This is a genomic window from Pseudomonas sp. RAC1, from assembly GCF_030658255.1.
GTDB classification, from domain to species: domain Bacteria; phylum Pseudomonadota; class Gammaproteobacteria; order Pseudomonadales; family Pseudomonadaceae; genus Aquipseudomonas; species Aquipseudomonas boreofloridensis.
This window is the reverse complement of record NZ_JAUTXS020000007.1, coordinates 1-56,250: the sequence shown is the minus strand read 5'-3', so window position 1 is coordinate 56,250 and position 56,250 is coordinate 1. Positions and strand designations below refer to the sequence as shown.

50 protein-coding genes (1 of these 50 only partly in view) are annotated in these 56,250 nt (G+C 65.9%); 23 read left to right on the top strand and 27 right to left on the bottom strand.

Translation table 11 applies throughout. The annotated features are described in order from the left end of the window. Positions 1 to 708, bottom strand: the start of a protein-coding gene (locus Q7C30_RS00935) for a PleD family two-component system response regulator (protein ID WP_317870314.1). 909 nt of this gene lie to the left of the window's left edge; only the first 708 of its 1,617 coding nucleotides appear in the window; the start codon lies at positions 706 to 708; the stop codon falls past the left edge of the window. 250 nt (positions 709 to 958) lie between these two features. Between Q7C30_RS00935 and Q7C30_RS00930 the strand changes: the two genes are divergently transcribed. From Q7C30_RS00930 to speA, 4 genes are all read left to right on the top strand, one after another. Beyond that, positions 959 to 2,026: a DUF2333 family protein gene (locus tag Q7C30_RS00930; RefSeq protein ID WP_039582974.1), complete on the top strand. Its 1,068-nt coding sequence runs from the start codon at positions 959 to 961 to the stop codon at positions 2,024 to 2,026. Beyond that, on the top strand, positions 2,023 to 2,556 hold the full coding sequence (locus tag Q7C30_RS00925) for an NUDIX hydrolase (RefSeq protein ID WP_317870313.1): 534 nt from the start codon (positions 2,023 to 2,025) through the stop codon (positions 2,554 to 2,556). Before Q7C30_RS00930 ends, Q7C30_RS00925 begins: the two co-directional genes overlap by 4 nt. Before the next feature lie 237 nt (positions 2,557 to 2,793). After that, positions 2,794 to 3,165 carry a translation initiation factor Sui1 gene (locus Q7C30_RS00920; RefSeq protein ID WP_029614351.1) on the top strand — a complete coding sequence of 124 codons (372 nt, stop codon included), beginning with the start codon at positions 2,794 to 2,796 and terminating at the stop codon, positions 3,163 to 3,165. 154 nt (positions 3,166 to 3,319) lie between these two features. Beyond that, entirely contained in the window at positions 3,320 to 5,233 is a 1,914-nt protein-coding gene (gene speA, locus Q7C30_RS00915; RefSeq protein WP_029614350.1) for an arginine decarboxylase, read from the top strand. Positions 5,234 to 5,272: 39 nt separating this feature from the next. Here the strand turns inward: speA and Q7C30_RS00910 are convergent, their stop codons facing one another. Further along, positions 5,273 to 5,722 (bottom strand): hypothetical protein, encoded by a 450-nt coding sequence (locus tag Q7C30_RS00910; protein WP_295481613.1) that lies wholly within the window; start codon positions 5,720 to 5,722, stop codon positions 5,273 to 5,275. Between the two features lie 96 nt (positions 5,723 to 5,818). Further along, on the bottom strand, positions 5,819 to 7,156 hold the full coding sequence (locus Q7C30_RS00905) for an MATE family efflux transporter (protein WP_317870310.1): 1,338 nt from the start codon (positions 7,154 to 7,156) through the stop codon (positions 5,819 to 5,821). A gap of 180 nt (positions 7,157 to 7,336) precedes the next feature. Between Q7C30_RS00905 and Q7C30_RS00900 the strand changes: the two genes are divergently transcribed. Continuing rightward, the gene (locus Q7C30_RS00900; protein ID WP_317870308.1) at positions 7,337 to 12,238 is read left to right on the top strand and encodes an alpha-2-macroglobulin; all 4,902 of its coding nucleotides are present in this window, start codon (positions 7,337 to 7,339) and stop codon (positions 12,236 to 12,238) included. A 96-nt stretch (positions 12,239 to 12,334) separates the two neighbouring features. Here Q7C30_RS00900 and Q7C30_RS00895 read toward each other — a convergent pair whose 3' ends face one another. After that, complete coding sequence (locus Q7C30_RS00895) at positions 12,335 to 12,628, bottom strand: hypothetical protein (protein WP_039582982.1); 294 nt, start codon at positions 12,626 to 12,628, stop codon at positions 12,335 to 12,337. A gap of 59 nt (positions 12,629 to 12,687) precedes the next feature. Here Q7C30_RS00895 and pbpC point away from each other — a divergent pair, with 59 nt between their 5' ends. Continuing rightward, positions 12,688 to 15,048 carry a peptidoglycan glycosyltransferase PbpC gene (gene pbpC, locus Q7C30_RS00890; protein ID WP_317870307.1) on the top strand — a complete coding sequence of 787 codons (2,361 nt, stop codon included), beginning with the start codon at positions 12,688 to 12,690 and terminating at the stop codon, positions 15,046 to 15,048. An 18-nt stretch (positions 15,049 to 15,066) separates the two neighbouring features. Here the strand turns inward: pbpC and Q7C30_RS00885 are convergent, their stop codons facing one another. Further along, on the bottom strand, positions 15,067 to 15,477 hold the full coding sequence (locus Q7C30_RS00885; RefSeq protein ID WP_029613639.1) for a response regulator: 411 nt from the start codon (positions 15,475 to 15,477) through the stop codon (positions 15,067 to 15,069). A gap of 48 nt (positions 15,478 to 15,525) precedes the next feature. Next, complete coding sequence (locus tag Q7C30_RS00880; protein WP_317870305.1) at positions 15,526 to 15,702, bottom strand: Flp family type IVb pilin; 177 nt, start codon at positions 15,700 to 15,702, stop codon at positions 15,526 to 15,528. 285 nt (positions 15,703 to 15,987) lie between these two features. On the opposite strand from Q7C30_RS00880, the gene cpaB reads away from it, so the two are divergent. The 8 genes from cpaB to Q7C30_RS00840 all read left to right on the top strand — a co-directional run bounded on the left by cpaB (position 15,988) and on the right by Q7C30_RS00840 (position 23,553). After that, on the top strand, positions 15,988 to 16,926 hold the full coding sequence (gene cpaB / locus Q7C30_RS00875) for a Flp pilus assembly protein CpaB (RefSeq protein ID WP_317870304.1): 939 nt from the start codon (positions 15,988 to 15,990) through the stop codon (positions 16,924 to 16,926). Positions 16,927 to 16,943: 17 nt separating this feature from the next. Beyond that, positions 16,944 to 18,188 (top strand): type II and III secretion system protein family protein, encoded by a 1,245-nt coding sequence (locus Q7C30_RS00870; RefSeq protein ID WP_317870303.1) that lies wholly within the window; start codon positions 16,944 to 16,946, stop codon positions 18,186 to 18,188. Next, positions 18,185 to 19,375 (top strand): pilus assembly protein, encoded by a 1,191-nt coding sequence (locus tag Q7C30_RS00865; RefSeq protein WP_317870302.1) that lies wholly within the window; start codon positions 18,185 to 18,187, stop codon positions 19,373 to 19,375. The genes Q7C30_RS00870 and Q7C30_RS00865 overlap by 4 nt, the downstream gene beginning before the upstream one ends. Beyond that, positions 19,372 to 20,628, top strand: a complete 1,257-nt coding sequence (locus Q7C30_RS00860; RefSeq protein WP_317870301.1) for a CpaF family protein — start codon at positions 19,372 to 19,374, stop codon at positions 20,626 to 20,628. Before Q7C30_RS00865 ends, Q7C30_RS00860 begins: the two co-directional genes overlap by 4 nt. Beyond that, positions 20,625 to 21,503 (top strand): type II secretion system F family protein, encoded by an 879-nt coding sequence (locus Q7C30_RS00855; RefSeq protein WP_317870300.1) that lies wholly within the window; start codon positions 20,625 to 20,627, stop codon positions 21,501 to 21,503. The genes Q7C30_RS00860 and Q7C30_RS00855 overlap by 4 nt, the downstream gene beginning before the upstream one ends. A 1-nt stretch (position 21,504) precedes the next feature. Beyond that, positions 21,505 to 22,392, top strand: a complete 888-nt coding sequence (locus Q7C30_RS00850; RefSeq protein WP_317870299.1) for a type II secretion system F family protein — start codon at positions 21,505 to 21,507, stop codon at positions 22,390 to 22,392. A 181-nt stretch (positions 22,393 to 22,573) separates the two neighbouring features. After that, positions 22,574 to 23,275 carry a tetratricopeptide repeat protein gene (locus Q7C30_RS00845; protein ID WP_317870298.1) on the top strand — a complete coding sequence of 234 codons (702 nt, stop codon included), beginning with the start codon at positions 22,574 to 22,576 and terminating at the stop codon, positions 23,273 to 23,275. Between the two features lie 17 nt (positions 23,276 to 23,292). Beyond that, complete coding sequence (locus Q7C30_RS00840; protein WP_317870297.1) at positions 23,293 to 23,553, top strand: DUF3613 domain-containing protein; 261 nt, start codon at positions 23,293 to 23,295, stop codon at positions 23,551 to 23,553. A gap of 9 nt (positions 23,554 to 23,562) precedes the next feature. Here the strand turns inward: Q7C30_RS00840 and Q7C30_RS00835 are convergent, their stop codons facing one another. Further along, positions 23,563 to 24,339 (bottom strand): response regulator transcription factor, encoded by a 777-nt coding sequence (locus Q7C30_RS00835; RefSeq protein ID WP_317870296.1) that lies wholly within the window; start codon positions 24,337 to 24,339, stop codon positions 23,563 to 23,565. Between the two features lie 114 nt (positions 24,340 to 24,453). Next, complete coding sequence (locus Q7C30_RS00830) at positions 24,454 to 24,924, bottom strand: A24 family peptidase (protein ID WP_317870295.1); 471 nt, start codon at positions 24,922 to 24,924, stop codon at positions 24,454 to 24,456. 77 nt (positions 24,925 to 25,001) lie between these two features. Here Q7C30_RS00830 and Q7C30_RS00825 point away from each other — a divergent pair, with 77 nt between their 5' ends. Together Q7C30_RS00825 and Q7C30_RS00820 are read left to right on the top strand one after the other, a co-directional pair. After that, on the top strand, positions 25,002 to 25,445 hold the full coding sequence (locus Q7C30_RS00825; RefSeq protein WP_295481639.1) for a TadE/TadG family type IV pilus assembly protein: 444 nt from the start codon (positions 25,002 to 25,004) through the stop codon (positions 25,443 to 25,445). Next, entirely contained in the window at positions 25,442 to 28,084 is a 2,643-nt protein-coding gene (locus Q7C30_RS00820) for an ATP-binding protein (RefSeq protein ID WP_317870293.1), read from the top strand. Before Q7C30_RS00825 ends, Q7C30_RS00820 begins: the two co-directional genes overlap by 4 nt. Here Q7C30_RS00820 and Q7C30_RS00815 read toward each other — a convergent pair. From Q7C30_RS00815 to Q7C30_RS00785, 7 genes are all read right to left on the bottom strand, one after another. Continuing rightward, entirely contained in the window at positions 28,069 to 30,030 is a 1,962-nt protein-coding gene (locus Q7C30_RS00815) for a pilus assembly protein TadG-related protein (protein WP_317870291.1), read from the bottom strand. The genes Q7C30_RS00820 and Q7C30_RS00815 overlap by 16 nt on opposite strands. 154 nt (positions 30,031 to 30,184) lie before the next feature. Next, complete coding sequence (locus Q7C30_RS00810; RefSeq protein WP_295481645.1) at positions 30,185 to 30,745, bottom strand: DUF4136 domain-containing protein; 561 nt, start codon at positions 30,743 to 30,745, stop codon at positions 30,185 to 30,187. Positions 30,746 to 30,765: 20 nt separating this feature from the next. After that, a complete protein-coding gene (locus Q7C30_RS00805) occupies positions 30,766 to 31,395 on the bottom strand; it encodes a DUF4136 domain-containing protein (RefSeq protein ID WP_295481646.1) in 630 nt (209 codons plus the stop codon). A 22-nt stretch (positions 31,396 to 31,417) separates the two neighbouring features. After that, the gene (locus Q7C30_RS00800; RefSeq protein ID WP_304485186.1) at positions 31,418 to 32,167 is read right to left on the bottom strand and encodes a methyltransferase domain-containing protein; all 750 of its coding nucleotides are present in this window, start codon (positions 32,165 to 32,167) and stop codon (positions 31,418 to 31,420) included. Then, positions 32,164 to 32,469: a MazG-like family protein gene (locus Q7C30_RS00795; protein ID WP_029615135.1), complete on the bottom strand. Its 306-nt coding sequence runs from the start codon at positions 32,467 to 32,469 to the stop codon at positions 32,164 to 32,166. Before Q7C30_RS00795 ends, Q7C30_RS00800 begins: the two co-directional genes overlap by 4 nt. Positions 32,470 to 32,537: 68 nt before the next feature. Further along, the gene (locus Q7C30_RS00790; protein ID WP_317870289.1) at positions 32,538 to 33,392 is read right to left on the bottom strand and encodes a MaoC family dehydratase; all 855 of its coding nucleotides are present in this window, start codon (positions 33,390 to 33,392) and stop codon (positions 32,538 to 32,540) included. A gap of 2 nt (positions 33,393 to 33,394) precedes the next feature. Next, on the bottom strand, positions 33,395 to 34,747 hold the full coding sequence (locus Q7C30_RS00785) for a 3-oxoacyl-ACP reductase (RefSeq protein WP_317870288.1): 1,353 nt from the start codon (positions 34,745 to 34,747) through the stop codon (positions 33,395 to 33,397). A gap of 159 nt (positions 34,748 to 34,906) precedes the next feature. On the opposite strand from Q7C30_RS00785, the gene Q7C30_RS00780 reads away from it, so the two are divergent. Next, a complete protein-coding gene (locus tag Q7C30_RS00780; protein WP_317870287.1) occupies positions 34,907 to 36,184 on the top strand; it encodes an acetyl-CoA C-acetyltransferase in 1,278 nt (425 codons plus the stop codon). Between the two features lie 40 nt (positions 36,185 to 36,224). Next, entirely contained in the window at positions 36,225 to 37,013 is a 789-nt protein-coding gene (locus Q7C30_RS00775; protein WP_039583013.1) for a helix-turn-helix transcriptional regulator, read from the top strand. Between the two features lie 3 nt (positions 37,014 to 37,016). On the opposite strand, the gene Q7C30_RS00770 is transcribed toward Q7C30_RS00775, so the two are convergent. From Q7C30_RS00770 to Q7C30_RS00755, 4 genes are all read right to left on the bottom strand, one after another. Further along, on the bottom strand, positions 37,017 to 38,960 hold the full coding sequence (locus Q7C30_RS00770; RefSeq protein ID WP_317870286.1) for a methyl-accepting chemotaxis protein: 1,944 nt from the start codon (positions 38,958 to 38,960) through the stop codon (positions 37,017 to 37,019). 182 nt (positions 38,961 to 39,142) lie between these two features. Beyond that, the gene (cueR, locus tag Q7C30_RS00765; RefSeq protein ID WP_039583015.1) at positions 39,143 to 39,547 is read right to left on the bottom strand and encodes a Cu(I)-responsive transcriptional regulator; all 405 of its coding nucleotides are present in this window, start codon (positions 39,545 to 39,547) and stop codon (positions 39,143 to 39,145) included. After that, positions 39,544 to 41,946: a heavy metal translocating P-type ATPase gene (locus tag Q7C30_RS00760; RefSeq protein WP_317870285.1), complete on the bottom strand. Its 2,403-nt coding sequence runs from the start codon at positions 41,944 to 41,946 to the stop codon at positions 39,544 to 39,546. Before Q7C30_RS00760 ends, cueR begins: the two co-directional genes overlap by 4 nt. A 52-nt stretch (positions 41,947 to 41,998) precedes the next feature. Continuing rightward, positions 41,999 to 42,385, bottom strand: coding sequence for a hypothetical protein (locus tag Q7C30_RS00755; RefSeq protein ID WP_317870283.1), 387 nt, complete (start codon positions 42,383 to 42,385; stop codon positions 41,999 to 42,001). A 146-nt stretch (positions 42,386 to 42,531) separates the two neighbouring features. Here Q7C30_RS00755 and Q7C30_RS00750 point away from each other — a divergent pair, with 146 nt between their 5' ends. Continuing rightward, entirely contained in the window at positions 42,532 to 42,729 is a 198-nt protein-coding gene (locus tag Q7C30_RS00750; RefSeq protein WP_295481665.1) for a heavy-metal-associated domain-containing protein, read from the top strand. 56 nt (positions 42,730 to 42,785) lie between these two features. On the opposite strand, the gene Q7C30_RS00745 is transcribed toward Q7C30_RS00750, so the two are convergent. Then, positions 42,786 to 44,453: a hypothetical protein gene (locus Q7C30_RS00745; RefSeq protein WP_317870282.1), complete on the bottom strand. Its 1,668-nt coding sequence runs from the start codon at positions 44,451 to 44,453 to the stop codon at positions 42,786 to 42,788. A 222-nt stretch (positions 44,454 to 44,675) separates the two neighbouring features. Here Q7C30_RS00745 and Q7C30_RS00740 point away from each other — a divergent pair, with 222 nt between their 5' ends. Next, positions 44,676 to 45,857: a multidrug effflux MFS transporter gene (locus Q7C30_RS00740; protein WP_295481668.1), complete on the top strand. Its 1,182-nt coding sequence runs from the start codon at positions 44,676 to 44,678 to the stop codon at positions 45,855 to 45,857. Here Q7C30_RS00740 and Q7C30_RS00735 read toward each other — a convergent pair. Next, on the bottom strand, positions 45,808 to 46,005 hold the full coding sequence (locus Q7C30_RS00735) for a hypothetical protein (RefSeq protein ID WP_317870281.1): 198 nt from the start codon (positions 46,003 to 46,005) through the stop codon (positions 45,808 to 45,810). The genes Q7C30_RS00740 and Q7C30_RS00735 overlap by 50 nt on opposite strands. A 507-nt stretch (positions 46,006 to 46,512) precedes the next feature. Between Q7C30_RS00735 and Q7C30_RS00730 the strand changes: the two genes are divergently transcribed. Continuing rightward, a complete protein-coding gene (locus Q7C30_RS00730; protein ID WP_039583025.1) occupies positions 46,513 to 47,226 on the top strand; it encodes a helix-turn-helix transcriptional regulator in 714 nt (237 codons plus the stop codon). 23 nt (positions 47,227 to 47,249) lie between these two features. Here the strand turns inward: Q7C30_RS00730 and Q7C30_RS00725 are convergent, their stop codons facing one another. From Q7C30_RS00725 to Q7C30_RS00700, 6 genes are all read right to left on the bottom strand, one after another. Next, positions 47,250 to 48,197, bottom strand: coding sequence for an adenosine deaminase (locus tag Q7C30_RS00725; RefSeq protein ID WP_029615217.1), 948 nt, complete (start codon positions 48,195 to 48,197; stop codon positions 47,250 to 47,252). 95 nt (positions 48,198 to 48,292) lie between these two features. After that, the gene (locus Q7C30_RS00720; protein ID WP_317870280.1) at positions 48,293 to 49,648 is read right to left on the bottom strand and encodes an 8-oxoguanine deaminase; all 1,356 of its coding nucleotides are present in this window, start codon (positions 49,646 to 49,648) and stop codon (positions 48,293 to 48,295) included. Positions 49,649 to 49,768: 120 nt separating this feature from the next. Beyond that, the gene (locus Q7C30_RS00715) at positions 49,769 to 50,455 is read right to left on the bottom strand and encodes an SDR family oxidoreductase (RefSeq protein WP_317870279.1); all 687 of its coding nucleotides are present in this window, start codon (positions 50,453 to 50,455) and stop codon (positions 49,769 to 49,771) included. Between the two features lie 366 nt (positions 50,456 to 50,821). Next, complete coding sequence (locus tag Q7C30_RS00710; RefSeq protein ID WP_317870278.1) at positions 50,822 to 51,406, bottom strand: YigZ family protein; 585 nt, start codon at positions 51,404 to 51,406, stop codon at positions 50,822 to 50,824. Between the two features lie 9 nt (positions 51,407 to 51,415). Beyond that, complete coding sequence (locus tag Q7C30_RS00705) at positions 51,416 to 52,081, bottom strand: TetR/AcrR family transcriptional regulator (protein WP_039583032.1); 666 nt, start codon at positions 52,079 to 52,081, stop codon at positions 51,416 to 51,418. Between the two features lie 72 nt (positions 52,082 to 52,153). Continuing rightward, on the bottom strand, positions 52,154 to 53,071 hold the full coding sequence (locus Q7C30_RS00700; RefSeq protein WP_039583033.1) for a LysR family transcriptional regulator: 918 nt from the start codon (positions 53,069 to 53,071) through the stop codon (positions 52,154 to 52,156). A 118-nt stretch (positions 53,072 to 53,189) separates the two neighbouring features. Here Q7C30_RS00700 and Q7C30_RS00695 point away from each other — a divergent pair, with 118 nt between their 5' ends. After that, positions 53,190 to 54,536 (top strand): aspartate aminotransferase family protein, encoded by a 1,347-nt coding sequence (locus tag Q7C30_RS00695; RefSeq protein ID WP_029612533.1) that lies wholly within the window; start codon positions 53,190 to 53,192, stop codon positions 54,534 to 54,536. A gap of 65 nt (positions 54,537 to 54,601) precedes the next feature. Further along, positions 54,602 to 56,095 carry a CoA-acylating methylmalonate-semialdehyde dehydrogenase gene (locus Q7C30_RS00690; RefSeq protein WP_116887527.1) on the top strand — a complete coding sequence of 498 codons (1,494 nt, stop codon included), beginning with the start codon at positions 54,602 to 54,604 and terminating at the stop codon, positions 56,093 to 56,095. The last annotated feature ends 155 nt before the right edge of the window (positions 56,096 to 56,250 follow it).

The window sequence follows — 56,250 nt, the reverse complement described above, 5'->3', positions numbered from 1 at the left end:
TTTCTCCAGCAGGCTCGACGCTTCCAGGGTGCCGGTGAGGAACTCCTGGCCGCCAGCCCGCACCGCTGCCAGGCGCGTGGGGGTGTCGGCTTCGTGCAGGCTGAAGAACAGCAGTGGGATGGGCGTTTGCAGACCGTGCTGGGCGTCGGCCGCCAGGCGCAGGCCGGCGCCGGGACCGGCGAAATCCACGTCCATGACGATCGCCGCCGGCAGGTGCTCGCTCAGCGCCGCGCGCAAGGCCTCGCCGCTGTCCAGGGCTTGTGCGCTCAGGCCGAAGAACGCCAGTTGCTGGGCCAGGCGCTCGGCGCGCTCGGCGTCCTGCAGCAGGATATGCACGGGCTTGCGCACGGCCGGCAAGTGCACGCTGTCGAGCTGGTCGCCCTGGCGCAGGCCTGTGCGCGAGAGGCGCTGCATCAGGCGGTTGAGCTCACCGATCAGTTGCGAGTTGAGGCGCGCGCTGTTGGCTTCGATAGCCTCCAGGGTCTGACCGATGGCCTGCGCCAGGCCGATGTGTTCGGCCTGCTCGAAGCGCTCGGCGTAGCGCTGCAGGCGCAGGTTGGCATCGCTCAGTTCGCCCAGTCCGGCACTCGACCATTCGCCGCGCTGCAGGCGTTGCCAGGTCTCCAGCATCTGTCGAGCCTGGTGGATGACCCGCTGGGCGAAGTGTTGACGCAAGCGCTCGTGGCTGGGCTCGGCGTGTCCGGTCATGTCCTGTCTGCTTGTTGGAGAGAGGTATGCAGGTTCAATGATGGCTCTATGCTAGCAGCTCTCGTCCGACCCGTGAGTGCCGCGGATCAACAAAGCGTTCACGCCCGTCCATTCAGTTTGCGACTCGTGGGTCGCTTATGCGCATGGCGGCGTCTGCTTTATAGTGCCCAGGTGCAGGCTTGCCGTGGCACCCTGGCACGGGCCTGTGGTCCAAGCCCCTGAACCCTCATGTTTGATTAAGGACAACGCCATGCTGGACTGGAAAAACCGCGAGGCCAAGGCCGAGCGGCGCGAGCGCGCCGACGGCCGTGGCGCCGCCACCCGTAGCTACTTCGGCGGCCTCTGGAGCCGCGCCCTGCTTATCCTGATCGGTGTGTACCTGGTGGTGTGCATCGGTCTTGGCTGGTACTGGAGCCAGGAACCGGCCCTGTTCCCGGTGCAGCAGAATGCCCAGGCCGCTGCCCAGCGCAACGGCCAGCAGATGGTGATCGGCTACACCACCACCGAGACCCTGAAGACCGTCGCGGCCACGCTGCTCGACAAGCCCGGTGGCTACATCGCCAACGACCGCTTCCCGCCAGGCCTGTGGATGGACAACATGCCGAGTTGGGAATACGGCGTGCTGGTCCAGGTACGTGACCTGTCGCGCGCGCTGCGCAAGGACTTCGCCCGTTCGCAATCGCAATCCACCGAAGACGCCGACCTGGCCAAGGCCGAACCGCGCTTCAACTTCGACTACAAGAGCTGGATCCTGCCGTCCAGCGAATCGGAGTTCGAGGAAGGCATCAAGTCGCTCAGCCGCTACCAGGCGCGCCTGGCCGCTGGCGACAAGGGCGCGATCTTCTACACCCGTGCCGACAACCTCAACAACTGGCTGGGCGACGTGGCCACGCGCCTGGGTTCGCTGTCCCAGCGTCTGTCGGCCAGCGTCGGCCGGGTCAAGCTCAACAGCAACCTGAAGACCGAAACCGTGCAGGCCGGCCAGGCGCCGCAGGTCGACGAGGAAATCGTCGAGACGCCATGGCTGCAGATCGACAACGTGTTCTACGAAGCCCGTGGCCAGGCCTGGGCCCTGTCGCACCTGCTGCGCGCCATCGAAGTGGACTTCGCCGACGTACTGGCGAAGAAGAACGCGACGGTCAGCGTGCGGCAGATCATCCGCGAGCTGGAAGCGTCGCAGGAACCGCTGTGGAGCCCGATGGTGCTCAACGGCAGCGGCTTCGGCATGTGGGCCAACCACTCGCTGGTGATGGCCAACTACATCTCCCGGGCCAACGCCGCCGTGATCGACCTGCGCCAGTTGCTCTCGCAAGGATGATTCTGAGCCCTGACGAAGCCGCGCACCGTGCGGCTTCGGACGCCGAGTCGGTGGCCTGGGTCGATGCCCAGGATCGCTGCCTGGGCGCGCTGCCCCGGGCCGAGTTGCGCGAGCGCGGGCTGATCGGTCGCTGCACCTTCATCCTGCTGTTCAATAGCCGAGGCGAGCTGTGCGTGCACCGGCGCACCTTGAGCAAAGCGCTGTATCCCGGCTTCTGGGATGTGGCGGCCGGCGGCATGGTGGGGGCGGGCGAAAGCTACGACGCCTCGGCAGCGCGAGAGCTTGGTGAGGAATTGGGCATCGCGGATGTGCCGTTGCGCTTCCATGAGAAGTTCTACTTCGACCAGCCGGGCAACCGGCTGTGGTGCGCGGTGTACTCGGCCGTGTCCGATGCGCCGTTGCGCTTGCAGCCTGAAGAGGTGATGGAGGCGCGCTTCATCAGCGTGGCCCAGGCCGAGGCCGAAAGCCGAGTGAAGGATTACTGCCCGGATTCGCTGGTGGCGTTGCAGCGGTTCAAGGCCAGTTCGTGACAGCGCTGGTATCGGCAGCGCGGGGCGTCCGCCCCCTGAACAGCGCGTCGCATAACGCGTGGAAAATGCCGCAATCCGCTACTTAGCAAGCCATCGATTTACCGTTACACTGCGCGCCCTTTTCGGGCTGTCGCCGCATCTGCGACAGTAGCGCCGCCCCTGCCAGAGTGGGGCTTCGCGGTCGGTCCAGCGATGCTGCGAGCCGACCAGTTTTTGTCCTCAGCAAGAGGAACAAAAGTGGCCAAGAAAGCTTCTTCCTTTTCCGCCCTCGGCGGTCTCGTGTTTTCCACCGACGCCGGTCGGCATTGCCCCGACTGCAGCCAGCCGGTGGATGCCTGTGTCTGCAAGCAGCAGGCCGTGCCCGAAGGCGATGGCATCGCCCGCGTGCGCCGCGAAAGCAAAGGGCGTGGCGGCAAGACCGTCACCACCATCAGCGGCGTGCCGCTGCCGCTCGATCAGCTCAAGGAACTGGCCAGCACCCTCAAGCGTCGCTGCGGCACCGGTGGCGCCCTGAAAGACGGCGTCATCGAGATCCAGGGCGATCATGTCGAACTGCTGCTCGGCGAATTGCTCAAGCAGGGTTTCAAGGCGAAGAAGTCCGGCGGCTGACCCCGCGACGAGGATTTTTCGCCCGTGGCTTTCTAAACTCGTTCCTGCGCTCAGGGTCTACCGCCGCAGACGGACGAATCGTCATCTTCAGCTTTCATACTGCGCGCGCCTCCCAGGCGGGGCAGTGTCCAGAACTTATCGACAGGGGACTTGAATGTCCGTACGACGCACACGCAAAGACGATGGCAGCCAATGGACCGTGGCCGACAGCCGCAGTGTTTACGGGATCCGCCACTGGGGTGCTGGCTATTTCGCCATCAATGATGCCGGGCGCGTCGAAGTGCGCCCCAACGGCCCGGACAGCTCGCCGATCGACCTCTTCGAACAGGTCGAGGAGCTGCGTCAGAGTGGCCTGTCGCTGCCGCTGCTGGTGCGTTTCCCGGACATCCTGCAGGACCGCGTGCGCCAATTGACCGGTGCCTTCGACGCCAACATCGCGCGCCTGGAATACCAGAGCCAGTACACCGCGCTGTACCCGATCAAGGTCAACCAGCAGGAAGCGGTGGTGGAGAACATCATCGCCACCCAGAACGTCTCCATCGGCCTCGAAGCCGGCTCCAAGCCTGAGCTGCTGGCGGTGCTGGCGCTGGCGCCCAAGGGCGGCACCATCGTCTGCAACGGCTACAAGGACCGCGAGTTCATCCGACTGGCGCTGATGGGCCAGAAGCTGGGCCACAACGTGTTCATCGTCATCGAGAAGGAGTCCGAGGTCGCCCTGGTGATCGAGGAAGCCGCCGAGCTCAAGGTCAAGCCGCAGGTGGGGCTGCGCGTACGCCTGTCGTCGCTGGCGTCGAGCAAGTGGGCCGACACCGGCGGGGAAAAATCCAAGTTCGGGCTGTCGGCGGCGCAGTTGCTGTCGGTGGTGGCGCGCTTCCGCGAGGCGGGGCTGGATCAGGGCATTCGCCTGCTGCACTTCCACATGGGCTCGCAGATCGCCAACCTGGCCGACTACCAGCACGGCTTCAAGGAAGCGATTCGTTACTACGGCGAACTGCGTGGGTTGGGCTTGCCGGTCGATCACATCGACGTGGGCGGCGGCCTGGGCGTCGACTATGACGGCACCCACTCGCGCAACGCCAGCTCGATCAACTACGACATGGACGACTACGCCGGCGTGGTGGTGGGCATGCTCAAGGAGTTCTGCGACGCGCAGGGCCTGCCGCATCCGCACATCTTCTCCGAGAGCGGCCGCTCGCTGACTGCACACCACGCCATGCTGGTGATCCAGGTCACCGACGTGGAAAGCCACAACGACGAAGTGCCGACCATCGAGAACAAGGCCGCGCTGCCCGAGACCGTGCAGTGGCTGGTGGACCTGCTCGGTCCGACCGACATCGAGATGGTCACCGAAACCTACTGGCGCGCCACGCACTACATGGGCGACGTGGCGGCGCAGTACGCCGACGGCAAGCTCACCCTGGCCGAGAAAGCCCTCGCCGAGCAGTGCTACTTCGCCGTGTGCCGGCGCCTGCACAACTCGCTCAAGGCGCGCCAGCGTTCGCACCGCCAGGTGCTGGACGAGCTCAACGACAAGCTGGCCGACAAGTACATCTGCAACTTCTCGGTGTTCCAGAGCCTGCCCGACACCTGGGCCATCGGCCAGGTCCTGCCGATCATTCCGCTGCACCGCCTGGACGAAGAGCCGATGCGCCGTGCGGTGCTGCAGGACCTGACCTGCGACTCCGACGGCAAGATCAACCAGTACGTCGACGAGCAGAGCATCGAGACCAGCATGCCGGTGCACGCGGTCAAGGAAGGCGAAGACTATCTGCTGGGCGTGTTCCTGGTCGGCGCTTACCAGGAGATCCTCGGTGACATGCACAACCTGTTCGGCGACACCGATTCGGTGAACATCTACCAGAACGCCGACGGCAGTGTGTACCACGCCGGTATCGAGACCCACGACACCATCGAAGACATGCTGCGCTACGTGCACCTGTCGCCGGAGGAGTTGATGACCCATTACCGCGACAAGGTGGCCAGCGCCAAGATCAGCGCACGTGAGCGCACCCAGTTCCTCGACGCCTTGCGTCTGGGGCTGACTCGCTCGTCTTATCTGTCGTCCTGATTGCCTAGGTGAGGTGGGGCTGCGGTGCAGCCCCCGGCATCAGTGCGACGCACGGAGCCTTTCTTTTCGAGCATCGAGCTCGATGTCCACGATCTGTGGCGCATCCCCGTCCTCCAAGAGCGCAACGCTCGCGAATCGATAGACGGTATCGTAGGTTTTCGCTTTGACTACCCAGCCATCCACTTCGGTAATCGCCCCCGATTGCTTGGTCACCAGGAAGGGATGCTGAGTACGTAATTGCGTGAGGGCTTTGGTTGGATCTGTTTCCGTCTTCATAAGGTAATACAGGTACGTCTTAGCCACGGTCGCGCCGCCCGAGTTGCTGACCACCTCATAAACTGAACTGTGGTCGCCGATAGCGGTGGTTCGAACAATGTCGTCCAGGCTGGGCGCCGGGGTCCAATTGATCGCAGACCAGCCGAATTGGCCCACGGCGAGTGCTGCAAGAACTGGGGTGAGCCAGCGTTTAGTGGCCTTGCGAGCGGGCATACTCGATACCTCTCCTTATCCAAGGTCGCGTAGTGTCCGGAGTTCTGCTCATGAGGCGCAAATCTGTTGTTTTTCCACATGTGCAGAACGCAGCACTTACTGCATCCAGCGATCCTGGCTGCGCAACCTCCACCCCACCCACCCCAATGTCACCGCGCGCAACCCCATGAACCCGAGAAACGCCAACCACAACCCGTGGTTGCCGAGCCCGCGCAGGGCGAATGCCTCGGGCAGGGCGATCGCCACCGATACCAGCATCGCATTGCGCATCTCGCGGGCACGTGTGGCGCCGATGAACAGGCCGTCGAGCAGGTAACTCCACACCGCCACCAGCGGCAACAGGGCCAGGTACGGCAGGTACGGGTAAGCGGCTGCGCGCACGCTGGCGATGTTGGTCTGCAGGTCGATGAACAGGTGCCCGCCCAGCAGGAACGCCGCGGCGAACAGCAGGCTGACGATCAGCGACCAGCCGCAGGCTACCACCAACGAGCGGCGCAAGGTGTCGCGCTCGCGCGCGCCTATGGCGTGGCCGCACAGGGCTTCCACGGCATGCGCCAGGCCGTCGAGGGCATAGGCGGTCAGGAGCAGACCATTGAGCAGCAGGGCATTGGCGGCCACCGTCGCCTCGCCCAGGCGCGCGCCCTGCACGGCGATCAGCAGGAATACCAGTTGCAGCGCCAGGCTGCGCAGGAAGATATCGCGATTGACCGACAGCAGCGGTCGCCACGCTTGCCAGCGGGTGAGCGCCGACCAGACGATCCGTCCGGGATGCGCGCGCAGCGCGGGCCGGGTCAGCGCCAGGCCGAGCAGGGCGGCGCTCCATTCGGCGATCACCGAGGCCCGCGCCGAGCCCAGCACGCCCCAGTCCAGGCCGAGCACGAACCACAGGTTCAAGGCGATGTTCAGCACGTTGGTGGTCAACAGGATCGCCAGCGGCGCCCGCGCGTTCTGGGTGCCGAGGAACCAGCCGACCAGGGCGTAGCTGGCCAGCGCCGCCGGCAGGCCGAGCAGGCGCGTATGGAAGAACGTCTCGGTGGCGCTGCCCAGCGCTTGGCTGGGCTGCATCGCGTGCAGCGCCAACTGGCTGAAGGGCAGGGCGAGCAGGCCGACCACCAACGCCAGCGCCAACGCCAGCAGTAACCCCTGCGCCAGCACTTGGCGCAACGCGGCACCGTCGGCGCGCCCGGCGGCCTGGGCGGCGAAGCCGGTCGAGCCCATGCGCAGAAAGCCCATCAGGCCGACCATGAAGGTGAACAGCGTGGCGCCGACGGCGACCGCGCCCAACTGGTGGGCGTGGGGCAGGTGGCCGACGACCGTGCTGTCGACCAGCGCCACCAGCGGCACCGAAACGTTCGACAGGATCATCGGCGCGGCCAGGGCCCAGACCTTGCGGTGGGTCGGGCGGTGCTGCCAGGCGGTGGACAACTGCGACATGGGGATTCCCGGATCTGTGGGGCCTTGGCGGCGCCTGGGTGTATGGCCGGCGCATTGTAGCGGCCCGGCAACCCAATCGTGCGACCGCGGTCTCACTTGCCACTTGTCGAGAGGTCAACGCCTCGACGTTGCGCTATAGTTGCTGCCCTCATCACCCCGCTGCCGAAGAGTTCCCTTTCCATGTTCAACAAAGGATTGTTGCTGGCGTGCGCGCTGGCCTTGCTCAGTGCCTGTGATTCCTCTTCCAAGGACACCCCGGTGCCAGCCGAGAAGCCGGCAGCGACCGCTCCGGCCGAACCCCGCGCAGCCAAGCGTGAGGACCCGGCAGTGCTGGCCAAGCGCTACGCTGATCGCGAACTGGCGGTGCTGGATGTCTCCGAAGTCCAGGTCGACGGCGCCAGCGCCTTGTCGATCAGCTTCTCGGTGCCGTTGGATGCCAACCAGGACTTCGCCGCCAAGGTGCACCTGGTCGACACCGTCAAGGGCAAGCTCGACGGCGCCTGGGAACTCTCCGACAACCAGATGGAGCTGCGCCTGCGCCACCTGGACCCGCAACGCAAGCTGGTGCTGACGGTGGATAAAGGCCTGCTGGCGGTCAACGGCAAGGCGCTGGCCAGCGAGTCGGTCAGCCGCCTGGAAACCCGCGACATGCAGCCCACCGTCGGCTTCGCCAGCCGTGGCTCGCTGTTGCCCACGCGCCTGGCCGAAGGCCTGCCGGTGATCGCGCTGAACGTCGACAAGGTCGATGTCGAGTTCTTCCGCGTCAAGCCCGAGCAACTCTCCAGCTTCCTCGCCAACTGGGGCCGCAACAGCAGCCTGTATGCCTACCAGTCCAAGGAAACCCTGCAGATGGCCGAGTTGGTCTACAGCGGCCGCTTCGACCTCAATCCCGCGCGCAACACCCGCGAAACCGTGCTGCTGCCCATCGCCGGCATCAAGCCGCTGCAAGAGCCGGGCGTGTACCTGGCGGTGATGCGTGCCTCGGGCACCTACGACTATTCGCAGCCCGCCACGCTGTTCACCCTCAGCGACATCGGCCTGTCCGCGCACCGCTACCGTGATCGCCTGGACGTCTTCACCCAGGCGCTGGAAGGGGGCAAGGCGCTGGGCGACGTAACGCTGGAGTTGCACGACGAGAAAGGCAAGCTGCTGGCCCAGGCCAAGACCGACGGCAAGGGCCACGCGCAGTTGCCGATCACCGCCAAGGCCGACACCCTGATCGCCACCCAGGGCGTGCACACCACGTTGCTGCGCCTGACCACCGCCGCGCTGGACCTGGCCGAGTTCGACATCACCGGCCCGCAGGCCAACCCCCTGCAATTCTTCATCTTCGGCCCGCGCGACCTTTACCGTCCGGGTGAAACCGTGCTGCTCAATGGCCTGCTGCGCGATCAGGACGGCAAGCCGGTCAAGGCCCAGCCGATCACGGTCGAAGTGCGCCGTCCCGACGAACAGGTCAGCCGCAAGTTCGTCTGGGAGGCCGACTCGAACGGTCTGTTCCAGTACCAACTGCAGTTGGCGACCGAGGCGCCGACCGGCCGCTGGCAACTGTTGCTGGACCTTGGCGGCGGACGCCAGCAGGTCTATGAGTTCCTCGTCGAGGACTTCCTCCCCGAGCGCCTGGCGCTGGAGCTCAAGGGCAGCAAGACACCGCTGAGCCCTGAAGAGACCGCCCGCATCCAGGTCAACGGCCGCTACCTCTACGGCGCGCCGGCTGCCGGCAACCGCCTCAGCGGCCAGGCCTACCTGCGCCCGCTGCGCGAGGCCGTGCCGGCGCTGCCCGGCTATCAGTTCGGTTCGGTGACCGAAGACGAACTGACCCAGGACCTGGAACTGGACGAAGTCACCCTCGACCAGGCCGGCAAGGCCACGCTGACCATCGAAAGCCGCTGGGCCGAGGCCCGTTCGCCGCTGCAATTGACCGTACAGGCCAGCTTGCAGGAGTCCGGTGGTCGCCCGATCACCCGCCGTCTGGAGCAGCCGATCTGGCCGGCCGAGCGCCTGCCGGGCCTGCGCGGTCTGTTCGACGGCGAGGAAACCGACAGTGACGCCCCGGTGCAGTTCGAAGTGCTGGTCGCCGACCGCGACGGCAAGAAACTGGCCGCCGACGACCTCAAGGTGCGGCTGATCCGCGAGCGCCGCGACTATTACTGGAACTACTCCCAGGACGACGGCTGGAGCTACAACTACAACGAGAAATTCCTCACCCAGAGCGAGGAAACCGTCAGCGTCAAGGCCGGTTCCACCGCCAAGCTGACCTTCCCGGTCGAGTGGGGCCCGTACCGCGTCGAAGTCGAAGACCCGCAGACCGGCCTGGTATCCAGCGAGCGCTTCTGGGCCGGCTACCGCGCCCAGGACAACGCCGAAGGCGGCGCGGTACGTCCCGACCAGGTCAAGCTGGCGCTGGACAAGCCGTCCTATGCCGACGGCGCCACGGCCAAGATCACCGTCACGCCGCCGGCCGCGGGCAGCGGCTACCTGATGATCGAATCCAGCGACGGACCACTGTGGTGGCAGGAAATCGACGTGCCGGCCGAGGGCAAGACCTTCGAGGTCGAGCTGGACAAAAAGTGGGCACGCCACGACCTGTACGTCAGCGCCCTGGTCATCCGCCCTGGCGAGCGCAAGGCCAACGCCACGCCCAAGCGCGCCGTCGGCGTGCTGCACCTGCCGCTCGACCGCGCCGAGCGCAAGCTGGCGGTCAGCTTGCAGGCGCCGGAGAAGATGCGTCCCAAGCAGCCGCTGAGCGTGAAGATCAAAGCCGTCAACGCCGATGACAGCGTGCCCAAGCAGGTGCATGTACTGCTCTCTGCGGTGGACGTGGGCATTCTCAACATCACCGACTTCAAGACCCCCGACCCCTTCGCCAGCCTGTTCGGCCGCAAGGCCTACGGCGCTGACCAACTGGACATCTATGGCCAGTTGATCGAAGCCGGTCAGGGCCGTCTGGCCAGCCTGGCGTTCGGCGGTGACGCCGCCCTGGCCAAGGGCGGCAAGCGCCCGAATACCACGGTCACCATCGTCGCCCAACAGAGCCTGCCGGTGACCCTGGACGACAAGGGCGAAGGTCTGGCCACGGTCGACATCCCCGACTTCAACGGCGAGCTGCGCCTGATGGCGCAGGCCTGGACCGACGAGCACTTCGGCATGGCCGAGGGCAAGACGGTGGTGGCCGCGCCGCTGATCGCCGAGCTGTCGGCGCCGCGCTTCCTGGCCGGCGGCGACCAGACCCGCCTGGCGCTGGACCTGGCCAACCTGTCCGGACGTGCCCAGCAGCTCGACGTGCAGGTCAGCACCGACGGCCAGCTCGACCTCACCGGCCCTGCGCAACAGAGCCTGAGCCTTGCCGAAGGCCAGCGCACCACGCTGATGATCCCGGTGCAGGCCCGTGGCGGCCTGGGCCAGGGCAAGGTGCAGGTGCGCGTCAACGGTCTGCAGTTGCCGGGCGAAAACGCCCAGGGCTTCGAGCGCGAATGGACCGTGGGCGTGCGTCCGGCCTATCCGGCGATGCTCAAGCACTACCGCGTGGCCTTGAAGGACCAGCCCTGGACCCTGCCGGACAACGACCTGGCCCAGTTCGAGTCGTCGGGCCTGGAGGCGACCCTGGCGCTGTCCAGCCGTCCGCCGCTGAACCTCGCCGAGCAGATCCGTGCCCTCGAAGCCTATCCCTATGGCTGCCTGGAGCAGACCACCAGCGGCTTGTACCCCTCGCTCTACGCCGATGCCGACAGCCTCAAGCGCCTGGGCATCAAGGGCGAGCCGGCCGATGTGCGCAAGCGCAAGATCGAGATGGGCATCGAGCACCTGCTCGGCATGCAGCGCTACAACGGCAGCTTCGGTCTGTGGAGTTCGGACAGCGAGGAGGAGTACTGGCTGACGGCGTACGTCACCGACTTCCTCTTGCGCGCCCGCGAGCAGGGCTACGGCGTACCCGCCGAGGCGTTGAAGAAGGCCAATGAGCGTCTGCTGCGTTACTTGCAGGAACGCAACCTGATCGAAGTCGATTACAGCCAGAACGCCGAGCACACCCGCTTCGCCGTGCAGGCCTACGCCGGCCTGGTCCTGGCGCGCAGCCAGCAGGCACCCTTGGGTGCGCTGCGCAGCCTGTTCGAGCGCCGCAGCGATGCCCGCTCCGGTCTGCCACTGGTGCAACTGGCGGTGGCGCTGGACAAGATGGGCGACAAACCGCGTGCCCAGCAAGCCTTGCAGGCGGGCCTGGCCATCGGTCGCGGCAAGGGCTGGCTGGCCGACTACGGCAGCGCCGTACGCGACCAGGCGTTGATCCTCGCCTTGTTGCAAGAGAACAACCTGGCGACCGATCAGGTCGACCAGCGCCTGTTCGCGCTGTCCGACGAGCTGGCCGCCAACCGCTGGTTGTCGACCCAGGAGCGCAACGCGCTGTTCCTCGCCGGTCGCGGGCTGTTGGGCAAGCCGGAAGGCAAGTGGCAAGCGCGCCTGGACAGCGCCGGAGAAGTGCGCGAGTTCGACAACGCCGATTCGGGCATGCTGCTCGACGGCCCGTTGCTGGCCTCGCCGCTGACCGTGCAGAACCAGAGCAGCGACACGCTGTACCAGCAACTGACGCTGTCCGGTTATCCGCGTCAAGCGCCTGCACCCAGCAGCAACGGTCTGCAGATCCGCCGCGAGTACCTGGGTATGAACGGCCAGAATGTCGACCTGCGTAACCTGCGCAGTGGCGACCTGGTGCTGGTGCACCTGGCGCTCAAGGCCCAGGAGTCGGTGCCGGATGCGCTGGTGGTGGACCTGCTGCCGGCGGGCCTGGAGCTGGAAAACCAGAACCTGGCGCAGAGCGCCGCCAGCCTGGACAACGCCAGCAGCGCGGTGAAGGAATGGCGCGAGTCGATGCAGAACGCCAGCGTGGTGCATCAGGAGTACCGCGACGATCGCTATGTCGCGGCGCTCAAGCTCGACGGCTACGGCACCACTCACCTGCTGTATCTGGCGCGGGCGGTGACGCCGGGCAGCTACCGCATCCCGCCACCGCAGGTGGAGTCGATGTACCGGCCTAACCTGCAGGCGGTGGGTGAGAGCCAGGGCGAGATGGTGGTGCGCGGTCGTTGAGACCTGCGCAGTATCGTCAGGCCGCGCTGTAGGCGCTGTGGTTCATCCGCGAACATCGGCATTGCCGATGCCCTCGCGGATGAATGGCATGCCCTCTCAATGAATGATCCAGCTCAACACCCACAGCCCCAGCACCAGCCAAATGATGCCCATCACGATCGACGCCCGCAGGAATGCACGGATCGCCGAATACAGCAGCATCAGCCCGACCACCAGGGCCAGGATGCTGACCAGCGAAGTGTCCATCCCCAAGGTGCGCGAGAGACCGTCGATGAAATTGCCGCCGGCATTGGCCAGCAGGTTGAACAGGCCACTCATGAGGTCGACGATGAATTTGATCACCGCGCCCAGCGCCTGGCCCAGCCACTCGAAAAACCCTTCTACATGCATAGCTGCTTCCTGATGATCGTTCCCAGCCTTTGGCCATCGCCCGAGCGCGTCGGTTCCCGATGCCAGGCGCACGCATAGTGCGCGGGCACACTCGCGCGGGCAAGGTGCTGCGCGTGATGCTGATCGCCAGCCTGCTGATGGCCGCCCTGCTGTGGCTGGCCGACCGTCTGTGGCCGCTGCCCATGCCGGGCGACGACCTGGCGCGGGTGGTGCTCGCCGAGGACGGCACGCCGCTGTGGCGCTTCGCCGACAGCGACGGTGTGTGGCGTTACCCGGTCAGCCCCGAGGAGGTCTCGCCGCTGTACCTGGAGGCGCTGCTGACCTACGAGGACCGTTGGTTCTACGACCATCCGGGGGTCAACCCGCTGGCCCTGGCCCGCGCCGCCTGGCTGAACCTGCGCGGCGGGCGTGTGGTGTCCGGGGGGAGCACCCTGTCGATGCAGGTGGCTCGCCTGCTCGATCCGCACGACCGCACGTTGCCCGGCAAGCTGCGCCAGCTCTGGCGCACGGCGCAGTTGGAGTGGCACCTGTCCAAGCGCGAGATCCTGCAGATCTACCTGGATCGGGCGCCGTTCGGTGGCACCTTGCAAGGCGTCGCTGCCGCCAGTTGGGCCTACCTGGGCAAATCGCCCAAACACCTGACGCCCGCCGAAGCCGCGCTCTTGGCAGTGCTGCCGCAAGCGCCCAGCCGGCTGCGCCCGGACCGCCATCCCGCGCGTGCCCAGCAAGCCCGCGACAAAGTGCTGCAACGCCTGGCCGACTATCAGGTGTGGCCTGCGCAGCGCATCGCCGAGGCGCGTGAGGAACCGCTGCTGCTGGCGCCGCGTCAGGAACCGGCCCTGGCGCCGTTGCTGGCGCGGCGGCTGAACACGCCAGACAGCCCGCCGCTGATCCGCACCACCCTCGACGCCACCTTGCAACGCCGCCTCGAAGACCTGCTGCTGGGCTGGCGCGCGCGTCTGCCCGAGCGCACCTCGGCGGCGATACTGGTGGTCGAGGCGCAGACCATGGCGGTGCGCGCCTACCTCGGCTCCATCGACCTGAGCGACGAGCGGCGCTTCGGTCACGTCGACATGGTCCACGCCTTGCGCTCACCCGGCTCCACCCTCAAGCCCTTCCTCTATGGCCTGGCCATGGACGACGGCCTGATCCACTCCGAGTCGCTGTTGCAAGACGTGCCGCGACGCTACGGCGACTATCGACCCGGCAACTTCTCCATGGGCTTCAGCGGGCCGGTGTCGGCCAGCTCGGCGCTGGCGCTGTCGCTCAACCTGCCGGCCGTGCAGTTGCTCGAGGTTTATGGGCCCAAGCGCTTCGCCGCGAAGCTGCGCATTGGCGGCGTGCCGTTGGTGCTGCCGCCCTTGGCCGAGCCGAACCTGTCACTGATTCTCGGCGGTGCGGGCAGTCGCCTGGAGGACTTGGTCGGTGGCTACGCCGCGCTGGCCCGGCAGGGCCGCAGTGCACGGATCCGCCTGCAACCGCAGGACCCGCTGTTGGAACGGCCGCTGCTGTCGCCAGGCGCGGCCTGGATCGTGCGGCGCATCCTCAGCGGTCAGGCGCGCCCGGACCGCGATCCGCATGCCGAACTGGTGCAGCGCCCGCAACTGGCCTGGAAGACTGGCACCAGCTATGGCTTTCGCGACGCCTGGTCGATTGGCGTCGGCCCGCGCTACCTGATCGGTGTGTGGATCGGCCGTCCCGATGGCACGCCGGTGCCGGGCCAGTTCGGCCTGGCGTCGGCGGCGCCGTTGATGCTGCAGGTGCACGACCTGCTGAGCAACCGCGACCGCCAGCGCGGTATCGCGATGCCGGTGGAGAACGTGCCCGCCAGTGTCGGGGTGGCCGCGATCTGCTGGCCGCTGGGGCAGCCGATGAAGCGCCAGGATCCGCAGTGCCGCCGCCAGCGCTTCGCCTGGACCCTCGACGGCACCACGCCGCCGACCTTGCAGGCGGCCGACCAGCCGTTGGGCCTGGGCCTGCGCGAAACGGTCTGGGTCAATGAGCGCGGCCTGCGCGTCGACGCCCGTTGTACAGGCGCGCAGGCGCAGGACATCGCCCTGTGGCCGGCGCCGCTGGAGCCTTGGTTGCCGCGTGTGGAGCGGCGCAGCGCGCGACTGCCGGCGATCGACCCCAACTGCCCGCCGCAAGTACCGCCCAGCGCGCCACCGTTGTCGATCGTTGGCGTACGCGGCGGCGATCACTTGCGCCGACCGTTGACCAGCCACGAGCCCTTGCAGGTGCAAGTGTCGGCCTTGGGTGGAGCAGGGCGGCGCTGGTGGTTCCTCAATGGCACGCCGCTGGGCGAGACCGAGGGTCAGGACAGCCTGGCCCTGCACCTGGAGCAGCGCGGTCGCATGGAGCTCAGTGCCCTGGACGAGAGCGGCGAGACGGCGCGGGTGGAGTTTCAGGTGGGCGAGTGAAGCCGTGCCTGGCGCCGCTCAGCGCCTGAGCGCCTGTACCGAGACCTTGGGGAACAGGTTGTCCAGCGTTTCCAGCAAGCGGGCGTAGTAGATCGGCTTGCGAAACAGGTCGAGCACTTGCAGACGCAGCAGGTCGCTGACGTCGTTGAGGTCGGCATGCCCGGACATGACGATCACCGGCAGGTGCTGGCGCGCGGTGTGATCGCGCAGACGCTGGATCAAGGCGATGCCGCTCTCTTCGGGCATGCGCAGGTCAGTGATGACCAGGCCCACGTCGGGATAGCGGGTGAGCTGCTGCAACGCGACTTTCACCGAGGTTGCGGTGTGACAGGTGAAACCCTCGTTTTCCAGCAGCTCAGCCAGCTCCAGCAAGGCGTCTTCCTCGTCGTCCACCAAGAGAATCTGCTGGCGTGAGGAAGCGTTCGGCATGATGGACTCCTGGTTGCCGTAGAGAAGGTCGCAAGGCGTCGATCACGCTCACAGGGCTCCTGAGATGGAGGTGAACAGGGCTGTGATCTTGGTCGAGATGGTCGGTACGAACGGCACCAGCACCACCGCGACCATCGCGGCGATCAGCGCATATTCGATACCCGACGCACCGTCCTCGCGGCGGATGAAGTTTTTCAAGTGTAGAAGGATCTGCGGCAATTGCATGGCATCGCTCCCTGCGCCCACGGCGCTGCTGTCAGGACGTGGCGGAATAACGTCCATTTGCCATCACAGGATTGCCAAGCTGACGCAGCCTGCAAATGTAAGAAGGTATTAGCACTAAAGTGCGCATCGCATTCGGGTGAGTTAACTGCCTGTTTTGCAAGCAGATGAATGTGAGTCGAAAAAAAATCCGACCGCCGCTCATGGCGATTGATGGGCGCTGCGCTACCGTGCAATAGCGAAATAGTTCCTTTTTGCTAGCACGGGTCAACTCGCACGGAGGCGGATATGAGCAGTCGCACGACCCTGTTCCTTGCTCTGGCGTTTTTGCTCGCAGCCTTGCTGGCCGGATACTGGGGCCTGATGCTCAGTCGTCCCGCCGAGCTGCCCGAACCGGTCGAAATCACACCCCCAGCGCCAGCCGCTGAAATCGTCTCGGCGCTGTCCGCCCCGGCCGCCGAACCCACCGGATCGCCGATCGTGGTGCTGCGCAGAGCACTGCCTGCCAATACGCCCCTGAGCGAAGACGACGTGCTGCTTGAGCATCTTCAAGTGGTGCCCGCCGGTGCCTTCGAACGTTTCGACCAGGTGCTCGGGCGCAGCAGCGACCGGCCCCTGGCCGCTGGCAGTTGGTTGGCCGAGTCGAGCTTTCAGCGCGGTGGACCCTTGGCGCGGATGATCCGCAGCCACGAACGTGCGGTGACCCTCGGCGTGGACGAGGTGGTGGGCGCGGCTGGGCAACTGGACCCGGGCGACTACGTGGACGTGCTGTTGTACCTGCGTGAGGAAAACCGCAACCCGCAAGCGTCGGCGCAGGTGGTGTTGTCGGCACTGCGCGTGCTCAGCGTCAACGAGCAGGTGGGCCTGGCCAACGACGGTCAGCCCGCGCAGAGCGCCGAGCAGCAACAGGCCCGACGGGAACAGCAAGCGCCACGTGCGGCCAGCACGCGCACCGTGACCCTGGCCGTGCCCGAGGCCCAGGCTAGCCGACTGATGCTTGCCGCCCAGGTCGGCACGTTGCGTCTGGCCGTGCGCAGTGCCGACGAACAGCGCCTGGCGCACTACTGGGCCGATGTCGCGCCAGCGCCCCCCGCACCGTCCGCCGAGCCCCTGCGTTTCGACCAGTTGTCCCGTGCCCCCGCGCCGGCCACGACGGCGCGCGCCGTGGCCCAGGGCATGCAGATCATTCGCGGGGCGAAGACCGCCCACGCCAACCAGACGCCATGACCAGGCAGGATGCAGCGATGCGATGTTCCGAACGCAGTCTCAAACAGGTCGGCACTGTGCTGCTGTTGCTGGCGGCGTTGTCACCACCGGCCCAGGCCGCGCTGTCGGGCTGCGAGGCGGTCAACCGGCTACCGACGGTGATCGAGATCGCACAGGGCCAGCAGCAGGAACTGCGCCTGCCGCTGGTCATCGGCCGGGTCGCGGTGGGCGAGCCGACGGTGGCCGATGTGCAGGCCAGCGGCGAGCGTGCGGTGCTGCTGACCGGCGTCGGCGCGGGCAACACCACCTTGATGCTCTGGACCGCGTGCGCGGCCGCGCCGCACCGGGCGATGCTGTTCGTCAAAGGACGCGCCAGCAGCGACATGGACCCGGCCAGTGTGCTGCCATCCCAGGATGCCCAGTTGCCGAGCCAGGTGCAGGCCGACATTCGCTTCGTCGAGGTGCGCCGCAACAAGTACCAGGAAGCTGGCGCGCGGCTGTTCCTGAATGGGTCCAGCAAGAGCCTGTTCGGCTCGCCCGGCACCGCGCCTGCCGGCACGGCGGTGACGCCTGGCGCGGTGCCCATCGCCCGCCCGGCGATCCCGCTCGACGATGGCGTGTTCAACATCGTCTGGGGCAGCAGCAAGATCCTCGCGGCGATCAACGCCCTGGAAAACAGCGGCTTCGCCTATACCCTGGCGCGCCCCAGCCTGACCGTGCTCAGCGGCATGACCGCCAGCTTCCTGGCCGGCGGCGAGATTCCGGTGCCGGTGCCCAGTGCCGGCAGCGACAACATATCGATCGAATACAAGGAGTTCGGCGTGCGCCTGTCGCTGACGCCGACCGTGGTCAGCCGCGAGCGCATTCTGCTCAAGGTCGCCCCCGAGGTCAGTGACCTGGACTACTCCCGCCCGGTGGTCATCGCCGGCACCCAGGTGCCAGCGCTCAGCGTGCGCCGCACCGACACCAGCATCTCACTGGCCGATGGCGAGAGCTTCATCATCAGCGGCCTGGTGAGCAACAGCACGCGCTCTTCGGTGGACAAGTTGCCGGGCCTGGGCAACCTGCCGATTCTCGGCGCGCTGTTCCGCCAGTCCAGCGTGCAACGCGACGACACCGAACTGCTGATGATCGTCACGCCGCACCTGGTCCAGCCGTTGGCCGCCAATGCACGCCTGCCGGCGTTGCCCGGTGAGACGCTGCGTCGCTACGACCCCAGTTGGGGCCATTTGTTTTTCCAGGAAAAAGGCGACTTTCAAGGACAAGGGGGGTTATCCCGATGAACGACAGCCTCAATCCCACCTACCTGGCCATTACCCGCAATGAAGACGACCTGCACTGGCTGCAGGATGCCCTGGCGCCCCAGGGCCAGGTGATCGGTGCCAGCGCCGGGAGCCTCGACGAGTTGCTGGCGCTGGTCGATGTCACGTTCAGCAACCTGGTGTTCATCGGCCTGGACCGCGAGCAGTTGGTCGCCCAGTGCGCCTTGATCGAAGGCGTGCTGGAAGCCAAGCCGATGCTGGCGATCGTGGTCCTGGGCGATGGCATGGACAATCAGTTGGTGCTGCACGCGATGCGCGCCGGGGCACGCGACTTCGTCGCCTATGGCTCGCGGGCCAGCGAAGTCGCCGGGCTGGTGCGTCGGCTCGGCAAACGCCTGCCGACGGTCACCAACAGCCCGGCCCTGGGCGGCCTGACCGTGCTCTACGGCGCCCAGCGTGGCGCCGACGGTGCGCTGCTGACCAGCCACCTGGCGCGGGTGGTGCAGGACAGCGGCCAGCAGACCCTGCTGCTCGACCTCGGCCTGCCACGCGGTGACAGCCTGGCCTTGCTCGGCCTGGAGGCCTCGTTCCATTTCGGCGATGCGTTGCGCCACCTGCGCCGGCTCGACAGCACCCTGATCGACAGTGCCTTCACCCGCGACAAAGGCGGCCTGCGCCTGCTCGGTCACGCCGAGTACGACGAGCCCCTGGCGCAGACCAGCGCCGCCGAGCTGTACATGCTGCTCAGTGCGTTGCGCCAGCACTTCCAGCACATCGTCGTCAACCTCACCGGGCAGGCCGACAGCGAGGCACTGCGCACCTTGGTCAGTCACTGCGACAAGCTGATCGTCTACACCGACCAGAACATCCTCGACTGCCGTCGCAACCTGGACGTGCTCGACGCCTGGCGCGAGCGCGGCATCAAGCTGGAGCACGCCAGCCTGCTGGTCGATCGCTACCTGCGCAACGTCGCGCCCGACGCCGATGCACTGGCCCGACGCTACGCCCTGCCGCTGCTCAAGGTCATGCCCGACAGCCCCGAGGTGCGCCTGAACGTGAAGAATCAGGGCCTGAGCCTGTTCGAGCTGGCCCCACGGGAAAGCTTGACCCAAGCGCTGCGCGGCCTCGGCGAGCGCCTGGCGCGGCGCTCGGAAACCCTTGCGCCGCCGAGCCTGCTCTGGCTGCGCCGGCTGTGGGGCAGCCGATGAACGGCGACCAGCCCTTTGGCGGTCAACGCCAGGCGGGCGCCGATCCACACGCGCTCAAGCGCGCGCTGCACCGCTTCGTCATCGACGCCATCGAGGACAGCGGCCGCAACCTGCTCGAAGGCGCACGTCCCGCGCTGACCCCCTTCGTGCTCGAACAGGTGGCCGATTACGTCGGCCGTCTGCGCCTGGCGCTGTCGCGCTACGAGATGGAGCGCCTGGCCGAGGAACTGGTGGACGAGCTGACCGGCTTCGGTCCCCTGGAGGTACTGCTGCGCGACCCCAGCGTCACCGAGATTCTGGTCAACGGGCCGCACCGGGTGTTCGTCGAGCGGGCGGGACTGTTGCAGGAAACCGACCTGCGCTTCATCGACGCGCACCATGTCGAGCGGGTCATGCAGCGCATCCTGGCGCCGCTGGGCCGGCGTCTGGACGAGTCCTCGCCGATGGTCGATGCGCGCCTGCCCGATGGCAGCCGGGTCAACGCGATCATCCCGCCCGTGGCCTTGGACGGCCCGTGCCTGTCGATCCGCAAGTTCCGCCAGGACATGCTCAAGAGCGCCGACCTGCTGGCCACCCGCGCCATCGACCAGGCCATCTTCGATTTCTTCGAGCGCGCCGTGGCGCGGCGCTGCAACATTCTGGTCAGTGGCGGCACCGGCACCGGCAAGACCACCTTGCTGAACATCCTCAGCCAGATGATCGCGCCGCGCGAGCGCCTGGTGACCATCGAAGACGTGGCCGAGCTGCAGTTGAATCATGGCCACGTGGTGCGTCTGGAAACCCGTCCGCCGAATGCCGAAGGCCATGGCGAGATCAAGCCCAGCGAACTGATCCGCAACGCCCTGCGCATGCGCCCGGACCGCATCATCCTCGGCGAGATTCGCGGCGCCGAGGTGCTCGATGTGCTCACGGCGATGAACACCGGGCATGACGGTTCGATGAGCACGGTGCACGCCAACAACGCCCAGGACGCGTTGTTGCGCCTGGAGACGCTGGTGGGGCTGAGTGGTCGGCAGATCGCCGAAAAGACCTTGCGGCAAATGATCTGCGCGGCCCTGGACGTGGTCATCCAACTGACCCGCCTGCCCGATGGACGACGCTGCGTCAGCGAGGTGCTGGAAGTGGTCGGGGTACGTGAAGACGTGTACGTGACCAACACCTTGTTTCGCCTCGACCGACGTGGCACCGACACCTTCCTGCGCGAGGCCCTCAATCCGGCGGGCAGCAAGTTGCGCCAGGACGGCGTGCTGTGATCGGCCCGCTGCTGCTGACCCTGGCCCCGGCGTTGCTCGGCGCCGCCGTGCTGCTGCTGCGCCAGGTGCGCTACAAACGTGGCGAGGAACGCGCCCTGCGTCGCCTGGGACGCGCCTGGCAAGCGCAGAGCGGCACAACGCGGCGCGACTGGCTCGAGCCGAGGCTGCAGCGCGCCGGGCTCGGCGCTGCCGAATGGCCCGTGCGACGGATACTGTCGCTGTGGCTGGGACTGGCCCTGCTGGCCGCGCTGATGATCCGCTGGCAGGTCGCGCTGCTGCTGTTGCTGGGCCTGCCCTTGGCCGGTTATCTGTACCTGGGCTGGCGCGCGCGTCGGCGCATGCGTCAGCTCATCGAACAACTGCCCGGCCTGCTCGATGCCAGCGTCCGCAGCCTGAAGGCCGGACGAACCCTCAGCGATGCAGTGCTCGGCGGCATCGAGGGCACCCGTGAACCGCTGCACTCGACCCTGAGCAAAGTCCGGCGCAGCGTGCAACTGGGTGTGCCGCTGGACGATGCGCTGAGCGAGCTGGCCGAGCTGTACGACCAGGACGAGTTGCGGCTGTTCGCCCTGGGCCTGCGCATCAACCAGCGCCATGGCGGCAACGCCAGCGAGCTGATGGAGAACCTGATCCGCATGATCCGCGAGCGTGAGCAGGGTATCCGCCAGCTCAAGGCGATGACCGGCGAAACCCGCGTCACGGCGTGGGTGCTCGGTGCCCTGCCGCTGTTCATGGTCGGCTATTTCCTGGTGGTCAACCCGGCCTACTTGATGCAGCTCTGGCACGACACCAGCGGGCAAATGATGTTGTTGCTGGCGTTCGCCTTGCAGACGCTGGGCTGTGTGGTGCTGTGGCGCATGATGAGGAGCCTGTGACATGGCCTGGCTGATCTGCGCGTTGTGCCTGCTGATCGCCGCCGCGCTGCTGGGCCTGCAGGCCAGCCGTCAATTGCAGGCGCGCCATCGGGTCGGCCGCCGCCTGCAGGGGCGACTGGGGCGCGAACAGCGCCTGGGCGATCTGCTTCACGCCCTGGGCAGCAGTGGCCTTGGTCAGCGCCTGCAACGCCTGGATGGCGAAAGCCAAGGGTTGCTCGACCGCATCGGCTGGCGCCGCAGTCGCCAGCGTGCACTGTTCGCGGCCGCGCAGTTGGGCCTGCCGTTGCTGGCACTGGGGCTGGCCTTGCTACTGCAGCACGCGCTGCTGGGTGAGCAGACCCCGCACTGGCCGGTGCTGCCGCTGTGTGCATTGGTGCTGGGCTATCTGCTGCCCAAGCGGGTGCTGGCGTGGGCCGCTGCACGGCGGCAGCGCCGCATCGCCGAGGAGGTCAGCCAGATGATTGCGCTGCTGCGCATCCTCTTCGAGACCGGCTTGGCCGTGGAGCAGGCGCTGCGTGTGCTCAGCGTAGAGGGACGCGGCCTGCTTCCGGAACTCAGCGAGGAACTGCGGCAGTTGTTGCAACGGGTGGATTCCGGCATGGCGCTGGGCGCGGAACTGGACAAAAGCGCGCGACTGCTGGCGGTGGACGAGTTCACCGATACCTGTGTGATTCTCCAGCAACTGCTGGTGCAGGGCAGTGGCGCGATGAAGTCGTTGCAGGCGCTCAAGACCTTGCTCGACGACAGGCACCTGACGGGCTTGCAGGAGCGTGTGTCGAAGATGTCGGCAAAAATGTCGGCGGTGATGATGCTGTTCCTGTTCCCGGCCTTGCTGATCGTGCTGGCCGGGCCGGGTTTTTCCGCGTTGGCGCGGGCTTTGGGAAGCTAGCTTTGTTTGAAAAGTCTTGAGACGAAGGTCAGGCAAGGCGAAAACCGCCGAGGAACGGTCGGAGTCGCGCTCGACTTTACGAGTTGTAAATGAGCATTCCGACCGGGCTGGCGATCCAGGCGGTTTTCAACGCAGCATCACCGAGTATCAAGGCTTTTCAGACGAAGCTTAGGGAGAGGCGATGAAAGCGATGCTAGTGTGGAGTTGCCTGGTGCTGCTGGGCGGGTGCGCGGCGCAACCGTCGCCAGGACTGGGCACGTTGTTCGGCGCTGGCGCATGCGCCAAACCTGACGCTGACCAGCAACTGGCGCTGAACTTGGCCGACGAGATGCTCAACGAAGGACGGCCCCACGCCGGCCTGGCGCACCTGGAGCAGTTGCCCGAGCGCCTCGATCCGGTTCGCCTGCGCAAGGCGCAGGTCTCGCGGCTGCTCGGGCGCAGCGAGGCCGAGCCCTTGTACCGCAGTCTGCTCGGCGGCTGTCTGGCCGCCCAGGGCGAGCACGGCCTGGGGCAGTTGGCGGCGGCCCGTGGCGATGACCTGCTGGCCTTGCAGCATTTGCAGCGCGCCGTGCGCCTGGCGCCGACCGATGAGCGGGTGCGCAACGACCTGGGCGTGGTGCTGATGAACCTGGGACGCTTCGAGCCGGCGCGCTTCGAACTGCTCACCGCCCTCGAACTGCAAGACGACCAGCGCCTGCCGGCGATCAACCTGGTGACGCTGGCGTTGGTGCAGGACGACTGGCAGCAAGCCAGCGATCTGGTGAGTCGTCTGCGCCTGGGGCCGGAGCAGTTTGCCGAGGCCCAGGCGAGGGCACGGCAGGTCAAGTCGAGCGGGCGCGGTTCGCTCGCCGCGGCCAAGACCGCAGCTGACGTGGTCAACTGAGCGGTCGAGGAGGCGGAATGATCAGATACCTTGTGCTGCTCATCGGCAGTGTCGGTCTGGGCGTGGTGCTGGCGCAGGAACGGCCGCCAGCACCTGCCACCGAGACCGCCGCCGAAGCCTGGCTGCGCGTCCAGGCCAGTGGTGCGCAGGCTTCACCGCGCGACCAGGCGCAGACCGCGCAGGAGCGCGAGCGCGCCCTGCAGCGTTGGTTGGACAGCTACAAGCACCCCATTCCTCAGTACCTGCGCCGGCCCAGTGCGAAGACGGCGGACAACTGATGACGCCGGCTAATGGGCCGTGAAGCGCTGGTGCAACGGTGAAGCACTGGGCGCCAGGGCCAGCGCCAGTTGCGTGCGGTTATGCAGCCGAGTCAGACGCAGCACCTGCGACACGTAGAGTTTCACCGTGTTTTCGGTGATCCCCAGCTCGCAGGCGATCTGGTAATTGGTCTTGCCCTGGCTGACCAACAGGGCCACCTCCAACTGGCGCGGTGACAGCTTCTCGAATAGCGGCGGTAACTCGCCCGGCGCGTCCTCGACATCGTCGGCACGCCGGTGGGCGCCCTGGCCACGGGCCTTTTCCAGATCCTGATACAGCGTGTCGATGGACTCGGCGAGTTCTTGCAGGCGCTGGTTGAGGTTGCCCAACTGCTGGACGTTGCTGCGCCGCTCCAGCAAGGCCTGCTCCCCGCGTCGCAGGCCCTCGAGCAATTCGGCCATGTCCATGGGTTTCTGGTAGTAGTCGGAGAAGCCCTCGCGCAAGGCGCGGATCACATCCTGCTTGTCGGCGTGGCCGGTCAGCATGATCGCTTCGAATGGCCGCTGCTCGCCTGCGATGAGTTTGAGTGCTCGGACCAGCTCCACACCGTCCTGATCGGGCATGTGCAGGTCACACACCACCAGGCCAATGGCTTCGTCGGCCGCGTAGCGCTCAAGGGCTTGGGCGGTGGAGTTCGCCGGCACGCACCCATAGCCTGCGCTCTCGAAGTACTCGCACAACTCCTCGACGATCATCGGTTGATCGTCGACCACCAACACTTTCACTTCACTTGCGCCTTTGTTCACGTTCAACTCCCTGTTGGTACGGATACCGCTCCGTGGCCATACCGGCCGACAACACGCGTGATGCCTTGCAGACACGCCAATTTCGCGCCGCAGGAGTTTGGACCGCACGGTCATTTATTGGATCCATACAGATGTCAGGAGAAAGCCCGACAGCACATAGGGCGCGAAGGGTTGCTTGTCACCCATTTGTTCGGCCAGGTGCTGCAGGCGCTTTTTCACCTTGGGATTGGCCAGCGTCCACAACCGCCGACGGCAGATCAACCACACCAGGACGCTCACCCCTGCGCCGATGAAGGTGCCGAGCACGTACTGCTGACTGGTGGCCAGGGCCAGGGCCCCGAGCAACTTGACGTCGGCGGCGCCAAAGCGGCCGAGCCAGTAGCCGGGCAAGGTCAGCAGCATCACGATGGCCAACGCCCAGCCGGCATCGCTGGCCTCTGCGCCGATCCAGCTCTGCCCGGTCACGAACAGCCACACCAGTGCACACGCGGCCACACCCAGGGTCAGGCTGTTGGAAATCTGTCGTTGGCGAACATCTTGTTCGGTGCACAAGGCAAGCCACATCAGAAGAACAATGCTGTGCATTTGGCAAATGGCCATCCATCTTCGTTGAACGGGTTCTATGCTGTCATTCAGGAATCATAGTCAGGGTAGACGCGATCATGCAGGCAAGCCCGGCACGACGGCAAAAAGGCGCGGCAGCCATCGAATTTGTCGCAGTCTTCCTGCTGTTCTTCGCAGTGTTCTACGGCTTGGTCAGCTATGCGCTGCCGATGCTGATGCTGCAGTCGTTTCATCACGCCAGCAGTGAGGCGGTGCGTCGCTGCGTGGCCTTGGACCCGGCCAGCAGCAGCCATGCGGCCGACGTGCAGACCCTGGCGCGCCAGGTGGTGGCCCGGCAGTTGAGCTGGATGCCCGCAGCGCTGGATTTCCAGCCGGCCAGCGATGTGCGGGTGACCTTGAGTGCCGACAAGGTGCTGACCGTGGTCATCGACTACCCGAAGCGCAAACTGACCCGCGTGCTGCCCTTGCTGGTGCTGCCGATGATCGGCGAGGTGCCGCGCTTGCCCCAGCGTCTGCACGCCGAAGCGAGCGTGCAACTGTGAGCGGGGCGTTCGAACGTTGGCTGGGCGGCGGCCAGCCGCTGGCGGGGGCGAGCGTGCCGGCGGTCGGCCTGCAATTCTGGCTGGACGAGCAGGGTGGCGTGCAGCACGTGGGCGGCCCGTTGCGTGCACAGTTGCCGCCTGTGGCGCAACGCGCGGTTCGGGTGCAGGACGCGCTGTTGCCGCACAGCGCAGTGGTGCTCGAAGGCGCGCCTCAGGACTGGCAAGGCCAGACATTGGATCTGGATTTCCCGACTGTGCAGGGGTCGCCGTTGCGCACCCGTGGTTGGCTGCAACGCCAGGGCGCAGGCTGGTTGCTGCAACTGTTCGATATCGGTGATCTGCTGGGTGCGCAGCAGCATCAGGCCGTGCGCGATGACGTCCAGCGGCTGGCCGTCGAGATCGGCCGTGCTGTACGCGAATGCACGGGCGAGCGTCTGCTGCCGGTGATTGCCCAGCAGTTGCAGCGCCTGGCCGAGCACTGGCAGGCCCGCGCGGTGCAGGTGTGGTGCCATGAGCAGGGCGATTGGCATAGCCACGCCGCGAGCGATCACCACTGGCCCTGGGCAGCGCAAGCGCAGGTGCGGCCTTGGCTGCATGTCTTGGCGCAACAGGGCGATCTCGATGACCGCGCGCTGGCTGAACTTCAGGTGCTGTGTGGTGGCCTGCCGCTGCGGGTGCTGCCTTACCGAGAAGGCGGACAGGTCCAGGCCTGCCTGCTGTGCGTGGCGGCCGAGGCGCCGTTCGCCCAGGCGGCCAGCGAGGCGCTGGTGCAGGCACTGCTCGACCCGTTCCTGGCGCGCTGGCGCCAGCAGCAAATGCAGCGCAGCACCGACCACTTGCACGACTTGCAGCGTCAACTCGGGGCCGGTGGCTGGCGCTGGTTGCCGGACGGACTGCTAGAACTGGAGGCGGCCCTGGCCGAACGTCTTGGCCTGCCATGCGCCGTCAGCATCGAGCACTGGCTGGAGCAACTGCACCCGGCGGACCGCGAAGCGGCGCGGCTGGCGTTGCAGCAGGTGCGCGAGGGGCAGGCGCTGAGCCTGGACCTGCGCTTGTCCCAGGCCGACGCCCAGGGCGATACCCGCTGGCTGCACTGGGTCGGCGCGCTGCATGGCGGCCAAGTGCGCGGCGTGGTGCTCGACATCAGCGCGCTGAAGGCCCAGGAACAGCAAGCCGGTGCTGCTCGCGCGCGCCTGGAAAACCTCATCGCCAGTTCGCCCGCCGTGATCTACGTGCAACGCTACGACGAAGGTGCGCTGCACAGCGCGTTCTTCAGCGCCAGCCTGGAGCCGCTGCTTGGCTGGCGCAGCGACGGCGAGCAGGTACGCCAGCCGGGGCTGGCGGTGCATCCGCACGACCGTGAGCAGTGGCTGGAGCGCACCCGTACGCTGCTGCGCGAAGGGCAGGTACGCTGCCGCTATCGCCTGCGCGACCAGCTTGGCGGCTATCACTGGATCCTGGACGAGGCGCGCCTGCTGCGCGACGACCTCGGGCAGCCACTGGAAGTGGTGGGCTTGTGGCTGGACGTCAGCGACGCCACCGAGGCCGCCGAGCGCGTGCGCCAGAGCGAGGAACGCTACCGGGCGCTGGTCGATGACTCGCCGGCGATGATCTGCCGCTACCGGCCCGATCTGCAGGTGCTGTTCGGCAACCGGCCGTTGGCCGACTACCTGGAGTGCGCGCCGGACCAGCTCGCCGGGATGAACCTGGGCCGGTGGTTGTCCGACGGCGATCGCGAGGCGTTCGTGCAGCGCTTGGCCAGCCTGACCCCGGAGCAGCCGCTGAGCAGCGCTGAAATCTGCCTGCAACTGCCTGGGCGCGAGCAGGCCTGGTGGGTGTGGGCCGACCGAGGGCTGTTCGATGCGCAGGGTCGCTTGCTCGAGGTGCAGGCGGTCGGACGCGACAACACCGAGGTGCGGCGCAGTCAGCGGCAGTTGTTGCAAGGCGCCAAGATGGCCACGCTGGGCGAGCTGGCCACCGGGCTGGTGCACGAGATCAACCAACCGTTGAACGTGATGCGCATGGCCGTGACCAACAGCCTCAAGCGCCTGCACAGCGGCACGGCGGATGTGCCGTACCTGAGCGAAAAACTGCAGCGTATCGAGACCCAGGTCGAGCGTACGGTGCGGCTGGTGGAGCACATGCGCGTGTATGGCCGGCGCTCCGAGCTGGAGCGCCAGGCGTTCGTCGCCTGGCGAGCGGTGGACGGGGCCTTGGCGCTGCTGGGCGAAGGGTTGCGCGGCAAGGGCGTGAAGGTGCAGGCAGAGTCGCCTACGTCGGCGTTGCAGGTGCTGGGGCACCCGGATCAGTTGGAACAGGTGCTGATCAACCTGATGGTCAATGCCCGCGATGCGTTGCTCGAACGTCGAACGCCGGCACCGTGCATTCGGCTTGCGCAGCAGCGGGTGGACGGGTGCGTGTGCCTGCTGGTCGAGGACAACGCCGGCGGCATCGACCCGCGTCTGTTGGGGCGGATCTTCGAGCCGTTCTTCACCACCAAGCCGGCGGGGGTCGGCACCGGCCTGGGGCTGTCGGTGAGCCACGGCATCATCGAAGCCATGGGCGGCACGCTGGAGGTCGCCAATGCCGAGCACGGGGCGTGCTTTCGCGTGGTGTTGCCGCTCTACAGCACCAGTTGAGCGCGGCCGCTGGAGCAACTGAGGTTGGCACCCACCTCGGCGCCCACCAGATCGACGCCGAGCACTTTGAGCAGCGCATTGACCAGTGGGTCGAGCAACGGGCCGAGCAGGCCTCTGATCAAGGGTTCGACAATGGCCTTGACGCCGCCGAGCACGCTGGCCACCCCGCTCAGCAGCTCGCCCAGGCCGCTGTTGCCGGAGGGCTTGTAGGCCTGCAGTTGGATGCCCTGCAGGGTGTCGGCCAGGCTGCTCACCACGCGGTCGTTGGCGTTTTGCAGCATCAGGTAGGCCGGCGGCTGACCGATGTTCGGCGGCAGGCTGTCCGGCCCCTGGAACACCAGCGTGCGCGCCTGCGCGCCGCTGCCGAGCACGGTGCTGTCGACCCGCAGGCCGATACCGCCCCCGACGAAGGGCACCCGCGGCTCGCACTCACCCAAGGGCAGCAGCAGCAGGCGTGTACAGCGCTTGCTGCCGATGTCGATCAGCGCTAGCGCCTTGATCGCTGTGGTGCCTTGGCTGAAGAACGCATCGGCTGAGGCGAATTGGCCGACCGCGATTTTCACGGCCGAGGTCTGGCTGCGCGTGGACAGGCGCTTGGGCGAACAGCTGAAGGCGTTCACGGCAGTGGGCGCGAAGCGGGTGCTGGCCTCGGCGACCTCCAGGCCGATGTCCAGGTGCAGCGTGCCGGGCACCAGTTTGATGTCGCTGACGGTGCAGGGAATGCCAATCAGGCACAGCACCGATTGCACGGTGCTGACCAGGTTGAGGCTGAGCAGATTGTTGACCACGTTGGTCAGTGGCGCGGCCAGGTCGAGCACGGCGTTGACCAGGCCGAACACGCCGTCGAGCACGGGCAGGTCGAGCGAGACCATCGCCCTGACCTGGGCCGTGTGCACCTGCAAGGTGTCGCGGCGAGGATCGCCGACCGCCGAGATCTGCTGCGGCTCGATCACGTTCAGGCGGACCCGGCCGTTGACCAGGCCCAGCACGTCGAGTGGCAGGTCGACGTTCACCGCCCGCTCGCGCGCCGCCAGTTGGATCACCCCTTGCACCAGTTGCAGCAGTTGCACGTTGGCGTCCAGCCCGGCCTCGGTCGTGCCGTTCTGGATGTCGAGGATATCGCCCAGGCGCAGCAAGGTGCTGTCGCCGCTGGCCAGGGCGACCTTGCCCAGGTTGCTGGCCACCTCCAGCGCGGCGCCGCCGCGTTGCAGCACCTTGACGGCGGCCTGCAACAGTTGCGTGGCGCTGGCGTTGGCATTGAGCAACTGCTGGTAGTCGCCGACCTTCACGCCCAGGTCCAGCGCCAGTTGGTCGAGGTAGCCGAGCAGCTTGACGTCGGTGTTGGCCAGGCCCCGCCAGCCGGCAAGCTCCAGTTGTGTGCCGCCGCCCAGGGCGCCCAGCAGGCCGTTGAGCAGTGCCGACTGCCGGGAATCGACCGTGGCCAGGGTGGTGCGCAGGCTGAGCATGGCCTGGGGCGGGGAGGGCGCCGCCGCCACGGCCTGGGCGCGCAGGGTGGTAGTCGGCGGCAGGCGATTGCCCTGCAGCAGCGCGTGCACGCCTCCTGCGACGCTGCTGGCGACGGTGCGCGACACCTCTACGCGAATGGCGTCGTGGCGGTTGTCGTCACGGGTGAAGCGGCGCAGGTGGTCGTCAGCGCTCAGGACGTAGCCGCAGGTGGCCTGTAACGGGCCATCGGGCGCATGGCCGTTGCGGCTGGCGGCCGTGCGCGCGATGGCGCTGGCCGAGGGACCGCTGCCGGTGCACACGGCGAACTGCCCGGCGGCTTCGAGCGCCGCCATATCGGCGATGCGCTGCAACTTGCGTTGCTCCAGGTAGAGACGGCCGCTGTCGACGACCAGCAACAGCATCAGCAGGGCCAGACCCAGGGTGATGACGGCCATCAGGCCGATCGCGCCGCGTTGGCGCGCAGCGGAAGTGGACAGCACGGGCACTCCTTTGCAGGCGGCGCGCCTTGCTTGGCGTGTGCGGTCCAGTGAGTGTAGTCAGGGTGATGGCGTCTTGCCGTATGAGCAGGCGAGCGGCGAGCCGGTTGGCCTTGGGGCGCGCGTGCGCCCTCGGGCCTGGAACCCCGACGCCGGGTCAGCGCGGTGGGTAGTTGCCCATGACTTGCGCCACGGTTTTCTGGATCGCCGCGTTGCGTTCCTGCGGGCTGGGCGGGTAGCTGTTCATCACCTGTTCGGCACTGCCGCGCCACACCAGCTTGCCGTCGCGCCCGTCGAGCAGGTCGACCTGGATGGTCGCCACCTTGTAGTCGACGCTGCGGGTTTCGTTGTACATCGGTCCGCCCCAGTAGCCTCCCCAATAGCCGCCCCAGCCGCCGCCATAGTTGGTGGTGACCTGCTGCTGGCGGTCTTCGACGATCAGGTACGCGCGCACCTTCACGTCCGCTCGCGCGTTGCCCTGCACGGGCCGCAGGCCACGCTGGTCGAGCTGGTCGGCCACGGCCTGGCGAATGCGCTGTTCGGTCAGGTCGCTCTTGATCCTGGGGTCATCCGGGCGATATTGCAGCGCCGGCTCCTGCCAGGCCCAACTGCGGTAGGCCGCGAAGTCGCGGCTGGCATCGAAATCCTGGGTGACGTTGTTGCTCGCGCAGGCCGCGACCAGCAGCGCGAATGACAGCACGACGAGACGGCGCAGCATGATGAGACTCCTGCAATCGGTTAACGGGGAGGATAGCCGCTGAGGGCCTTGCGCACGGCCTCGCGCAGGGCGTCTTCACGTTCGCGGGGCGAGCCCTGGTCGCTGCCGCTTTCGGCGCTGGCGCTCCACACCGCCTGGCCGTTGCGGGCATCGAACAGGTCGATGCGCACTACCATCACGTCCACTTGGTAAGTGCGCACGATCGGCACGCTGCCGTAGGCGCCATAGCCGTTGCGGTAGCCGCCATAGCCGACGCCGCCGTAGGGGCCGTAAGGGTAGGGGTCGTAATCATAGTCGCGGACCTGGCGCAGGCGCTTTTCCAGACGCACGTTGGCACTGACCAGCAGGTCGCCGGGGCCGCCGCGAGCCGGACGCAGGCCGTGCTGGTCGAGCACGCCGCTGATGGCGTCGGCCAGTTGCGCAGGATCGGCGTTGGCCATGCCGCTGGGCAACTGGCCGTTGCGCCAGCTCCAACTCTGGTAGCGGCCGTAGTCGCGCGGCGCCGCCGGGTAGGCGCTGGCGTCGAAGGTGTTGGCTGCCTGGGGTGGTGCCGGCGGCATGGGCAGCGAGCTGGCGACATACGGATTACTGCCCTGGCAACCGACAAGGGCCAGGGTCAGCAGGGCCAGACACAACGGACGGTACGGCATGTGTTCCTCCCGACAGGCGGGGTCAGCGTGGGCGACAGGTCCAGTGCAGGTAACGGCCAAGGCCGGCGAAGCTCGGATGACGACGGTGGGCCAGTTCCATTTCCAACAGGTCGAGCAGCTCGGCCTTGTCCTGGAACTCCTTGGGCATGTAGTCGTGGAACACCCGGATGCCACTTTCGCTTTCGACCTGCCACAACGGTTCGAGTTGCGCCCGCAACTCACGGGGATCGACGGGCATCTGCGGCGTCAGGCTTTGCTTTTCGCCGGCCAGGCGGTCGCTGCGCAGCTTGCGGAAGTGCCCCTTGAGCAGGTTGCGGTAGACCAGCGCATCGCGGTTGTAGAAGGCCAGCGACAACCAGCCGCCGGGCGCGGTCAACTGGTGCAGCACTGGCAGGATACTGTGGGGCTCGGCCAGCCATTCGAGCACCGCATGGCACAGCACCACGTCGAACGGCTCGGTGAGTTGGCCGAGCAGGTCCTGCCAGGGCGCCTGGATGAACGTGGCACGCTGGCCCGCCTCGGCGAAGCGCTCACGGGCGCCGTCGAGCATCGGCGCAGCGGGCTCGGCGAGGGTCAACGAGTGCCCGCGTTGGGCCAGCCACAATGCCATGTGCCCGAGGCCGGCGCCGACATCGAGGATGCGCAGCGGGCGCTCGGGCAAGCGCTCGGCCAGGTCGGCCTGCAACACCGCCAGGCGAATGGCGCCCTTGGCGCCGCCATAGATCTTCTCGGCGAAACGGCTGGCCAGCTCATCGAAATGACGGTCGTTCATGGGGCGAAGCGCCGTTCGCTGTCGGCGAGCTTGGCCCGCACCACCGCGTCCATGTCCAGCCCCAGTTCGCTGCACAGCAACAGCAGGTACAGCACCACGTCGCCGACCTCCTGGCCGGCATGGGCGAGCTGCTCGGGGGACAGTTGGCGCGATTGCGCTTCGCTCAGCCACTGGAAGATTTCCACCAGCTCGGCCATCTCCACGCTGGCGGCCATGGCCAGGTTCTTCGGGCTGTGGAAGCCGCGCCAGTCGTTGTCGTCGCGGATCCGGTGCAGGCGCTCGGTCAGTTCTTGCAGATTCATCGGGGACTCTCCTTCTGGCGCATAGCTTCGGACGCGCCAGGAAGCAAAGCAAGTGAATTGCGAGCGCGTTACAGCGCTCGCCAGGCCCCGGTCATGTGCAGCAGTTCGCCGTGGCCGTTCAGCGCCAGCCGTCCGTCTGGCGCCGCCTGGCTGGCGCTCAGGGACACTTCCGAAGGCAAGCGCACCGGCTTGTGGAAGTCCACGGCGAACCCGTAGCCGGCCACTGGCAGATGCCCGCGCAGGGCGGCCAGGGCCATGGCCTTGCTCCACATGCCGTGGGCGATCGCCTTGGGGAAACCGAACAGCCGGGCGCTGGCAGCGCTCAGGTGGATGGGGTTGTAGTCGCCGCAGACCTTGGCATAGCGCCGGCCGATGTCGCGGTCGGCGTACCAGCGCGTGACGTCCGTCAGGCCCGCCAGCGATGGCTCGCCCGCCGGCTCGTGCGCCACGCCGTCGAGCTTCAGGCCCCTGACCAGCATGCGGCTGGTCTCGCGCCAGAGCACGCCCAGGCCATCGTGGGCCTCGGTGATCAGGTCGAAGGTGCCGCCCTTGGCATGGGCCTGCAGGTTGTCGGCGTGTACCGCGAAACGCAGGCCTTCGAGACCGCCCAGGGGGCGCAGCACTTCGATGTCGTTGTGCAGGTGCACCAGCCCCAGCAGCGGAAACGGAAAGTCTGCGGCGGTGAGCAGTTGCAATTGCAGGGTGAAGGCCATGACATGCGGGTACGTGGCCGGTAGCCGGCGGTCATCGCTGAAATGGCACAGCCGCTGATAGGCCTGAAGGTTGGGCGGGTCGATGCGTAGAAAACAGCGCAGGCCGCGTTCGGGCAGGCGCGTGCCCGTGATCTTGCGCTTGCCCAGTGCCCTCAGATAGAGGCGGCTGCGAGCCTCGGGGCTGTGCAGGTCGAGCCAGGATCGCTTCATGTTCACGCTCCTATCAAGGCTTGGCCGCAGACCCGCAGGTACTGGCCACTGACCGCGCCGGTGTCCGGCTGCGCCAGCCAGGCAACAGCCTCGGCAACGTCCTGCGGGCGGCCACCCTGGCCGAGCGAGCTCAGCCTGCGGCCAGCCTCGCGCAAGCCCATGGGCATGGCGGCGGTCATGTGCGTCTCGATGAAGCCGGGCGCCACCGCGTTGATGCTGATGCCGCGCTCGCCCAGGGGCGCGGCCCAGGCCTGGGCCAGGCCGATCAGGCCGGCCTTGCTCGCCGCATAGTTGGCCTGGCCGCGATTGCCCGCGATGCCGCTGACCGAGGCCAGCAGCACGATGCGCGCATCGTCGTGCAACTGGCCGCCGTCGAGCAGTGCCTGGGTCAATTGCTGCGGGGCCTTGAGGTTGACGGCCATGACCGCATCCCAGTAGTCGGGGGTCATGTTGGCCAGGGTCTTGTCGCGGGTGATGCCGGCGTTGTGCACCAGGATGTCCAGGCCGTCGGGCAGGGCCTGCTGCAACTGCGACGCGGCGTCGCCGGCACAGATGTCCAGGGCCAGCGCCTGCGCGCCGATGCGCGCGGCCAGGGCGTCGAGGTCTTTCTGTGCCGGCGGCACGTCCAGCAGGATCACCTGCGCACCGTCGCGGGCCAGGGTCTCGGCAATGGCGGCGCCGATGCCGCGTGCCGCGCCGGTCACCAGCGCGCGCTTGCCCGCCAGCGGCCGGGTCCAGTCCTGCACCTGGCGGGCGCAGGCCTCCATGCGTAGGACCTGGCCGGAAACGAACGCGCTCTTGGGCGACAGGAAGAAGCGCAGCGCGCCTTCGAGCTGATCGTCGGCCGCAGCGCCCACGTACAGCAACTGTGCCGTGCCGCCATTGCGCAGCTCCTTGGCCAGCGAGCGACTGAACCCTTCCAGGGCGCGCTGGGCCACACGCGCCAGCGGGTCGTCGAGCTGCTCCGGGGCGCGTCCGAGAATCACCACCTTGGCGCACGGGGCGAGGCTGCGCAGCAGCGGTTGAAAGAACGCGCGCAACTGCCCGAGCGCATCGCTGTCGGACAGATGACTGGCATCGAACACCACCGCCTTGATCTTCGGCCCCAGACCAGCGACCCAGGCGGGGGATTGCAGATCAACACCTTCGAAGTGGTAGCACTCGTCGGTGAGTGCCGGGGCCAGGGCCTCGACGCGCCGCGCCAAGGGGCCTCCGCCGAGTACCAGGGCGCCCTCGATGGGTCGCAGGCGTCCGGCCTGCCAGCGCTCCAGTGCAGCCGGGCGGGGCAGGCCAAGGGCATCGACCAGGCGGCGGCCGAGCGTGGAGTTGGCGAAGCCGATATAGCGGTCGCTCATGATGCGGGTCTCCCTGAAGGCAAGCATGCAAGTGTGGACCTTAATTGCGCGCAGGTCGTTCGAATCCTCGAAAAAGCGCCTAGGCTGAGGCTTTGCCCAATGGCGCGGATCAACGCGTGACTCGATAAATTGGCTCAAATTGTTTCAGGAGAAATCAGCATGCAGTCACCTCGTCGCGTTGCGATCCTGGGCGGCAACCGTATTCCGTTCGCCCGCTCCAACGGCGCCTACGCCACCGCCAGCAATCAGGCGATGCTCACTGCGACGCTGGAAGGTCTGGTGGAGCGCTATCGGCTGCACGGGCTGCTCCTGGGCGAAGTGGTGGCCGGCGCGGTGCTCAAGCACTCGCGCGACCTGAGCCTGACCCGCGAATGCGTGCTCGGCTCGCGGCTGTCGCCGCAGACCCCCGCCTACGACATCCAGCAGGCTTGTGGCACGGGGCTGGAGGCTGCGCTGCTGGTGGCGAACAAGATCGCCCTCGGACAGATCGACAGCGCCATCGCCGGCGGTGTGGACACCACTTCCGATGCACCGATCGCCCTCAACGAGGGGCTGCGCCGGGTGCTGCTGGAGGCCAACCGCGGTCGGCGACTGAGCGAACGTCTGAAGCCGTTTCTCAAGCTGCGGCCGAGCTTTCTCAAGCCCGAGTTCCCGCGCAATGGCGAGCCGCGCACCGGGCTGTCGATGGGCGAGCACTGCGAGCGCATGGCGCAGACCTGGCAGATCGAGCGCGCCGAGCAGGACGCACTGGCGCTGCTCAGTCACCAGCACCTGGCCGAGGCCTATGACCAGGGTTGGCACGATGACCTGCTCACGCCCTACCTGGGTCTGACCCGCGACAACAACCTGCGGCCAGGCCTCACCGCCGAGCAGTTGGCCAAGCTCAAGCCGGTGTTCGACAAAGGCCCCAAGGGCACCCTGACCGCTGGCAACTCCACCCCGCTCACCGATGGCGCCTCGCTGGTGCTGCTGGGCAGCGAGGCCTGGGCCGAGCAGCAGGGATTGTCGGTGCTGGCCTATCTGGTGGACGGCGAGGCGGCCGCCGTGGACTTCGTCAAAGGTCGCGAAGGTCTGCTCATGGCGCCGGTGCATGCGGTGCCACGCCTGTTGGCGCGCAATGGCCTGAGCTTGCAGGACTTCGACTACTACGAAATCCACGAAGCCTTCGCCGCCCAGGTGCTGTGCACCCTCAAGGCCTGGGAGGACGAGCGCTACTGTCGCGAGGTGCTGGGGCTCGACGCGGCGCTGGGCGCCATCGACCGCAGCCGGCTCAACGTCAAGGGCAGCTCGCTGGCTGCCGGTCATCCGTTCGCCGCCACCGGTGGGCGGATTCTGGCGAACATGGCCAAGTTGCTGGCCAAGGCCGGCAAGGGTCGCGGACTGATCTCGATCTGCGCCGCGAGCGGGCAGGGGGTGACGGCGATCGTCGAGCGCTGAGGTGGTAACCTTTGGCCAAACCACGACAACAAGCCGCGCCATGCCGACCCCAGGTCCCCTCACTGCCCCCCGTGCCATCCCCACGCTGCAGCGCTTGCCGCGGCCGCTGTACGCGCGCGCCGAAAGCCTCGGCGCGGGCTCCTGGACCCCGCGCCATCAACATGACTGGGCGCAGTTCTCCTACGCCATCAGTGGCGTGCTGGGCGTCTACACCAGCGATGGCAGCTACTTTGCTCCGCCGCAGTGGGGGGTGTGGATTCCGGCGGGTCTGGAGCACGAGGTGGTGACCTCGATGCAGGCGGAAATGCGCAGCCTTTATGTGCGTCGCGATGCCTGCACCTGGGGCGCCGATGCCTGCCAGGTGGTGGAGGTGACGCCCTTGGCGCGCGAGCTGATCAAGCAATTCTGCCAACTGCCGGCGGCCTACCCGGAAGGCGACACGGCCGAGGCCCGCCTGGTGGCGGTGCTGCTCGACCAGTTGCAGACGCTGCCGCACGTCGGCTTCTCGTTGCCGCTGCCGCGCCATCCCGGCCTGTTGGCGCTGTGCAATGCGCTGATCGCCGCGCCCGATCGAGCGCAGACCCTGCAGCAGTGGGCGCTGCAACTGGAGTGCTCGGACAAGACACTCATGCGCCTGTTCCAGCGCGAGACCGGCTTGAGTTTTCGCAACTGGCGCCAGCGCATGCGTCTGCTGTCGTCGCTGGCGCTGCTCGAAGCCGGGCACAGCGTCACCGAGGCGGCGCTGGGTTGTGGCTACGACTCCACCTCGGCCTACATTGCCGCCTTCAAGCAGTTGTTCGGTGCCACGCCAGGCGAACTGCGCCTCTGATCTTCAGGTCTTGAACCGGCGCACCAATGCATCCAGTTCGCTGGACAGGCCTTCCAGGCTTTGCGAGTCCTGCCGCGCCGCCTGCGCCAGTTCGGCCACCAACTGCGCATCGCCATGGATCTGGCTGATGTGGCGGTTGATGTCTTCGGCCACCTGGTGCTGCTCTTCAGCGGCGGTGGCGATCTGCGTATTCATGTCGCGGATGACGTCCACCGACTCACGGATCTGACCGAAGCTGTCACGTGCCTCGCCGATGCGGCTGACCGACTGCTGCGACACGTCCAGGCTGGCATGCATCTGCGCAGCCACCTGGGCCGTACGGCTGGCCAGGTTGCCCAGCAAGCCGTCGATCTCGGCGGTGGAGTCGGCGGTGCGCTTGGCCAGGGCGCGCACTTCGTCGGCGACCACGGCGAAGCCGCGGCCCTGTTCGCCGGCACGGGCCGCTTCGATGGCGGCGTTGAGCGCCAGCAGGTTGGTCTGCTCGGCGATCGAGCGGATGGTGCCCAGAATCGACTGGATCGAATTGCTGTCACGCTCCAGTTGTTGCATCGATTGGGCCGACTGCTCGATCTCATGGCTCAGGCGATCGACGCTCTGCACCGCCGCATCGATCTGCTGCTGACCCTGGCGCGCCTGCTGCTGACCGCTGTCGGCCGATTGCGCAGCCTGGCTGCACGAGCGCGCCACTTCGTTGGCGGTGGCGACCATTTCGTGGAAGGCCGTGGAGACCATGTCCACCGCTTCGCGCTGGCGCCCGGCCGCTTCGGCCATGTCGCCGGACACCCGGGTAGAACTGGCCGAGGTGGCGAGAATCTTCCCGGCGGCGCCGCCGATGTGCTGGATCAGGCTGCGGATCGCGCCGAGGAACTGGTTGAACCAACTGGCCAACTGCGCGGTTTCGTCGTTGCCGCGCACGTCGAGGTTGCGGGTCAGGTCGCCTTCGCCTTGGGCGATGCCTTCCAGGCCACTGCTGACACCGGTGATCGGCCGCACGATGAGCTTGGCGAAGGTGGCGCCGGCCACCGCGAACAGCGCAGCCAGCACCAGGGCGATGACGCCGATCTGCCAGGTCAGGCGGGTGGCGGCCTGCATGACCTCGTCCTGCTGGATCAGGCCGATGAAGGTCCAGCCCAACTGCTCGTCGACGTAGACGTTGGCCATGTACGGTTGGTCGTCGATACGCACCTGCACCAGACCCTTGCCGGCCTTGGCCAACTCGGCGTAGCCGCCGCCGAAGCTCTCCAACTGCTTGAAGTTATGGTTGGGGTCGCGTGGGTCGACCAGCACGTTGCCGTTCTTTTCCACCAGCATCAGGTAGCCGCTTTCGCCCAGCTTGATCTTCTTGACGATTTCGCTGAGGCCCTTGAGCGACACGTCGATGTTGACCACGCCGCCAGGAGCGCCGAGTTGGTTGTTGACGGCGCGTACGGTGCCGATCAGCGCCAGGTCGTCGGCAGCCCAGTAATAGGCGCCGGTGCGCACGGTCTTGCCGGGGTTGGCCATCGCCAGTTGATACCAGGGGCGCTGGCGTGGGTCGTAGTTGGTGTACTTCTGCCCAGCGGGCCAGCCGACATAACCGCCGTCGCTGACGCCGTAGGACACATAGGCGTAGGCCGGATGGGTTTCAGCCAGACGGGTGAAGGCGGCCAGTACCCGTTTGTCCTGCTCACCCAGTTCGGTGGGCGGGTTGGCGCTCATGAACTTGTTCAGGTTGCTGCCTGCGGCGCCGACCTGAGGCAGGGAGGCCAGGTAGTCGACGTTCTCGTCGATGCCCTGGAAGAACATGTTCATCGCATTGGCGACCTGGCGGATTTCCCGGCTGCTGCTGTCGAGGAAATCGTCCCGCGCGTCTTCGCGCAGGTTCAGCACCACCACGGCGGCGACGATGACGATGGGCAAGCCGGCAATGACGGCGAAGGCCCAGGTGAGTTTCTGCTTGATGTTCATTCGCGCTCCCGGATTTTTCTTGTAGACGCATGGAACTGGTATCAAGGGCATCGGCAGGGCGCTGGTGTTTCTGAAGGAGTCTGTAGGAAAACTCCCAATTTTAGGGGATGACAGCGGCGGACGAGGCCGCTTCAGTCATACCTGGCTAATATGGCATACCAAATTGCCGTGCTTGAGGGCATTCAGTGGCAGCAACTGCCTTCATCCGCCAGGCCCTGGAGGATCGGACAGTCGGGTCGATCATCGCCATGGCAATGGGCGACCAGCTCGCTGAGGGTGTCGCGCAGGCTCACCATTTCCTCGATCCGACGGTTCAGGTCCTCGATGTGCTGGGTCGCCAGCGCCTTCACGTCGGCGCTGGCGCGCTGGCGGTCCTGCCACAGCGCCAGCAGGCGCGCGACCTCGTCCAGGGAGAAGCCCAGGTCGCGCGAGCGCTTGATGAAGTTCAGGCTGTGCAGGTCGTCCTGCTGGTAGAGGCGATAGCCGCTGTCGCTGCGCAGCGCGGGCTTGAGCAGGCCAATGGACTCGTAGTAGCGGATCATCTTGGCGCTGAGCCCGGTACGCCGGGCGGCCTGGCCGATGTTCATGGGGTCTCCTTGGTGGCGATGTCGCGCGGCTTCCAGGTCTTGAGCCAGAGGGCGTTGCTGACCACGCTGACGCTGGACAAGGCCATGGCGGCGCCGGCCAGCACCGGGTTGAGGTAACCGAAGGCGGCGAGGGGGATGCCAACCAGGTTATAGATGAAGGCCCAGAACAGGTTCTGACGAATCTTGGCGTAGGTCTTGTGGCTGATTTCCAGCGCCGCCGGCACCAGGCGCGGGTCACCGCGCATCAGGGTGATACCGGCGGCCTGCATGGCCACATCGGTGCCACCGCCCATGGCGATGCCGATGTCGGCAGCGGCCAGGGCGGGCGCGTCGTTGATGCCGTCACCGACCATGGCCACCACGCCTTGCTGCTTCAATGCGTTGACGGTGGCCGCCTTGTCGGCCGGCAGCACTTCGGCGTGTACATCGTCGATGCCCAAGGCTTGGGCAACCACCCGGGCGCTGCCGCGGTTGTCGCCCGTCAACAGGTGGCTGCTGATGCCTTGGGCATGCAAGGCGGAGATCGCCTGATCGGCGCCGGGCTTGAGGCTGTCGCCGAAGGCGAACAGGCCCAGTACCTGGCGCTGCGGCGAACACTCGATCAGCCACGACAACGTGCGGCCCTCGGCTTCCCAGGTGTTTGCCGGGGTCAGCAAGGGGCCCGGCTGCAATTCGTTCTCGTCGAGCAGGCGGCGGTTGCCCAGCGCCAGCACCCGGCCTCCGACCGTGCCCTGGATACCGCGTCCGGTCAGCGACTGGCTGTCACTGACCTGGGGAATGTCCAAGCCTTGCTCGCGTCCGGCCTCCAGGACGGCCTTGGCCAGCGGGTGCTCGCTGCCGCGTTGCAGGGCACCGGCCAGGCGCAGCAGGTCATGGTCGGCACCTGCCGCCGCCTGCGAATGAACGATGCGCGGGCTGCCGGAGGTGAGGGTGCCGGTCTTGTCGAACACCACGCGGTTCACCGCATGGGCGCGCTCCAGGGCTTCAGCGTCCTTGATCAGGATGCCGTGGCGGGCGGCTACGCCAGTGCCGGCCATGATCGCCGCTGGTGTCGCCAGGCCCAGGGCGCACGGGCAGGCGATCACCAGCACGGCGACGGCGTTGATCAGCGCGCTTTCCAGCGGCGCGCCGGCCAGCCACCAGCCGACCAGGGTGATCAGCGCCAGTACCAGCACCGCCGGGACGAACACCTGGCTGACCCGATCCACCAGCTTCTGGATCGGCGCCTTGGCCGCTTGGGCATCCTCGACCAGGCGGATGATGCGTGCCAGTACCGTCTCGGTGCCCAACGCCTGGGTGCGCACCAGCAAGCGGCCTTCGCCGTTGATCGCTCCACCGGTGACGCTGTCGCCAGGCGCTTTGGCCACTGGCAGGCTTTCACCGCTGATCAGCGCCTCGTCGGCATGACTGCTGCCTTCGAGCACCTCGCCGTCGACCGGGAACCGCTCGCCTGGCTTGACCAGCACCTGGTCGCCCAGGCGCAACTGACTGATCGATACCTCCTCTTCGCTGCCGTCGATCACCCGCACGGCGCGCTCCGGCCGCAGGGCTTCCAGGGCGCGGATAGCGCTGGCGGTCTGACGCTTGGCGCGGCTTTCCAGGTACTTGCCCAGCAGCACCAGAGCGATCACCACCGCCGAGGCCTCGAAATACAGATGCGGCTCCATTCCAGCCGGCGCCTGCGCCCATTGATAGAGGCTCAGGCCATAGCCGGCGCTGGTGCCCAGCGTGACCAGCAGGTCCATGTTGCCGGCGCCTGCGCGCACGGCTTTCCAGGCTGCCTTGTAGAAGCGTGCGCCGAGGATGAACTGCACGGGCGTGGCCAGCGCGAACTGCGCCCAGGCCGGCAGCATCCAGTGCAGGCCGAACGGTTGCACCAGCATCGGCAGCACCAGCGGCAGGGCCAGCAGCACGGCGGCGAGCACCGCCAGGCGCTCGCGGCGCAGGCGACGCTGGGCCTGGTGTCGGTCGTCGTGGGCGTCGCGCGGCAGGCTGGCGCTGTAGCCGGCCTGTTCTACGGCGGCGATCAATGCCGCCTCGGCCGTGCCCGCCAGCACTTCCAGGTGAGCGCGTTCGCTGGCCAGGTTGACGCTGACCTGTTCGACGCCCGGCAGCTTGGCCAGTGCCCGTTCGACGCGGCCCGCGCAACTGGCGCAGGTCATGCCGCCGATCTGCAGTTCCAGGGTGTGGGTCGGTACGCGGTAGCCGGCTTGGCGCACGGCGTCGATCAACGCTGGCAGGCTGCTGGCCGGGGCCTGGATGCGGGCCTGTTCGGTGGCCAGGTTGACGCTGACCTGTGCAGCGCCGTCGACCTTCTGCAGCGCGCGTTCGACGCGGCCGACGCAGCTCGCGCAGGTCATGCCGGCAATCGGCAGGTCGAAGGTGGTGGTTGCGGCCATGGCTTCTCTCCTTGATCAGGCCTGCAGCATCAACCTTGCCATGCGGGGAAGGTCAATACCCCAGGTCGGCTCGCTTGAGCTGCAGTCCATTCTGGCTCAAGGTGATGCGGTACTTGTTGATCTGACCGGCTTGCAGCACCAGTCGAGTGCTGCGCTGATCTTCCACGCCTGCGCCGCAGCCGGGCGCCTGGCCGGGCAGCAGGCGCAGGCGCACGTCCACCGGTCCTGGCGGCAGGTTGAAGGAGGTCGATTGTTCCTGGAAGACGCGCCCGGACAGTTGGTCGTTGAGGTACACGCCGATTTCGCAGCTGGTGGCCACTTCCAGACGTTCCCGGGAAATGATCAGCACGCTGTACTGCGCGTTGTCCTCGGCGCTGGCCGGCGGCACCATGGCCAACGCGCCCAAAAGCCCGACAACGCCCGCTGTTGCCCTGAACATGAAGAGTCTCCTGCTGGCTGACGATCTGCAAAAGCGCAGCTTGGCCGAGGTTGGCAAGGATTGCTACCCCGACCCGTCATCGAGGCACTTGACCTTGCCACCATGGCAAGGTCGAGACTGCGGCGAAATCCTCAGGAGGTAGCACCATGCACGTGTTCAATGTTCAAGGCATGACCTGCGGCCACTGCGTCAAGGCGGTGACCCAGGCGATTCAGACGGTGGATGCGGCAGCCCAGGTGGAAGTGGATTTGCCGGGGCGTCAGGTGAAGGTGCAGAGCGAATCGCCTGCCGAGCGGATCGTCGCGGCGATCGTGGAGGAGGGGTATCAGGCGCAACTGGCCTGACAGCGCGGGGCACGGGCGCAGTGGCGATTCGCCTTGCTGCGGCCGTGCCCCACGGCTCAGGCCGGCACGTTGTAGCGCAGGTAGCGCCCCACGTGGATCGGACCGTTGTTCACGCTCATCGAATAGCTGACATACACCGTACGTCCTCGGTTGGCGGCGATCCAGGCGGCGGGAATCGTCCAGTCCAGGTGCGTCTGGCCGTCGCTGCCGTAGTACAGGATCGGCGAATCCTGCTGCCAGCCCGACTCAGGGTGGTACCAGCGCACTACCGTGCGAAACGCACGCGTGCCAGGGCGGGGAATGCGCAACGTGTTGCTGTTGAGCATGAACGGTGGCGGCATGGACTGGAAGGGCGCGCCGTAATCCTTGACCTGGCAGCGATAGAACTGCGAGGCATTCAACCGGCCGTTGGGCTCGGTGACCACGGTGTAGTTCACGTTGGCGAAATGGCCGACGGTGTCGATGATTTCGATGGCGCGGATCTTGAATTCCATCGGGCCGATGGCGCGAACCGTCTGCACCGGCGTGTTCCAGACCACGTTGTTCGACCAGCTCACCCTGACCGTATGCCCAACGCGCATCCCGGTGTAGGCCGGCACTACGACGGTCGCTTCCCCGCCACGGTTGTCGAGCAGCCAGTGATAGTCGAGCATGCCATTTTGCAGGTCCCTCACAGTGGGCGCCGGCAGGAACAGTTGCTCGGTGGATTCATTGACCTGCACCGCCGCGACGGATGAGGTCATGGTCTGGCCGCCGCGGGTCACCACGAAACTCACGCTCACCTGGCGGTCCTTGTTTTCCCGCGCCCAACCCAGATCCACCGTGATAGTCATCGGGCCGATATTGACCACTCGCTCGGTCTTCTGCCGATTGGCTGCGCCCTGCCAGTTCAGGGTGATGGAGTCGCCCGCCTGCATGCCGTAGTCCGGCACCAGTACATCCAGTCGATTCAGGCCTCTGAGGTCGATCAGCGTGACCCGTGAGCCGTTGGCCCTGACAGTGGGTGCTGCCAATTGCACCCGGACCTGGGTAGGGCGTGCCTGGCGGGAGTAGTTATCAACGAAGTCGCGAATGTCGTAAGTCACCGGCACGGTGCCTTGGGTGCCCACCATCATCACGACCGCTGCGGGAATCACCACCGACTCGGGGATCGAGGGGTTGGTCACCTTGGGGTGATTCACCGGCACGCCGCCCCAGTAAACGATCAGTTCGTCATCGACTTTCTTGTTCAGCCAGCGCGGCACTTGAACCCGAACGGTGGCACCCAGGTTGGTGACGGGATTCGGCGTAACGGTGCACGGTGTGAGGCGACTGTTGTAGGGCGGTTGCATATCCGGGCCAGCGCCGCCTGGCACCTGAGTGTTCACTGCGATCGTGCGCACAGGGCTGCGCTCCGGCGGCTCGCCGGAGACTTTGTCCTCATAGGTGTAGAAGACCCGTCCCGACGGAGGTTGGACGCGGCTGACCGGTACCGAGAACTGAAGGCGCGGGTTACCGACCATGCTGCCGTCAATGATGATCGTCTGTACCGGCACATCGTTCCAGTACAGGATCACCTCATCACCGATCTTGGGCACGGTGGCCATCGACGCGTGCAGCCGCACGGGCCGTTTGAGCAACTCGTAGTTGATCCCTAATCGTGGGTTCGCCGGGCTGTCGTAGAGGTCGGTGAAGTAGAGTTCGGCGACAGCTTCGAGATCTGATCTGCCATTTGATGAGTTCATGCCGTGCTCCTGATCGCGGGATCGGTCTGGGGGCGCGATGACATCGAACGGTGCAGGTGCCAGTCATCGCCTTCGATCAGGATGCTATGACCCGCTGGCCGGGGTGTAACCTGGCATTTTTATCAGGCAGAGCCGGGCGCTCGGCGAATCGTCAGGTTTTACTGGCATGGCGAATGGGTGGCTGTAGACTAGCGACTTTGCTTAGCCTGCTATGGATTTTTGATGAACCTGCGAATGGTGATGATCCTGGGCGCCTTGAGTGCGTTCGGGCCTTTGGCAATCGACTTCTACCTGCCCGCTTTTCCGGCCATGGCACACGCCTTCGCGACCGACGAGCGGCAGATCCAGACGACCTTGGCCGTCTACTTCCTCGGGCTGTCGATCGGCCAGTTGGCCTATGGCCCCGCGGCGGATCGCTTCGGACGGCGCAAACCGCTGTTGTTCGGCGTGGGGCTGTTCACGCTGGCTTCACTGGCCTGCGCTTACGCGCCCAACCTTCAGACCCTGGTGATGGCGCGGTTCGTTCAGGCGCTTGGGGGCTGTGCGGGCATGGTGCTGTCGCGGGCCATCGTCAGTGACAAATGCGATGCCGTGGCCTCGGCCAAGGTGTTCTCGCAACTCATGTTGGTCATGGGCCTCGCGCCGATCCTGGCGCCCATGCTGGGCGGTGCGCTGGTCAACGTCGCCGGCTGGCAGTCGATCTTCCTGTCGTTGAGCCTCTTCAGCGCAGCGGCGCTGCTGGCGGTGGTGCTGGGACTGCCGGAAAGCCTGCCGGCGCATGTGCCGCGTCAGCCGCTGTCCGGTGCGCTGCGTCAATACCTGCGGCTGGCGCGCGATCCGCTGTTCATCGGTCATGCGCTGACCGGTGGGGTCGCGATCGCCGGCATGTTCGCCTACATCGCCGGTTCTCCGTTCGTGTTCATCAAGCTTTATGGCGTGCCCGCCGAGCACTATGGCTGGCTGTTCGGCATCAACGCGGCGGGCTTCATCCTGGTCGCCCAGTTCAATGCGCGCCTGCTGTCCAGACGCCCGCCGGGATGGCTGCTGGTGCGTGCGGTCTGGGTGTACCTGTTGGCAGGGCTGGCTTTGCTGATGGTGTCGGCGCTGCATCCGGCGGCACTCTGGCCACTGTTGCTGCCGCTGTTCGTGTGTATCGCCAGCCTGGGCTGCATCATTCCCAATGCTTCGGCCTGCGCCATGAATGGGCAGGGTGCCCGGGCAGGCAGCGCCTCGGCTTTGCTGGGCTGCCTGCAATTCAGTGTCGCGGCAATGGCTGCGGCGCTGGTGGGTGTGCTGCATGACGGCAGCGCCGTGCCGATGTCGCTGGTGATCAGTCTGTGCGGCCTGCTGGTGGTCAGCGTCGCGCTGCTGACTCGACGCCGCCAGGCGAAGGCGCCTGCATGAGACTGTGGGGTGCATTCAGACGCGCCTGCAGCGAGGCGACGAAGGCGCGCGCCTCCACCTCGCTGCGAAATCCCACCACCTGTTGATCGAGCTGAACCTGCCAGGGGCAGGTCCGATGGTGATTCGAAGCACAGACGACAATCTTCATGGCGGCGTCCTCGTGTGGATGTGACGGCGGGACATGAGTTTAGTCCGACTGAGGTGGATCGCCAGACGTGGCACGCGACTGCTGACCGATGGTCATGGTCTGGCAGCTCGATGAACCTTCGCATTTGCATGCACTACTTATGGAAGGCGACTGTCGGCATTGTTCCTGGTCTACGAACCGATGCACGACCGCGAAGGCCCGTGTCCTTTGACGCAGAGCGAATGCCCCTAATCCCGACCTTCTTTCTATTTTTCCTACCTTGCAGAGGGTACTGCCACCCTCGTTCGCCGGGCTTCCCTATAGCCACCGGCTCCCTCTAGTGCAGGGGTTCTGGCGGCTTATACTTGCCCGCGCAGGCAATGCAGACAGAGCGATTTCCCTCTCAGACTGCAGTGCCGAACGTTGCGTCTGAACTCACCGGTCCCATGTGCCGCCACTGCGGGCGATGCTGGGTGCCATGGATGGCCATCGGACAAGAAACATGACTTTGCAGGGAGTGGATGGAGCATGAAAGCAGTCAGCAGTATCAGCCAGATCGCCGGCCTGATGGCCGAGCCCAAACGCAGTGCGATGCTCTGGGCCCTCATCGATGGCTCGGCCCGGCATGCCGACGAGTTGGCATCAATGATAGGCGTGACACCTTCCTCGGCTTGTGCCCACCTGTCTCTATTGTCGTCTGCCGGTCTGTTGCGGCTGGAAGCGCGCGGGCGCAAGCGCTATTTCCGCCTGGCGACGCCTGAGGTGGTGGCGGCGGTCGAGGCTTTGGCCAGCGTGCAACTGGGCAGTCGCGCGGAGAACCTGGCCTCGATCAAGCCGCTGCAGGTGCCGGTGTCATTGCGCCGGGCGCGTCGGTGCGGCGATCACCTGGGCGGCGAGCTGGCGGCTGACCTGTACCGGCGCATGGCGTGTGCGGGGTGGTTGGAAGGCAGTCAATTGCAGGCCAGCGTCAGCGCTGAGGGACGTGTGCAACTGGCGCAGATCGGCGTCTACATCGATGCGCTGGCACCGCGCCAACGCGGCAGATGCGAAATCTGCCATTGCAGCGAATGGAGCGACAGCAGCGCCCATTTGGGCGGCGCGCTCGGCCAGGCGCTGCTCAGTCTGTTCCTGCAGTCGGGGTGGATACGTGAACAGGAGGGCACCCGCACCCTGAAGCTCTCGACACTCGGTGTGCAGGAAATCAATCGCATCGCCAATGTCCCCGCCTTGCAGGTGGGTTGAACTGCAAGGCGGCCAGGTTCGAATCAGACCAGACGAGCGTCCAGACTGTTCTGCGCCAGGCGCTGTGCCTGGTCCTGAGTCATGCCTAGATGCTCGTGCAGCGCCATGAAGTTTTCGGTGACGTAACCCCCGAAGTAGGCAGGGTCGTCCGAGTTGACAGTGACCTTCACGCCGCGCTCGAGCATGTCGAGGATGTTGTGCTGGCCCATGTGCTCGAACACGCACAGCTTGGTATTGGACAGCGGGCAGACGGTCAGTGGGATCTGCTCGTCGATGATGCGCTGCATCAGGCGCTCGTCCTCGATGGCGCGCACGCCATGGTCGATGCGCTTGATCTTGAGCAGGTCGAGGGCTTCCCAGATGTACTCGGGAGGGCCTTCTTCACCGGCGTGGGCCACGGCCACGAAGCCTTCGCTGCGGGCGCGGTCGAATACGCGCTGGAATTTGCTGGGAGGATGGCCTTTTTCCGAGCTGTCCAGGCCGACGGCGATGAATGCGTCACGGAAGGGCAGTGCCTGGTCGAGGGTCTTGTGCGCCTCGTCTTCGCTCAAGTGGCGCAGGAAGCTGAGGATCAGGCCGCTACTGACGCCCAACTGCTCGCGGCCGTCCTTGAGGGCCTGGCCGATGCCACCGAGCACCACCTCGAAGGGAATGCCCCGGTCGGTATGGGTCTGAGGGTCGAAGAACGGTTCGGTATGGATCACATTCTGCGCTTTGCAGCGTTGCAGGTAGGCCCAGGTCAGGTCATAGAAATCCTGCTCGGTACGCAGGACGTCCGCACCTTGGTAATAGAGGTCGAGGAACTCTTGCAGGTTGTTGAAGGCGTAGGCACTGCGTAGCGCCTCCACATCCGTCCACGGCAGCGCGATCTTGTTGCGGGCAGCCAATGCGAACAGCAACTCGGGCTCCAGCGAACCCTCCAGGTGCATGTGCAGTTCGGCCTTGGGCAAGGCGTTGAGCCAGTTGTACATGGGAAAACTCTCGAATCAGTCACGGTTGGCCGACATTCTACAGGCCTGGACGCGCGGCGACAGGCCGGGGGCTGACTGGCAACCCCCGGCCAGGCTCAGCCGTTGATCAAGGCGGCGGCGGCCTGGCGGTGGTCGGCGATCAGCTTCTGCACATCCAGGCCTTCGATCTGGCCATCGATCACCCGCCATTGCCCGGCCACCATCACCCGGTCCGCTCGGTCTGCCGCGCACAGCAGCAAGGCCGAGAGTGGGTCATGGCTGCCGGAGAAACGCAGTTCGTCGAGTTTGAACAGCGCCAGGTCGGCCTGCTTGCCGACGGCCAGTTCACCGATGTCATCCCTGCCCAGCAATTGTGCCGAGCCCCGGGTGGCCCAGTGCAGCGCCCGCTGCGGGGTGATCTGTTCGGCGCCGTAGCGCAGGCGCTGCAGATACAGGGCCTGGCGCGCTTCGAGGAGCATGTTGGAGGCATCGTTGGAGGCCGAGCCGTCCACGCCCAGGCCCACGATCGCGCCAGCGGCCTCCAAGTCGGCCGTCGGGCAAATGCCCGAGGCCAGACGCATGTTCGAGCTCGGGCAATGGCACACGCCGGTGCCGGCGGCGGCAAGCCGGGCGATTTCCTCCGGGTTGAAATGGATGCCGTGGGCCAGCCAGGTGCGTGGGCCTAGCCAACCGACGCTGTCCAGATAGTCCACTGTGCGCAGCCCGAAGCGTTGCAGGCAGAAGTGTTCCTCGTCGAGGGTTTCGGCCAGGTGGGTATGCAGGCGTACGTCCAGTTCTTCGGCCAGGGCCGCGCTGGCGCGCATGATCTGCGGGGTGACGGAAAACGGTGAACACGGCGCCAGGGCGACCTGGATGCGCGCACCGTCACCTCGCTCGTGGTAGCGGTGGATAAGTCGCTGGCTGTCGGCCAGGATGGTTTCGCCTTGCTGTACGGTTTGCTGCGGTGGCAGGCCGCCGTCAGCCTGACCCAGGCTCATCGAGCCGCGGGTAAGCATGGCGCGCATGCCCAGTTTGCGTACCACCTCGACCTGAATGTCGATGGCGTGCTCCAGTCCGTCGGGGAACAGGTAGTGGTGATCGGCAGCGGTGGTGCAGCCTGAGCGCAGCAGTTCGGCCAAGGCGACTTCGCTGGCCAATGCCAGGCTGGATGGGGTCAGGCGTGCCCAGACCGGATAGAGGGTTTGCAACCAGGGAAACAACGGCTGGTTGACCACCGGCGCCCAGGCGCGGGTGAGGGTCTGGTAGAAGTGATGGTGGGTATTGATCAGGCCTGGCAGCACCACATGCTGGCGGGCATCGAAGACCTGCTCACAGGGTTGTTCGGGCTGTTCGCCCAATGCCAGCAGTTGGCTGATGCGACCGCCTTCGATGACCAGACCGCCACGGGCATCGGCGTGGTTGGCAGTAAAAATGGCGAGGGGAGATTTCAACCAGGTACGGGTGGCAGGCATGGCGCCGGCTCCTCTGAAAATGGGTTCAGGGTTAGCCAGCTCAGTGTTGTCCTGTCTGCTGATCCAGGTCCGCCGCAGGGCGAGGCATCGAGTCTACTGCCTCGCCCGGCGCCGTTCAATTCACCAGGTCAGGCTGTCGCCTTTGTAGTTGATGAAATGCAGGCCGCCGTGGCCGCTCTGTGCGTTGATCTGGTCGAGCATGCCGCGCGTACTGGTGAACACGTCTATTTCGGCGTTCTCGCCGCCCATGTCGGTCTTCACCCAACCCGGATGCATGGCCACCACGCTCAAGTCGGAGCGCTGCAGCTCCACCACGAAGCTGTTGATCATCGAGTTCAAGGCGGCCTTGCTCGCCTTGTACAGGCAGATTTCATTGCCGTCCGGGCTGGTCACGCTGCCCAGACCTGAGCTCATGAAGGCCAGCACGCCGGTGTCTTGCCGAATGTGCCCGACCAGGCGACGGGCCACGCGGATCGGTGCGACGGCATTGGTCATGAACAAGGCGCCAATGTCTTCGTTCTGAACGGTTTCCAGATCCTGAGGCAGAGGGCCCATGACGCCGGCGTTGATGAACACTAGGTCGAACGTTTCGCCCTGCAGCCGCTGCGTGAGGCCGTCGAGCAGGGTGGTGTCATTCATTTCCAGGGACTCGATGCGCACCCCCGCAACGTCGGCCAGAGCGCCGGGTTTGTGCGCGTCACGCACGGTGGCGGTGACTTTCCAGCCGTCTTCGCGCAGACGTTGTACCAGGCCAAGACCCAGCCCGCGAGACGCACCGATGATGAGGGCATGTTTGCTGGTGGACATAGGAGCTCCAAGATCGTTTGAACGAAGGGCGCAGGATACCTCAGGCCAGCGCTCGCAGGGCAGCAACGGCAAGTGATCAAAAAATGATCGAAGTCCCGCATGCGTTGTGCTCAAAGGGGTGCAGGCTATTCGCGCACCGCTTATCCACAGGCTGCTCCACAGTTATTGTGTGAAAGCAGGGGTGGCGTTGAATGGCTCGGTCAATGGGGCGGCATGTGGATAAACACAGAAGTTTCAGTGGTTTGCGACTGTCATCAAATCGTGATCAAAATATGTACAGTTAGCTACAGCCATTGCAGGACTAAGTCTGCAGTGAAGTACCCAAAGCTTATCCACAGGCAGGCCAACAGTATTTGTGGGCAGCTTTCAGCAGCGCTCCAGGCGGATTCGGCCCCGACTCAGGTCTGCCAGTTGCTGAGCCAGGGTGCTGAGGTGCGCCTCGCCCAACGCCACGCGCAGATCGACGCCATTGGCGGTGAACTGTTCGTCCAGCACCAGACCCTCGACCTCTCCCAGGCGCAGTTTGAGCAGGGCTAGCTCGCTGAACGTGCAACTGCAGTTGAATTCGCTGCGCTGCACCAATTCGCGTTTCTGCGCCTGCTGCAGGCACTTGTTGGCGCCGCCGCCGTAGGCACGCGCCAGGCCTCCGGTGCCGAGCTGAATGCCGCCGTACCAGCGGATCACCAGCACCACGACCTGATCGCAGTCCTGGGCCTCGATGGCGGCGAGGATGGGCCGGCCAGCGGTGCCGCCCGGTTCGCCATCGTCGCTGCTGCGGTACTGCGGGCCGAGTTTCCAGGCCCAGCAGTTATGCGTTGCGGTCGGGTCACTGTGGCGCTCGATGAAGGTCATGGCGTCGGCCACGCTGGTGATCGGGCCGGCAAGGGTCACGAAGCGGCTTTTGCGGATGTCTTCGCGTAATTCGCAGACGTCGAGCAGAGTTGAGGGCATAAGTGGCGATCAGGCGGCCGCGGTGGTGATGCCGCAGCCTTTGAGAATGATGTGGATAAGATTGTTGCTGGCGTCTTCCATGTCCTGCTTGGTCAGGCGGCTGCGCCCGGTGACCTGGCAGATCTGGGTGGCGAAGTCGGCATAGTGCTGGGTGCTGCTCCAGAGCAGAAAAATCAGGTGTACCGGATCGACCGGATCCATCTTGCCGGCCTCGATCCAGGCCTGGAACACGGCGGCACGGCCGCGGAACCATTCGCGGTAGTCGGCACTGAAGTAATCGGTCAGGCATTGTCCGCCGCTGATCACTTCCATGGCGAAGATCCGCGAGGCCTGAGGATTGCGCCGCGAATACTCCATCTTGGTGCGGATGTACTGGTCCAGCGCTTGGGCCGGATCGTCCTCGACGCTCAAGGCGTTGAAGGTGCTGTCCCATAATTCGATGATATTGCTCAGCACCGCGATGTACAGGCCGAGCTTGTTGGTGAAGTAGTAGTGCAGGTTGGCTTTGGGCAGGTTGGCCTTCAGCGCGATGGTGTTCATGCTGGTGCCCTTGAAACCATGGCGGGCGAACTCGTCTTCGGCCGCCTGGATGATAGCCTGTTCGTTCTTCTGGCGAATGCGGCCGGCGGGTTTGCCCGAGGCGGAGAGGCGGTGCGCAGGGACTTCAAGTGTCATGGACGATTCCGTACAGGTTCTGTGGGCAACGGCTGTCGGACAGATTACCTGCCTGTGCAGAAGTGACAAGGGTTAGCGCGTTGTCGCCAGGCTTTCGAGAAAACTCTCCAATACCAGGTTGGGTCGACGTCCCTTGCGGGTGACCCAACTCAAGCTCAGGTCGTAGAAGCGCTCAGTGGGCTTGAGCGCACGCAAGCGCCCCTGCTGCACCCAGAACGTGGCGTAGTGATCGGGCAGGTAGCCAATGTAGCGTCCGGTCAGGATGAGAAAGGCCATGCCTTCGCGATCCGAGGCACTGGCGGTGCAGTTCAGCGCCTGGTAGTGCGCCTGGATGTCGGCCGGCAGACGGAACGTCGGCGCGATGGCTTCCTGGGCATTGAGCCGTGGATCGTCGATCTGCTGATCGTCGGCATAGAACAGGGGGTGGCCCACTGCGCAGTAGAGCAGCGAGCGCTCGCTGTAGAGCGGCTGATATTCCAGGCCGGACAACGGGCTGGTCTGCGGTACCACGCCGACGTGCAGGCTGCCGTCCAATACGCCTTGCTCCACCTGGCTCGGCGCGATCATGCGGATCTGGATGCGCACGTCAGGACCGCGATCCTTGAGTTCGGCCAGGGCATGAGTGATGCGCATGTGTGGGAGGGTGACCAGGTTGTCGGTAAGACCGATGTTGAGCTCGCCGCGCAGGTGCTGGTGCAGGCCGTTGACTTCGGTGCGGAATGTTTCCAGTGCGCTGAGCAGTTGCAGCGCCGAGTGATACACCTCGCGGCCTTCCTCGGTCAGCGAAAACCCGGCGCGCCCGCGCTGGCACAGGCGCAGGCCCAGGCGCTGCTCGAGGTCGTTCATTTGCTGGCTGATTGCCGAGCGACCGATGCCCAAAACGTTTTCGGCGGCCGAGAAGCCGCCGCACTCGACCACGCTGCGGTAAATCTTCAGCAGGCGAATGTCGAAGTCGCTGACTTGGGCGAGGGGATCGGGGCGTCGGCTCATCTGTTTAGTCCGGGTCTGACTGAAGGTTAGAAATGTTGGCTTTTTCCGAATTTATCCTCATGCCAACGTAGCGGCAACAACACCCATCGTTGCCTATTCGTTTGCCGAGGAACCGCCGATGAACATGCCTGAAGCCGCGCCCACCGGTCTGGCCAGCCAGCTCAAGCTGGACGCCCACTGGATGCCGTACACCGCCAACCGCAATTTCCATCGCGATCCGCGCCTGATCGTCGCGGCTGACGGCAATCATCTGGTCGACGACAAGGGACGGCGCATCTTCGACGCACTGTCGGGCCTGTGGACCTGTGGCGCAGGGCACACGCGTAAGGAAATCGCTGACGCCGTGTCGCGCCAGATGAGCGTGCTCGACTACTCACCGGCCTTCCAGTTCGGTCATCCGCTGTCGTTCCAGTTGGCGGAAAAGATCGCCGAGCTGACGCCAGGCGATCTGAACCACACCTTCTATACCAACTCCGGCTCCGAGTGTGCCGATACGGCGCTGAAGATGGTGCGTGCCTACTGGCGCCTGAAGGGCCAGGCCAGCAAGACCAAGATCATCGGCCGTGCCCGCGGTTATCACGGCGTCAACATCGCCGGTACCAGCCTGGGCGGGGTCAACGGCAACCGCAAGATGTTCGGCCAGTTGCTGGATGTCGATCATTTGCCTCACACCGTGTTGCCGGTCAATGCCTTCTCCCGAGGACTGCCGGAAGAGGGTGGTATTGCCCTGGCCGACGAGATGCTCAAGCTGATCGAGCTGCACGATGCCTCGAACATCGCTGCAGTGATCGTCGAGCCGCTGGCCGGCTCTGCCGGTGTGCTGCCGCCGCCGAAGGGTTATCTGAAACGTCTGCGTGAAATCTGCACCCAGCACAACATCCTGCTGATCTTCGACGAAGTGATCACCGGCTTTGGTCGTATGGGGGCGATGACGGGCGCTGAAGCGTTTGGCGTGACCCCGGACCTGATGTGCATTGCCAAACAGGTCACCAACGGCGCGATTCCAATGGGCGCCGTGGTCGCCAGCAGCGAGATCTACCAGACCTTCATGAATCAGCCGACCCCGGAATATGCGGTGGAATTCCCCCACGGCTATACCTACTCCGCTCACCCGGTAGCTTGCGCGGCCGGTATCGCGGCGCTGGACCTGCTGCAGAAGGAAAACCTGGTGCAGGCTTCGGCCGAGCTCGCCCCGCACTTCGAGCAGTTGCTGCATGGGCTCAAAGGCAGCAAGAACGTGGTGGACATCCGCAACTATGGCCTGGCTGGCGCGATTCAGATCGCTGCCCGCGACGGCGATGCGATCGTGCGTCCCTACGAGACTGCCATGAAGCTGTGGAAGGCTGGGTTCTATGTGCGCTTCGGCGGCGACACCTTGCAGTTCGGGCCGACCTTCAATACTCAGCCGCACGAACTGGACCGTCTGTTCGATGCGGTAGGCGAAACGCTGAATCAGATCGACTGATCTTTCCGACTTTGAGGACAGGCGCTTCGGGCGCCTGTCTTTCCCTTCTTTATCTGGAGTCTCGCATGAGCATCGTTCAGCACCTGATCAACGGTGAGCTGGTTTCCAAAGGCGGCCGCACCGCCGACGTCTTCAATCCCTCCACAGGGCAGGCCACGCGCAAGGTCGAATTGGCCAGTCGCGCGACCATCCAGGATGCCATCGACGCGGCCAAGGCCGCGTTTCCGGCCTGGCGCAACACGCCGCCGGCCAAGCGTGCCCAGGTCATGTTCCGTTTCAAGCAGTTGCTGGAGCAGAACGAAGCCCGCATCTCGCAGATGATCAGTGAAGAGCACGGCAAGACCCTGGAAGATGCGGCCGGCGAACTCAAGCGCGGTATCGAGAACGTCGAGTTCGCCTGTGCAGCGCCGGAGCTGCTCAAGGGCGAGTACAGCCGTAACGTCGGCCCGAACATCGACGCATGGTCTGACTTCCAGCCGTTGGGCATCGTGGCGGGTATCACACCGTTCAACTTCCCGGCCATGGTGCCGCTGTGGATGTATCCGCTGGCCATCGTCTGCGGCAATGCCTTCATCCTCAAGCCGTCGGAGCGTGATCCCAGCTCGACGCTGTACATCGCGCAATTGCTGCAGGAAGCCGGGCTGCCCAAAGGCATCCTCAATGTGGTGCACGGTGACAAGGAAGCGGTGGACGCGCTGATCGAGGCGCCAGAGGTCAAGGCCCTGAGCTTCGTGGGCTCGACGCCGATCGCCGAGTACATCTATGCCGAAGGCACCAAGCGCGGCAAGCGTGTGCAAGCCCTGGGCGGGGCGAAGAACCATGCGGTGCTGATGCCCGATGCTGAACTGGACAACGCCGTCAGTGCCTTGATGGGCGCGGCCTATGGTTCGTGCGGCGAGCGCTGCATGGCGATTTCGGTGGCCGTGTGCGTGGGTGACCAGGTCGCCGATGCACTGATCGCCAAGCTTGAACCGCAGATCAAGGCGCTGAAGATCGGTGCCGGTACCTCCTGTGGCCTGGACATGGGGCCGTTGGTCACCGCAGCGGCTCGCGACAAGGTCGTGGGCTACATCGACGATGGCTTGGCGGCTGGCGCCAAGCTGGTGGTGGACGGTCGCGGCTTGCGGGTGTCTGGCAACGAGGATGGTTACTTCGTTGGCGGTACGTTGTTCGATCACGTCACGCCCGAGATGCGTATCTATAAGGAGGAGATCTTCGGGCCGGTGCTGTGCGTGGTGCGGGTGAGCAGCCTGGAAGAGGCCATGCAACTGATCAATGAGCATGAGTACGGTAATGGCACCTGCATCTTCACCCGGGACGGTGAGGCGGCGCGCTTGTTCTGCGACGAGATCGAGGTGGGGATGGTCGGGGTCAACGTGCCGCTGCCAGTGCCGGTGAGCTATCACAGTTTCGGCGGCTGGAAGCGCTCGCTGTTCGGTGACTTGCATGCCTATGGGCCGGATGGCGTGCGCTTCTACACCCGTCGTAAGGCCATCACCCAGCGTTGGCCACAGCGCAAGAGTCACGAGGCTTCGCAGTTCGCGTTTCCGAGCTTGTAATACTGCAGGTGAATAGCGGGGCGGCCGACAGGCCGCCCCGCTTTGTTTCAACTATTTGAAGTTATTTGAAATTAAGCCTTGACCGCTGTTCAGATCCCCTTATAATGCGCCCCACTTCCGCAGCAAACGGAACGCAAAACTTCTTGTTAATCAAC

Coding starts and splice junctions, on each gene's coding strand:
- Q7C30_RS00930 (WP_039582974.1), top strand. CDS start 959: ATGCTGGACTGGAAAAACCGCGAGGCCAAGGCCGAGCGGCGCGAGCGC.
- Q7C30_RS00925 (WP_317870313.1), top strand. CDS start 2,023: ATGATTCTGAGCCCTGACGAAGCCGCGCACCGTGCGGCTTCGGACGCC.
- speA (WP_029614350.1), top strand. CDS start 3,320: ATGTCCGTACGACGCACACGCAAAGACGATGGCAGCCAATGGACCGTG.
- Q7C30_RS00910 (WP_295481613.1), bottom strand. CDS start 5,722: ATGCCCGCTCGCAAGGCCACTAAACGCTGGCTCACCCCAGTTCTTGCA.
- Q7C30_RS00905 (WP_317870310.1), bottom strand. CDS start 7,156: ATGTCGCAGTTGTCCACCGCCTGGCAGCACCGCCCGACCCACCGCAAG.
- Q7C30_RS00900 (WP_317870308.1), top strand. CDS start 7,337: ATGTTCAACAAAGGATTGTTGCTGGCGTGCGCGCTGGCCTTGCTCAGT.
- Q7C30_RS00895 (WP_039582982.1), bottom strand. CDS start 12,628: ATGCATGTAGAAGGGTTTTTCGAGTGGCTGGGCCAGGCGCTGGGCGCG.
- pbpC (WP_317870307.1), top strand. CDS start 12,688: ATGCCAGGCGCACGCATAGTGCGCGGGCACACTCGCGCGGGCAAGGTG.
- Q7C30_RS00885 (WP_029613639.1), bottom strand. CDS start 15,477: ATGCCGAACGCTTCCTCACGCCAGCAGATTCTCTTGGTGGACGACGAG.
- Q7C30_RS00880 (WP_317870305.1), bottom strand. CDS start 15,702: ATGCAATTGCCGCAGATCCTTCTACACTTGAAAAACTTCATCCGCCGC.
- cpaB (WP_317870304.1), top strand. CDS start 15,988: ATGAGCAGTCGCACGACCCTGTTCCTTGCTCTGGCGTTTTTGCTCGCA.
- Q7C30_RS00870 (WP_317870303.1), top strand. CDS start 16,944: ATGCGATGTTCCGAACGCAGTCTCAAACAGGTCGGCACTGTGCTGCTG.
- Q7C30_RS00865 (WP_317870302.1), top strand. CDS start 18,185: ATGAACGACAGCCTCAATCCCACCTACCTGGCCATTACCCGCAATGAA.
- Q7C30_RS00860 (WP_317870301.1), top strand. CDS start 19,372: ATGAACGGCGACCAGCCCTTTGGCGGTCAACGCCAGGCGGGCGCCGAT.
- Q7C30_RS00850 (WP_317870299.1), top strand. CDS start 21,505: ATGGCCTGGCTGATCTGCGCGTTGTGCCTGCTGATCGCCGCCGCGCTG.
- Q7C30_RS00845 (WP_317870298.1), top strand. CDS start 22,574: ATGAAAGCGATGCTAGTGTGGAGTTGCCTGGTGCTGCTGGGCGGGTGC.
- Q7C30_RS00840 (WP_317870297.1), top strand. CDS start 23,293: ATGATCAGATACCTTGTGCTGCTCATCGGCAGTGTCGGTCTGGGCGTG.
- Q7C30_RS00830 (WP_317870295.1), bottom strand. CDS start 24,924: ATGCACAGCATTGTTCTTCTGATGTGGCTTGCCTTGTGCACCGAACAA.
- Q7C30_RS00825 (WP_295481639.1), top strand. CDS start 25,002: ATGCAGGCAAGCCCGGCACGACGGCAAAAAGGCGCGGCAGCCATCGAA.
- Q7C30_RS00810 (WP_295481645.1), bottom strand. CDS start 30,745: ATGCTGCGCCGTCTCGTCGTGCTGTCATTCGCGCTGCTGGTCGCGGCC.
- Q7C30_RS00805 (WP_295481646.1), bottom strand. CDS start 31,395: ATGCCGTACCGTCCGTTGTGTCTGGCCCTGCTGACCCTGGCCCTTGTC.
- Q7C30_RS00800 (WP_304485186.1), bottom strand. CDS start 32,167: ATGAACGACCGTCATTTCGATGAGCTGGCCAGCCGTTTCGCCGAGAAG.
- Q7C30_RS00795 (WP_029615135.1), bottom strand. CDS start 32,469: ATGAATCTGCAAGAACTGACCGAGCGCCTGCACCGGATCCGCGACGAC.
- Q7C30_RS00790 (WP_317870289.1), bottom strand. CDS start 33,392: ATGAAGCGATCCTGGCTCGACCTGCACAGCCCCGAGGCTCGCAGCCGC.
- Q7C30_RS00785 (WP_317870288.1), bottom strand. CDS start 34,747: ATGAGCGACCGCTATATCGGCTTCGCCAACTCCACGCTCGGCCGCCGC.
- Q7C30_RS00780 (WP_317870287.1), top strand. CDS start 34,907: ATGCAGTCACCTCGTCGCGTTGCGATCCTGGGCGGCAACCGTATTCCG.
- Q7C30_RS00775 (WP_039583013.1), top strand. CDS start 36,225: ATGCCGACCCCAGGTCCCCTCACTGCCCCCCGTGCCATCCCCACGCTG.
- Q7C30_RS00770 (WP_317870286.1), bottom strand. CDS start 38,960: ATGAACATCAAGCAGAAACTCACCTGGGCCTTCGCCGTCATTGCCGGC.
- cueR (WP_039583015.1), bottom strand. CDS start 39,547: ATGAACATCGGCCAGGCCGCCCGGCGTACCGGGCTCAGCGCCAAGATG.
- Q7C30_RS00760 (WP_317870285.1), bottom strand. CDS start 41,946: ATGGCCGCAACCACCACCTTCGACCTGCCGATTGCCGGCATGACCTGC.
- Q7C30_RS00755 (WP_317870283.1), bottom strand. CDS start 42,385: ATGTTCAGGGCAACAGCGGGCGTTGTCGGGCTTTTGGGCGCGTTGGCC.
- Q7C30_RS00750 (WP_295481665.1), top strand. CDS start 42,532: ATGCACGTGTTCAATGTTCAAGGCATGACCTGCGGCCACTGCGTCAAG.
- Q7C30_RS00745 (WP_317870282.1), bottom strand. CDS start 44,453: ATGAACTCATCAAATGGCAGATCAGATCTCGAAGCTGTCGCCGAACTC.
- Q7C30_RS00740 (WP_295481668.1), top strand. CDS start 44,676: ATGAACCTGCGAATGGTGATGATCCTGGGCGCCTTGAGTGCGTTCGGG.
- Q7C30_RS00735 (WP_317870281.1), bottom strand. CDS start 46,005: ATGAAGATTGTCGTCTGTGCTTCGAATCACCATCGGACCTGCCCCTGG.
- Q7C30_RS00730 (WP_039583025.1), top strand. CDS start 46,513: ATGAAAGCAGTCAGCAGTATCAGCCAGATCGCCGGCCTGATGGCCGAG.
- Q7C30_RS00725 (WP_029615217.1), bottom strand. CDS start 48,197: ATGTACAACTGGCTCAACGCCTTGCCCAAGGCCGAACTGCACATGCAC.
- Q7C30_RS00720 (WP_317870280.1), bottom strand. CDS start 49,648: ATGCCTGCCACCCGTACCTGGTTGAAATCTCCCCTCGCCATTTTTACT.
- Q7C30_RS00715 (WP_317870279.1), bottom strand. CDS start 50,455: ATGTCCACCAGCAAACATGCCCTCATCATCGGTGCGTCTCGCGGGCTG.
- Q7C30_RS00710 (WP_317870278.1), bottom strand. CDS start 51,406: ATGCCCTCAACTCTGCTCGACGTCTGCGAATTACGCGAAGACATCCGC.
- Q7C30_RS00705 (WP_039583032.1), bottom strand. CDS start 52,081: ATGACACTTGAAGTCCCTGCGCACCGCCTCTCCGCCTCGGGCAAACCC.
- Q7C30_RS00700 (WP_039583033.1), bottom strand. CDS start 53,071: ATGAGCCGACGCCCCGATCCCCTCGCCCAAGTCAGCGACTTCGACATT.
- Q7C30_RS00695 (WP_029612533.1), top strand. CDS start 53,190: ATGAACATGCCTGAAGCCGCGCCCACCGGTCTGGCCAGCCAGCTCAAG.
- Q7C30_RS00690 (WP_116887527.1), top strand. CDS start 54,602: ATGAGCATCGTTCAGCACCTGATCAACGGTGAGCTGGTTTCCAAAGGC.